At 63.7% G+C, this 56,005-nt stretch carries 52 protein-coding genes, 1 tRNA gene and 1 pseudogene (2 of these 54 cut by a window edge); 34 read left to right on the top strand and 20 right to left on the bottom strand.

From position 1 onward, the window contains the following. The 3 genes from AB5Y72_RS20795 to AB5Y72_RS20785 form a co-directional block, all read left to right on the top strand. Nucleotides 1–1,025: the 3' portion of a beta-N-acetylhexosaminidase gene (locus AB5Y72_RS20795; RefSeq protein WP_368199569.1), read on the top strand. It extends 835 nt beyond the left edge of the window; only the last 1,025 of its 1,860 coding nucleotides appear in the window; its start codon lies beyond the left edge, outside the window; the stop codon is at nt 1,023–1,025. A gap of 196 nt (nt 1,026–1,221) precedes the next feature. Continuing rightward, entirely contained in the window at nt 1,222–2,775 is a 1,554-nt protein-coding gene (locus tag AB5Y72_RS20790) for a methyl-accepting chemotaxis protein (RefSeq protein ID WP_368199568.1), read from the top strand. A gap of 66 nt (nt 2,776–2,841) precedes the next feature. Beyond that, nucleotides 2,842–3,192, top strand: coding sequence for an MGMT family protein (locus AB5Y72_RS20785; protein WP_368199567.1), 351 nt, complete (start codon nt 2,842–2,844; stop codon nt 3,190–3,192). Between the two features lie 30 nt (nt 3,193–3,222). Here the strand turns inward: AB5Y72_RS20785 and AB5Y72_RS20780 are convergent, their stop codons facing one another. Together AB5Y72_RS20780 and topA are read right to left on the bottom strand one after the other, a co-directional pair. Then, the gene (locus AB5Y72_RS20780; protein WP_167335713.1) at nt 3,223–3,393 is read right to left on the bottom strand and encodes a hypothetical protein; all 171 of its coding nucleotides are present in this window, start codon (nt 3,391–3,393) and stop codon (nt 3,223–3,225) included. Between the two features lie 115 nt (nt 3,394–3,508). Continuing rightward, entirely contained in the window at nt 3,509–6,130 is a 2,622-nt protein-coding gene (gene topA / locus AB5Y72_RS20775) for a type I DNA topoisomerase (protein ID WP_368199565.1), read from the bottom strand. A gap of 360 nt (nt 6,131–6,490) precedes the next feature. Between topA and astB the strand changes: the two genes are divergently transcribed. Continuing rightward, nucleotides 6,491–7,828 (top strand): N-succinylarginine dihydrolase, encoded by a 1,338-nt coding sequence (astB, locus tag AB5Y72_RS20770; protein WP_368199564.1) that lies wholly within the window; start codon nt 6,491–6,493, stop codon nt 7,826–7,828. 89 nt (nt 7,829–7,917) lie between these two features. Here astB and sohB read toward each other — a convergent pair whose 3' ends face one another. Beyond that, entirely contained in the window at nt 7,918–8,925 is a 1,008-nt protein-coding gene (gene sohB / locus AB5Y72_RS20765; protein ID WP_368199563.1) for a protease SohB, read from the bottom strand. Nucleotides 8,926–9,150: 225 nt separating this feature from the next. Between sohB and AB5Y72_RS20760 the strand changes: the two genes are divergently transcribed. Beyond that, complete coding sequence (locus tag AB5Y72_RS20760) at nt 9,151–9,906, top strand: YciK family oxidoreductase (protein ID WP_368199561.1); 756 nt, start codon at nt 9,151–9,153, stop codon at nt 9,904–9,906. Nucleotides 9,907–9,994: 88 nt separating this feature from the next. Beyond that, nucleotides 9,995–10,879 (top strand): LysR family transcriptional regulator, encoded by an 885-nt coding sequence (locus tag AB5Y72_RS20755; RefSeq protein ID WP_042078121.1) that lies wholly within the window; start codon nt 9,995–9,997, stop codon nt 10,877–10,879. A gap of 34 nt (nt 10,880–10,913) precedes the next feature. Here the strand turns inward: AB5Y72_RS20755 and AB5Y72_RS20750 are convergent, their stop codons facing one another. Next, nucleotides 10,914–12,086, bottom strand: coding sequence for an MFS transporter (locus AB5Y72_RS20750; protein WP_325782139.1), 1,173 nt, complete (start codon nt 12,084–12,086; stop codon nt 10,914–10,916). A gap of 162 nt (nt 12,087–12,248) precedes the next feature. Between AB5Y72_RS20750 and AB5Y72_RS20745 the strand changes: the two genes are divergently transcribed. Both AB5Y72_RS20745 and AB5Y72_RS20740 read left to right on the top strand, forming a co-directional pair. After that, entirely contained in the window at nt 12,249–13,391 is a 1,143-nt protein-coding gene (locus AB5Y72_RS20745) for a MalY/PatB family protein (RefSeq protein WP_042078119.1), read from the top strand. A 142-nt stretch (nt 13,392–13,533) separates the two neighbouring features. After that, complete coding sequence (locus AB5Y72_RS20740; RefSeq protein WP_325782138.1) at nt 13,534–14,853, top strand: TAXI family TRAP transporter solute-binding subunit; 1,320 nt, start codon at nt 13,534–13,536, stop codon at nt 14,851–14,853. A 71-nt stretch (nt 14,854–14,924) separates the two neighbouring features. Here AB5Y72_RS20740 and AB5Y72_RS20735 read toward each other — a convergent pair whose 3' ends face one another. After that, nucleotides 14,925–15,833: a LysR family transcriptional regulator gene (locus AB5Y72_RS20735; RefSeq protein ID WP_042078116.1), complete on the bottom strand. Its 909-nt coding sequence runs from the start codon at nt 15,831–15,833 to the stop codon at nt 14,925–14,927. A gap of 190 nt (nt 15,834–16,023) precedes the next feature. Here AB5Y72_RS20735 and AB5Y72_RS20730 point away from each other — a divergent pair, with 190 nt between their 5' ends. The 3 genes from AB5Y72_RS20730 to AB5Y72_RS20720 all read left to right on the top strand — a co-directional run bounded on the left by AB5Y72_RS20730 (nt 16,024) and on the right by AB5Y72_RS20720 (nt 18,815). Further along, the gene (locus AB5Y72_RS20730) at nt 16,024–17,280 is read left to right on the top strand and encodes an adenylosuccinate synthetase (protein WP_209793453.1); all 1,257 of its coding nucleotides are present in this window, start codon (nt 16,024–16,026) and stop codon (nt 17,278–17,280) included. A 177-nt stretch (nt 17,281–17,457) separates the two neighbouring features. Beyond that, on the top strand, nt 17,458–18,000 hold the full coding sequence (locus AB5Y72_RS20725) for a YbhB/YbcL family Raf kinase inhibitor-like protein (RefSeq protein ID WP_325782137.1): 543 nt from the start codon (nt 17,458–17,460) through the stop codon (nt 17,998–18,000). An 11-nt stretch (nt 18,001–18,011) separates the two neighbouring features. Continuing rightward, a complete protein-coding gene (locus AB5Y72_RS20720) occupies nt 18,012–18,815 on the top strand; it encodes a helix-turn-helix transcriptional regulator (RefSeq protein WP_368199560.1) in 804 nt (267 codons plus the stop codon). A 103-nt stretch (nt 18,816–18,918) separates the two neighbouring features. Here the strand turns inward: AB5Y72_RS20720 and tyrS are convergent, their stop codons facing one another. Then, nucleotides 18,919–20,118, bottom strand: a complete 1,200-nt coding sequence (tyrS, locus tag AB5Y72_RS20715; RefSeq protein ID WP_209793450.1) for a tyrosine--tRNA ligase — start codon at nt 20,116–20,118, stop codon at nt 18,919–18,921. A 114-nt stretch (nt 20,119–20,232) separates the two neighbouring features. Here tyrS and AB5Y72_RS20710 point away from each other — a divergent pair, with 114 nt between their 5' ends. Then, nucleotides 20,233–21,543 (top strand): peptidoglycan DD-metalloendopeptidase family protein, encoded by a 1,311-nt coding sequence (locus AB5Y72_RS20710; protein ID WP_325782135.1) that lies wholly within the window; start codon nt 20,233–20,235, stop codon nt 21,541–21,543. Nucleotides 21,544–21,596: 53 nt separating this feature from the next. Next, nucleotides 21,597–22,718 carry an anhydro-N-acetylmuramic acid kinase gene (locus AB5Y72_RS20705; RefSeq protein WP_368199558.1) on the top strand — a complete coding sequence of 374 codons (1,122 nt, stop codon included), beginning with the start codon at nt 21,597–21,599 and terminating at the stop codon, nt 22,716–22,718. A 67-nt stretch (nt 22,719–22,785) separates the two neighbouring features. On the opposite strand, the gene AB5Y72_RS20700 is transcribed toward AB5Y72_RS20705, so the two are convergent. Next, a complete protein-coding gene (locus AB5Y72_RS20700) occupies nt 22,786–23,121 on the bottom strand; it encodes a hypothetical protein (RefSeq protein ID WP_325782134.1) in 336 nt (111 codons plus the stop codon). 413 nt (nt 23,122–23,534) lie between these two features. Here AB5Y72_RS20700 and AB5Y72_RS20695 point away from each other — a divergent pair, with 413 nt between their 5' ends. Then, a complete protein-coding gene (locus AB5Y72_RS20695) occupies nt 23,535–24,800 on the top strand; it encodes a RidA family protein (RefSeq protein WP_325782133.1) in 1,266 nt (421 codons plus the stop codon). A gap of 169 nt (nt 24,801–24,969) precedes the next feature. Here the strand turns inward: AB5Y72_RS20695 and AB5Y72_RS20690 are convergent, their stop codons facing one another. Continuing rightward, complete coding sequence (locus AB5Y72_RS20690; RefSeq protein WP_325782132.1) at nt 24,970–25,596, bottom strand: hypothetical protein; 627 nt, start codon at nt 25,594–25,596, stop codon at nt 24,970–24,972. Between the two features lie 192 nt (nt 25,597–25,788). Beyond that, nucleotides 25,789–27,780 carry a transketolase gene (gene tkt / locus AB5Y72_RS20685; protein ID WP_325782131.1) on the bottom strand — a complete coding sequence of 664 codons (1,992 nt, stop codon included), beginning with the start codon at nt 27,778–27,780 and terminating at the stop codon, nt 25,789–25,791. A gap of 340 nt (nt 27,781–28,120) precedes the next feature. Here tkt and metK point away from each other — a divergent pair, with 340 nt between their 5' ends. The 8 genes and pseudogenes from metK (at nt 28,121) to ruvX (ending at nt 33,784) form a co-directional block, all read left to right on the top strand. Continuing rightward, nucleotides 28,121–29,272, top strand: a complete 1,152-nt coding sequence (metK, locus tag AB5Y72_RS20680) for a methionine adenosyltransferase (protein ID WP_180911472.1) — start codon at nt 28,121–28,123, stop codon at nt 29,270–29,272. A 68-nt stretch (nt 29,273–29,340) separates the two neighbouring features. Continuing rightward, nucleotides 29,341–29,880 carry a SprT family zinc-dependent metalloprotease gene (locus tag AB5Y72_RS20675; RefSeq protein WP_180911471.1) on the top strand — a complete coding sequence of 180 codons (540 nt, stop codon included), beginning with the start codon at nt 29,341–29,343 and terminating at the stop codon, nt 29,878–29,880. 73 nt (nt 29,881–29,953) lie between these two features. Then, nucleotides 29,954–30,646: an endonuclease gene (locus tag AB5Y72_RS20670; RefSeq protein WP_042078104.1), complete on the top strand. Its 693-nt coding sequence runs from the start codon at nt 29,954–29,956 to the stop codon at nt 30,644–30,646. A 62-nt stretch (nt 30,647–30,708) separates the two neighbouring features. Beyond that, nucleotides 30,709–31,440 carry a 16S rRNA (uracil(1498)-N(3))-methyltransferase gene (rsmE, locus tag AB5Y72_RS20665; RefSeq protein WP_042078102.1) on the top strand — a complete coding sequence of 244 codons (732 nt, stop codon included), beginning with the start codon at nt 30,709–30,711 and terminating at the stop codon, nt 31,438–31,440. Nucleotides 31,441–31,543: 103 nt separating this feature from the next. Next, nucleotides 31,544–32,494: a glutathione synthase gene (gene gshB, locus AB5Y72_RS20660; protein ID WP_325782129.1), complete on the top strand. Its 951-nt coding sequence runs from the start codon at nt 31,544–31,546 to the stop codon at nt 32,492–32,494. 148 nt (nt 32,495–32,642) lie between these two features. Continuing rightward, on the top strand, nt 32,643–33,197 hold the full coding sequence (locus AB5Y72_RS20655; protein WP_041038546.1) for a YqgE/AlgH family protein: 555 nt from the start codon (nt 32,643–32,645) through the stop codon (nt 33,195–33,197). Between the two features lie 5 nt (nt 33,198–33,202). Beyond that, nucleotides 33,203–33,304 (top strand): annotated as a pseudogene (locus tag AB5Y72_RS20650) (YqgE/AlgH family protein); the annotation flags it as partial. Between the two features lie 57 nt (nt 33,305–33,361). Continuing rightward, nucleotides 33,362–33,784, top strand: a complete 423-nt coding sequence (gene ruvX / locus AB5Y72_RS20645; protein ID WP_012477381.1) for a Holliday junction resolvase RuvX — start codon at nt 33,362–33,364, stop codon at nt 33,782–33,784. A gap of 65 nt (nt 33,785–33,849) precedes the next feature. Here the strand turns inward: ruvX and AB5Y72_RS20640 are convergent, their stop codons facing one another. Continuing rightward, nucleotides 33,850–34,998, bottom strand: a complete 1,149-nt coding sequence (locus tag AB5Y72_RS20640) for a CMY-1/MOX family class C beta-lactamase CMY-8b (RefSeq protein ID WP_063859897.1) — start codon at nt 34,996–34,998, stop codon at nt 33,850–33,852. A gap of 218 nt (nt 34,999–35,216) precedes the next feature. Here AB5Y72_RS20640 and AB5Y72_RS20635 point away from each other — a divergent pair, with 218 nt between their 5' ends. Genes AB5Y72_RS20635 through AB5Y72_RS20625 form a run of 3 tightly spaced genes read left to right on the top strand, consistent with a single transcriptional unit; the run spans nt 35,217 to nt 39,083 of the window. Continuing rightward, on the top strand, nt 35,217–36,137 hold the full coding sequence (locus AB5Y72_RS20635; RefSeq protein ID WP_216989794.1) for a MoxR family ATPase: 921 nt from the start codon (nt 35,217–35,219) through the stop codon (nt 36,135–36,137). Further along, nucleotides 36,137–37,123, top strand: a complete 987-nt coding sequence (locus AB5Y72_RS20630) for a DUF58 domain-containing protein (RefSeq protein ID WP_325782127.1) — start codon at nt 36,137–36,139, stop codon at nt 37,121–37,123. Before AB5Y72_RS20635 ends, AB5Y72_RS20630 begins: the two co-directional genes overlap by 1 nt. Beyond that, nucleotides 37,110–39,083 carry a DUF3488 and transglutaminase-like domain-containing protein gene (locus tag AB5Y72_RS20625; RefSeq protein WP_325782126.1) on the top strand — a complete coding sequence of 658 codons (1,974 nt, stop codon included), beginning with the start codon at nt 37,110–37,112 and terminating at the stop codon, nt 39,081–39,083. The genes AB5Y72_RS20630 and AB5Y72_RS20625 overlap by 14 nt, the downstream gene beginning before the upstream one ends. A gap of 85 nt (nt 39,084–39,168) precedes the next feature. Here the strand turns inward: AB5Y72_RS20625 and AB5Y72_RS20620 are convergent, their stop codons facing one another. Beyond that, nucleotides 39,169–40,608 (bottom strand): sodium:alanine symporter family protein, encoded by a 1,440-nt coding sequence (locus AB5Y72_RS20620; RefSeq protein ID WP_042078088.1) that lies wholly within the window; start codon nt 40,606–40,608, stop codon nt 39,169–39,171. Nucleotides 40,609–41,351: 743 nt separating this feature from the next. On the opposite strand from AB5Y72_RS20620, the gene tal reads away from it, so the two are divergent. Together tal and AB5Y72_RS20610 are read left to right on the top strand one after the other, a co-directional pair. Then, the gene (gene tal, locus AB5Y72_RS20615; protein ID WP_209793436.1) at nt 41,352–42,302 is read left to right on the top strand and encodes a transaldolase; all 951 of its coding nucleotides are present in this window, start codon (nt 41,352–41,354) and stop codon (nt 42,300–42,302) included. A 181-nt stretch (nt 42,303–42,483) separates the two neighbouring features. Further along, nucleotides 42,484–42,663, top strand: a complete 180-nt coding sequence (locus AB5Y72_RS20610; RefSeq protein ID WP_010673858.1) for a DUF3545 family protein — start codon at nt 42,484–42,486, stop codon at nt 42,661–42,663. Between the two features lie 89 nt (nt 42,664–42,752). Here the strand turns inward: AB5Y72_RS20610 and AB5Y72_RS20605 are convergent, their stop codons facing one another. Together AB5Y72_RS20605 and ung are read right to left on the bottom strand one after the other, a co-directional pair. Then, nucleotides 42,753–43,295 (bottom strand): hemerythrin domain-containing protein, encoded by a 543-nt coding sequence (locus AB5Y72_RS20605; RefSeq protein WP_042078086.1) that lies wholly within the window; start codon nt 43,293–43,295, stop codon nt 42,753–42,755. 125 nt (nt 43,296–43,420) lie between these two features. Further along, on the bottom strand, nt 43,421–44,107 hold the full coding sequence (gene ung, locus AB5Y72_RS20600; protein WP_042078084.1) for a uracil-DNA glycosylase: 687 nt from the start codon (nt 44,105–44,107) through the stop codon (nt 43,421–43,423). A 599-nt stretch (nt 44,108–44,706) separates the two neighbouring features. On the opposite strand from ung, the gene grcA reads away from it, so the two are divergent. Beyond that, complete coding sequence (gene grcA, locus AB5Y72_RS20595) at nt 44,707–45,087, top strand: autonomous glycyl radical cofactor GrcA (protein ID WP_216989790.1); 381 nt, start codon at nt 44,707–44,709, stop codon at nt 45,085–45,087. An 82-nt stretch (nt 45,088–45,169) separates the two neighbouring features. Here grcA and AB5Y72_RS20590 read toward each other — a convergent pair whose 3' ends face one another. The 7 genes from AB5Y72_RS20590 to hemA form a co-directional block, all read right to left on the bottom strand. Next, entirely contained in the window at nt 45,170–46,453 is a 1,284-nt protein-coding gene (locus AB5Y72_RS20590; RefSeq protein WP_042078077.1) for a dicarboxylate/amino acid:cation symporter, read from the bottom strand. Nucleotides 46,454–46,739: 286 nt separating this feature from the next. Further along, a complete protein-coding gene (kdsA, locus tag AB5Y72_RS20585) occupies nt 46,740–47,594 on the bottom strand; it encodes a 3-deoxy-8-phosphooctulonate synthase (RefSeq protein WP_209793434.1) in 855 nt (284 codons plus the stop codon). Between the two features lie 105 nt (nt 47,595–47,699). Continuing rightward, nucleotides 47,700–48,500 carry a SirB1 family protein gene (locus AB5Y72_RS20580; RefSeq protein ID WP_010673852.1) on the bottom strand — a complete coding sequence of 267 codons (801 nt, stop codon included), beginning with the start codon at nt 48,498–48,500 and terminating at the stop codon, nt 47,700–47,702. 11 nt (nt 48,501–48,511) lie between these two features. Continuing rightward, nucleotides 48,512–48,892: a SirB2 family protein gene (locus tag AB5Y72_RS20575; protein ID WP_325782124.1), complete on the bottom strand. Its 381-nt coding sequence runs from the start codon at nt 48,890–48,892 to the stop codon at nt 48,512–48,514. Between the two features lie 43 nt (nt 48,893–48,935). Continuing rightward, a complete protein-coding gene (gene prmC / locus AB5Y72_RS20570) occupies nt 48,936–49,769 on the bottom strand; it encodes a peptide chain release factor N(5)-glutamine methyltransferase (protein WP_010673850.1) in 834 nt (277 codons plus the stop codon). Further along, nucleotides 49,769–50,857, bottom strand: a complete 1,089-nt coding sequence (prfA, locus tag AB5Y72_RS20565) for a peptide chain release factor 1 (protein WP_318162826.1) — start codon at nt 50,855–50,857, stop codon at nt 49,769–49,771. The genes prmC and prfA overlap by 1 nt, the downstream gene beginning before the upstream one ends. A gap of 51 nt (nt 50,858–50,908) precedes the next feature. After that, nucleotides 50,909–52,168, bottom strand: a complete 1,260-nt coding sequence (gene hemA, locus AB5Y72_RS20560; protein WP_042078066.1) for a glutamyl-tRNA reductase — start codon at nt 52,166–52,168, stop codon at nt 50,909–50,911. 125 nt (nt 52,169–52,293) lie between these two features. Here hemA and lolB point away from each other — a divergent pair, with 125 nt between their 5' ends. The 6 genes from lolB to ychF form a co-directional block, all read left to right on the top strand. Then, a complete protein-coding gene (gene lolB, locus AB5Y72_RS20555) occupies nt 52,294–52,872 on the top strand; it encodes a lipoprotein insertase outer membrane protein LolB (protein ID WP_042078064.1) in 579 nt (192 codons plus the stop codon). 20 nt (nt 52,873–52,892) lie between these two features. Continuing rightward, complete coding sequence (gene ispE / locus AB5Y72_RS20550) at nt 52,893–53,771, top strand: 4-(cytidine 5'-diphospho)-2-C-methyl-D-erythritol kinase (RefSeq protein WP_323582378.1); 879 nt, start codon at nt 52,893–52,895, stop codon at nt 53,769–53,771. After that, nucleotides 53,751–53,825, top strand: a tRNA-Gln gene (locus AB5Y72_RS20545). The genes ispE and AB5Y72_RS20545 overlap by 21 nt, the downstream gene beginning before the upstream one ends. A gap of 183 nt (nt 53,826–54,008) precedes the next feature. Next, nucleotides 54,009–54,956, top strand: a complete 948-nt coding sequence (locus AB5Y72_RS20540; protein WP_010673845.1) for a ribose-phosphate pyrophosphokinase — start codon at nt 54,009–54,011, stop codon at nt 54,954–54,956. A gap of 258 nt (nt 54,957–55,214) precedes the next feature. After that, nucleotides 55,215–55,811, top strand: a complete 597-nt coding sequence (pth, locus tag AB5Y72_RS20535) for an aminoacyl-tRNA hydrolase (protein ID WP_323582377.1) — start codon at nt 55,215–55,217, stop codon at nt 55,809–55,811. Nucleotides 55,812–55,903: 92 nt separating this feature from the next. After that, nucleotides 55,904–56,005, top strand: partial view of a redox-regulated ATPase YchF gene (gene ychF / locus AB5Y72_RS20530; protein ID WP_042078059.1) — the 5' end (the start) only. 990 nt of this gene lie beyond the right edge of the window; only the first 102 of its 1,092 coding nucleotides appear in the window; it begins with the start codon at nt 55,904–55,906; the stop codon falls past the right edge of the window.

The raw sequence follows: 56,005 nt of genomic DNA, 5'->3' as shown, positions 1-56,005 counted from the left end.
GGCACCTGACCGATGACGAGGGGTGGCGCCTGGAGATCAAGGCCTTCCCCCGCCTCACCGAGGTGGCGGCCTGGCGCGGCCATGGGCTGGCGATCGATCCCCAGCTGAGCGGCGGCCCCGACCCCTATGGCGGCTACTACACCCAGAGCGAGGTGCGCGAGCTGGTGGCCTATGCCGCCGGGCTCGGCATCACCATCATCCCGGAGATAGACATCCCGGGGCACTGCCACGCCGCCATCAAGGCGCTGCCCGAACTGCTGCGGGAAGAGGCCGACCGCTCGTGCTACCTCTCGGTGCAATATTTCGATGACAACGTGCTCAACCCGGCGCTGCCAGGCACCTATGAGTTCCTGGAGACGGTGATGGACGAGGTGTGCGCGCTCTTCCCGGGGCCCCAGGTGCACATGGGGGGAGACGAGGTGCCGACCGGCGTCTGGACCGACAGCCCCGCCTGTCGACAGTTGATGACAGAGCAGGGCTATACCGATTGCCGCGAGCTGCAGGGCCACCTGCTGCGCCACTGCCAGCACTATCTGGCCGCCAGGGGCAAGCAGATGCTGGGCTGGGAGGAGATACTGCACGGGGACAAGGTGAGCCGGGAGGCCGCCATCTGTGCCTGGACCAGCTTCCAGGCCGGGCTGGACGCGGCGGCGGCGGGCTATCCCGTGGTGATGGCGCCGGCCCAGCACCTCTATCTGGATCTCGCCTGGAACCAGGACATCCACGAACCAGGGCTCTACTGGGCGGGCCCCCTCAATCTCGAGCAGGTCCATGCCTGCGATCCTGCCCCGGCCGATTTCCATGCCAACGATAACATCCTGGGGGTGCTGAGCCCCTTGTGGTCGGAACTGATCACCTCTCGCGATCGTCTCGACTACATGTTGTTCCCGCGCCTGCTGGCCACGGCCGAGGTGGCCTGGAGCGACCCCGCCCGCAAGGCGTGGGATCACTTCGCGGCCCGCCTGCCCGGCCAGTTGCAGATCCTCGACCAGTTGCAGGTGCGTTACCGGGTGCCACAGAGGTAGTGTTATCTTTCTCTTTTCGGCGACCTCCTGGTCGCCGTTTTTTTACTCATTGACAACAAAAACCCAACCTAAGCCCTACTTTTAACCCGCCTTTATTGGCAGAATAGGGCCCACGATGGAACCGGCCAGGCACAAGGTCAGCGTTTCATCCGCTCAATCACAATAACAACCAGCATGAATATCGGAGCTTATCCCTATGGCCCGCAGAGACGTCCAGACACTGGACAGCGAAGTGGAGTTTCCTGCCGACGTACAACTCGTGTCCACCACGGACTTGCGCGGCGTCATCACCTACGCCAACCCCGCCTTCTGCCGGATCGCCGGCTACCGGGTCGATGAACTGGTCGGTCACAATCACAACCTGGTGCGTCACCCCGACATGCCCAAGGCCGCCTTCGCCGATCTCTGGGCCCGCCTCAAGGAGGGCAATCCGTGGCGCGGCGTGGTCAAGAACCGCTGCAAGGATGGCCGCTACTACTGGGTCGACGCCTATGTGACCCCCATCTACGAGCACGGCAAGATAAGCGGCTACCAGTCGGTGCGCTGCAAGCCCGAGCCCCGGCTCAAGCAGGCCGCCGCCCAGGCCTACCAGGCCCTGCTCAAGGCCGAACGGGGGAAAACCCGCAAGCTCCCCTCCCTGCGCCCCTATCGCCCCCTGCTGCTGGGCTTGCCGCTGCTGGCGCTGTTTGGCTGGGCCGCCTTCACCCAGGGGGCCCTCACCGTGCTGCTGATGCTGCTGCCCCTGCTGGCCATCGCCGGCACCTACTGGCGCGAGCTCATCGCCCTGCCGCGCTATCTCAGGCAGCTCGGCCAGCAATACGACAGCCTGACCCGGCTGGTCTATTCCGGTGACGCCCCGGGCGCCATCGCCGACTTCCACCTCAAGATGCTGCAGGCCAGGATCCGCACCGTGCTGGGCCGGGTCGACGACGCCACCCATCCGCTTCAGGCCCTGGCGACCGATCTGCAGGACTCTTCCCACCGGGCCTTCCTCGACATCAACGAGCAGGATGCCCAGACCCAGCAGATGGCCGCCGCCATGACCCAGATGGCCAGCACGGCCCACGAAATCGCCCGCAACATCCAGGACACCAACGGCCAGGTGACGGAGGCGCGCAGCAGCTGCCAGAACACCGTCATGCAGCTGGATCAGACCCAGCAGCAGATGACGCAACTGGCCAGGCAGGCGGAGCAGGCCTTCCACTCCGCGGTGGAACTCGCCAGCGAGTCGGAGCGGATCGGCAGCGTCATGGGGGAGATCCAGGGCATCGCCGAACAGACCAACCTGCTGGCGCTGAACGCCGCCATCGAGGCGGCCCGGGCCGGGGAGCAGGGCCGCGGCTTCGCCGTGGTGGCGGACGAGGTGCGCACCCTGTCGACCCGCACCCACAAGGCGACCGAGCAGATCCAGGGCAGCATCCGCCAGATCCAGCAGACCCTCGAGCGCTGGCAGGGCATGATGCAGGACAATCTGGCCCAGACCCGGGAGTGCGTCGAGATGACCCGCCAGGGCTCGGGCAACCTGCACCAGGTGCTGGAGGAGATCGATCAGGTGACCGAGTTCTCCACCCAGATCGCCGCCGCCGCGGAGCAGCAGCAGGTGGTGGTGGAGGAGATCAGCCGCAACATCCACCAGATCTCCGAATACTCCCGCGCCAACAGCCAGAAGATCCGGGCGGTAGACGACTCCAGCCAGGAGCTGCTCAAGCGCGCCAGCGAGCTCAGGGGGCTGAGCCAGACCTTCGGCTGACGGATTGCAAGCCATATGACGGAAGCGCCACAATGGCGCTTCTGTTGTTTCTGACGAGTCAACTTCATGAGAACGGAATCGACACCTCTGGACAAGGTTGCCCGCATCGAGGCCATCCTGGCCCTGATCCCGGCCGGTCGCGTGGTGAGCTATGGCCAGGTCGCCGATCTCGCCGGCCTGCCCGGGCGGGCTCGCCTGGTGGGAAAAGTATTGCGGGAGACCGACAAGACACTGCCCTGGCACCGGGTGCTGGGGGCGGCGGGCACCATATCGCTGCCAGAGGGATCGGCGGGGTTCGACAGGCAGGCAGGGCTATTGCAGGAGGAGGGGGTGCCGGTGATCGGCGGGCGGGTCAGGATGCGGGAGTGGCAGTGGCAGCCCGATCTCGCCGAGCTGCTGTTTCTGCTCCCCTTCTAGGGACTCCCTGCCGGGAGTCCCTCAGGGTTGCTAGTCGCCCACCAGAGGCCCCAGGATGTCGTCGCTGCGCACCTGCACCGGGATGGTTTCGTCCTCCCGTTGCAACAAGACCAGCAGACTCTGCCTGTCCACCTCCAGCACATAGGCCGTCCCTTCCCGCGTCAGGCAGGTCATGCCCGGCCGGATATCCTGTATCTCCATGACAACCTCCGTGTCTAGCGCTGCCATCCATGCAGCCCTTCCAGTATACCGCCATCTCCCAATGAAGAGGCCCCTCGCAAGGGGCCTCTTTCGTCATTGTGTGACCGGAAACGGGTCAGGATTTCTTCGCCTTGGGCAGGCTCTCCTGCCATTTTCCGTTGTCGTAATGGGCCGTCCAGCCGGTCGCCTTGCCGTTCACCTCGGTCATTACGTACTGCTCCTTGCTCTTGCGGCTGAAGCGCACCACGGAGGCGTTTCCGTCAGGATCTGACGCCGGGGCGTCCGCCAGGTACTGGTGCTTGGGGGAGAGGCGGTCGCGGAAGCGCTTGAGCTCTTCCACCAGAGGCGCACGAGTCTCACGTGACTTGGGGAAGTTGCTGGCGGCGAGGAACAGACCCGCCGCGCCGTCCCGCAGCACGAAGTGGGCGTCGGACTGGGTGCACTTGAGCTCCGGCAGCGGCACCGGATCCTCCTTCGGCGGCGCGATGTCGCCGTTTTTCAGGATCTTGCGGGTGTTCTTGCAGCTCTCGTTGGTGCAGCCCATGTACTTGCCGAAGCGCCCGTTCTTGAGCTGCATCTCGGATCCGCAGCGATCGCACTCTATGCTCGGCCCTTCGTAGCCCTTGAGCTTGAACTGGCCCTGCTCCACCTCGTAGCCGTCGCAGTCCGGGTTGCGGCCGCAGACGTGGAGCTTGCGGCTGTCGTCGATGATGTAGGCGTCCATGGCGGTACCGCAGATGCCGCAGCGGTGCTTGGCGCGCAGGGCGTCGGTTTCCGCCTCGTCCCCGTCGGTGGCGGAGACGAACTCGTCCGCGCTGACCAGGTTGATGGTCTTCTTGCAACGCTCCTTGGGCGGCAGGGCATAGCCGGAGCAGCCGAGGAAGACGCCGGTGGTGGCGGTGCGGATGCCCATCTTGCGGCCGCAATCCGGGCAGTCGATGTCAGTCAGCACCATCTGGTTGGCACGCATGCCCCCCTCTTCCGGTGCTTTGTCGGCCTGCGCCAGCTCCTGGGTGAACTCGGCGTAGAAGGCATCCAGCACCTTCTTCCACTCCAGGCTCCCTTCGGCGATGCCGTCGAGCTTGTCCTCCATCTTGGCGGTGAACTCGTAGTTCATCAGCTCGACGAAGTTCTCCACCAGGCGGTCGGTGACGATTTCCCCCATCTTCTCGGCGAAGAAACGGCGGCTCTCGACCCGCACATAACCGCGATCGACGATGGTGGAGATGATGGAGGCATAGGTGGACGGACGGCCGATGCCGCGCTTCTCCAGCTCGCGCACCAGCGCCGCTTCGGTGAAGCGGGCGGGCGGCTTGGTGAAGTGCTGGCGCGGATCCAGCTTGACCAGTTTCAGCACCTCGCCGACGGTCACCGCCGGCAGCTGGCTGTCTTCGCCCTTGCGGCCCATGGGCGGCAGCGCCTTGGTCCAGCCGGCGAAGCGCAGGGTGCGACCGCGGGCCTTGAGCTCGAACTCGCCCGCCTTGACGGTCAGGGTGGAGGAGTCGTACTGGGCCGGGGTCATCTGGCAGGCGACAAACTGGCGCCAGATGAGGTCATAGAGCCGCATGGCATCCGGCTCCATCCCTTCCAGCATCTCGGCGGTCACCTGGACGCTGGAGGGGCGGATCGCCTCGTGGGCCTCCTGGGCGTTGGCCTTGGCACCGTACAGGTTCGGCTCGGACGGCAGATAAGCCGCGCCATACTGCTCGCCGATGTATTCCCGCACCGCGTCCACCGCCTCTTTGCTGAGGTTGGTGGAGTCGGTACGCATATAGGTGATGTAACCCGCTTCATAGAGGCGCTGGGCCATCATCATGGTCTTCTTGACCCCGAAGCTCAGACGGGTGGAGGCGGCCTGTTGCAGGGTGGAGGTGATGAAGGGAGCGGACGGCTTGGAGCCGGTCGGCTTGTCTTCCCGGCTCACCACCTTGTAGTCGACCCCTTCCAGGGCCGCCACGGCGGCGAAGGTCTCGGCCTGGGTCACCGGCTTGAAGTCGGCCCCGTTGCGGCTGACCACCTCCATGCGCAGCTCGCTCTTGTCGCCGGTCAGCAGATCGGCGTTCAGATCCCAGAACTCCACCGGCACGAAGGCCTTGATCTCGCGCTCCTTGTCGACGATGAGGCGCACCGCGACGGACTGCACCCGACCGGCGGAGAGACCCCGGGCCAGCTTCTTCCAGAGCAGCGGCGAGACCATGTAACCCACCACCCGGTCGAGGAAACGACGGGCCTGCTGGGCGTTGACGCGGTGGATGTTCAGTTCGGACGGCTGGGCAAACGCCTCCTGGATGGCGGTCTTGGTGATCTCGTTGAACACCACGCGCTTGTAGCGGCTGTCGTCGCCACCGATGATCTCGCGCAGGTGCCAGGCGATCGCCTCCCCCTCTCTATCCAAGTCGGTTGCGAGATAGATGGTGTCGGCCTTGGCGGCCAGACTTTGCAACTCGCTGACCACCTTCTCCTTGCCGGGCAAAATCTGGTAGTTGGCCTGCCAGCCTGCTGTCGGGTTGATCCCCATCCTGGAGAACAGGGCGTTGCGATCCTTGGCCGCCTTCTCGGATTCGCTGAGCTTGATGCCGCGAATGACAGGTTTTTTGGGCTCGCTGCTGGCGCTGCCGCTGGTCGGCAGATCGCGCACATGGCCTACGCTGGATTTCACCACGTAGTCCTTGCCCAAATATTTGTTGATGGTCTTGGCCTTGGCCGGAGACTCCACTATGACCAGTGATTTGCCCATGCTGTAACTATTATCCTCATTGCACCCGACGGGGTTGGCGTGCGGTTTTGTGGGGCTGTATAAGAGATTTGACGGGAAAAAGCAATCTTGCGGGTCAATTTGCCCGACAGCCCGAACCGCCTCGTTTCTTTATTTATTAATGCGAAGCCGGGTCGCGGTAAGCAACCGCTTTTTTGTTTTTATGCTATATCCCCCCCTTTTTTAGATTGGAAATGACATATCCAGCCACCCTTGTGACATAAAAACCCACTCTGGTTATCAGCTTGTTACAAAGGATGAAATCTCTTTATAATGGCCACACGCCGCAGCTTTGTGCGCGGAAGGAACCGCTCCCCATATAAAAATCGAAAGGATGTCATCATGAAGCACTTCGAGGTCAACTTCGACGGCCTGGTCGGCCCCACCCACAACTACGCCGGCCTCTCCTATGGCAACGTCGCCTCCCAGAACAACGCCAAGGAGGCGTCCAATCCCAAGGAGGCGGCCAAGCAGGGGTTGCGCAAGATGAAGGCGCTGACCGAGCTCGGCATGGTGCAGGGGGTGCTGGCACCCCAGGAGCGGCCGGATCTCGCGACCCTGCGTCGCCTCGGCTTCACCGGCAACGATGCCAGCGTACTGGCCCAGGCCGCAAAACAGGCGCCCGCCGTGCTGGCCGCCTGTTACTCGGCCTCCAGCATGTGGACCGCCAACGCCGCCACCGTCTCCCCCAGTGCCGATACCCAGGATGGCCGCATCCATTTCACCCCCGCCAACCTGACCAACAAGTTCCACCGCTCCCTCGAGCCCGAGGTGACCGGCCGCATCCTGCGCGCCGTCTTCAACAACGATCGTCACTTCAGCCACCACCAGCATCTGCCGGAGAACGACCACTTCGGTGACGAGGGGGCCGCCAACCACACCCGGTTGTGCCGCGCCTATGGCGAGGCCGGGGTCGAGCTGTTCGTCTATGGCCGCAGCGCCTTCGACGTCTCCCGGCCCGCGCCCAAACGCTACCCGGCCCGCCAGACCCTGGAAGCCAGCCAGGCCATCGCCCGCCTGCACGGCCTCGGCGAGGAGAGCGCTGTCTTTATCCAGCAAAATCCCGAGGTAATAGACCAAGGGGTGTTCCACAACGACGTGATCGCGGTGGGCAACCAGAACGTGCTCTTCTTCCACCAGCAGGCCTTCCTCCATACCGAGGCGGCCCTGGCCGAGGTGCGCACCAAGTTCGGCGAGGGGGAGCTGCACTTCATCGAGGTCCCCACCAGCGAGGTGTCGGTGCAGGATGCGGTGAAGTCCTATCTGTTCAACACCCAGATCCTGACCCTGCCGTCCGGCGAGATGGCGATCATCGCCCCCAACGAGTGCCGCGACAACCCGGCGGTGTCGGCCTATCTGGCCAGGCTGGTGACCCTGGGCACCCCGATCAAGGGGGTGCACTACATGGACGTGAAGCAGAGCATGAAGAACGGTGGCGGCCCCGCCTGTCTGCGGCTGCGGGTGGCCATGAACGACACCGAGCTCGCCGCGGTCAACCCGGCCTGCCTCATCAACGACGCCCAGTTTGCCCGCCTCGACAACTGGGTGGATCGCCACTACCGCGACAGCCTGACCTTGGACGATCTGCGCGACCCCTCCCTGGTGCTGGAGACCCGCACCGCCCTGGACGAGCTGACCCAGATCCTGAAACTCGGCTCCGTCTATCCGTTCCAGCGCTGAGTACAGGCTCGCAGCGAAGCCGCGACATCCGCATCAACAGAGAGCCGGGCAATGCCCGGCTCTCTTTTTTCACGCATTGTTAAGGCGCCTCAGCGCCAGGGGCTCTGCTGCCACAGGCGGCCGAGCGCCCCCTCCAGCCCCAGGGCGGCCTGGCGACCCAGCTTCTGGGTCAGGCTCCTGGGCTTGCTGTAGCGAATACCGACCACCTTGTGATGGCTGGCCTGGGCCAGCAGGTAGTCGTCGCTGGTGCAGAGCGCATCCACCAGGCCGAGCTGCTTGGCCTGGCTCGCCAGCCAGTGCTCGCCCGTGGTGACGGCGTCGATGTCGAGCGCCGGTCTGTGCTCGGCCACGAACGCCTTGAAGCGCTCGTGGATGGCGCCCAGCTCCTCGCGAAACTTCTCCCGGCCCTGATCATCGTTCTCGCCGAACATGGTGATGGTGCGCTTGTACTGGCCCGCGGTGTGCATCTCGAATTCGATGTCGTGCTTCTTGAGCAGCTTGTTGAAGTTCGGCAGCTGGGCGATCACCCCGATGGAGCCGACGATGGCGAACGGGGCCGCCAGGATCTTGTCCGCGACGCAGGCCATCATGTAGCCGCCGCTCGCCGCCACCTTGTCGATGGCCACGGTGAGGGTGATGTCCTTGTCCCGCAGCCGCTGCAGCTGGGAGGCGGCCAGGCCATAGCCGTGCACCACGCCCCCGCCGGACTCGAGACGCAGCAGCACCTCGTCGCCTGGCCGGGCGACGCCGATCACCGCGCTCACCTCTTCCCGCAGGGAGGCCACCTCTCTGGCGTCCATGCTGCCGTGGAAGTCGATGACGAACAGCCGACTGCGCTCATCCTCGCTCCTGGCGCGGGCCTTGTGCTCGGCCTTGCGCGCCTTCTCCATCAGCTTGCGCTCGGCCTTGCCAGCCAGAGCCGATTGCAGCTGGTGGCGCCCCTGCTCCAGCTCGCCGGAGAGATCGGTCACCACCAGCTCCCCCTTGCGCACCTTCGGCTGGCGGCTGCTCGCCACCATCAGGATGACGGCGCCGATGGCCAGCAGGAAGGTAAGGGTCTTGGCCAGAAACAGGCCGTATTCGGTCAAAAATGCCACTTGATGCTCCGCGCTATGTCCGGTTTTTTCACATAGTAAGGAGTTTGGCTCCGGGGTGCAAAAACTCTGCCATGGCCCTGGTACCAGGGGAGGCGATCCGCGCTAGCGCCCTGTTTTCTTCACATTTTTGCCGTCTCATACTGGTCAACCGCCGGGCCGGATCAGTACACTTGCCTCCTCTATTTCCGTCGCGCCAGCCGCCACGCATTGTTAACAGGAGTCCACATGCTCGATTATCAGGCCCCCCAGGATCTGCTCAAGGACAAGGTCATTCTGGTGACAGGCGCCGGTGACGGCATCGGCCGCGAAGCGGCGCTCACCTACGCGGCCCACGGCGCCACCGTGATCCTGCTCGGGCGCACCAGCGCCAAGCTGGAGGCGGTCTACGACCAGATCGAGGCCGCCGGCCACCCCCTGCCCGCCATAGTGCCGGTGGATCTCAAGGGGGCGACCGCCGCCCACTACAAGGGCATGGCCGAGACCTTCGCCCAGCAGTTCGGCCGCCTCGACGGCGTGCTGTTCAACGCCGGGCTGCTCGGTACCCTGTCGCCGTTCGAGCACATCCAGGAGCAGGAGTGGGACGAGGTGATGCAGGTCAACGTCAAGTCGGAATTCCTGCTGACCCAGGCGCTGCTGCCCCTCATTCGCCAGACCGCGAAGGAGCACGGCGAGGCGTCCATCGTCTACACCTCCTCCAGCGTGGGCCGCAGGGGGCGCGCCTACTGGGGCACCTACGCCATCTCCAAGTTTGCCATCGAGGGAATGATGGAGGTGCTGGCGGACGAGCTGGAGAACACCACTGTGCGGGTCAACACCCTGAACCCGGGCGGCACCCGCACCAGGATGCGGGCCAGCGCCTTCCCGGCGGAAGATCCCCAGACCCTGAAGACACCGGCCGACCTGATGCCGCTCTATCTCTATCTGATGGGACGGGACAGCCGGGGCCAGAGCGGCAAGACCTTCGTGGCCCAGCCCAAATAACCCAACAAACCGATCAGACAGGATTACATTGAAGAGGGGCGCTACCCGCGCCCTGTTGAATCCCATCGGTCCCCTGACAGGTTGCACTATGTTTCGTCCCAAGAGCACGTTTGAGCAATGGCGGATCTTTCAGGCCGTGGTGGACTGTGGCGGTTATGCCCAGGCCGCCGAGGCGCTGAACAAGAGCCAATCCTCCCTCAATCATGCGGTCGCCAAGCTGCAGCAGAGCCTGGGGCTGGCCCTGCTGGAGGTGCGGGGACGCAAGGCGGTGCTGACGCCGGCGGGGGAGATCTTCCTCAAGCGGGCCCGCCAGCTCAGCCAGCAGGTGGAGGAGCTGGAGAACCTGGCCAACAACCTGGAGCGCCAGTGGGAGCCGCAGATCAACCTCTATGTGTCGGTGTTGCAGCCGCGGGAGCGGCTCTACCGGGCGCTGGCCCACTTCCACCCCCGCAGCCGGGGCTGCCGCATCAACCTGCACGAGCGGATCCACTGCCACTTCAATGCGCTGCAACCCGGGGATCTGATGCTCTCCGAGCACCTGCCCCAGGATCGCACCGGCCTGCCCCTGGACGAGGTCTGTCTGCTGCCCCTGTGCGCGGCGACCCATCCCCTCGCCGGGCAGGAGGAGCCCGTCACCGCCGAGCAGCTCGCCAGCCACAACCAGATCAGCCTGCATCCCCCCATCCACCGCTCGGTGGACTGGAACGATGCGGACGACACCGGCTGGAAGGCAACCCACTATCACGAGGTGCTCAGCATGGTGCGCCTCGGTCTCGGTTACGCCTGGGTGCCCCGCCACCTGGTGCAGGAGGAGCTCGACGGCGGTGCCCTGGTGCGGCTCGATCTGGCCGGCGGCAGCGAGCGCTATCTCTACACCTACCTGCTCACCCCCTCCGTCGATGCCCTGGGCCCGGCGGCCGAGCTGCTGCTGCGCTGCCTGCGCAACGAATACCAGGGCGACAACGGCAAGTAAGCCCTCCCACGCCCTCCTCAGGGCGGATCAGGCCCTAGACGTTGGGCACCCGCCAGCAGGCGGCCAGCGCAGCCAGCGCCAATGCGGTGGCCACCATAAAGACCCCATGGAAACTCCAGATCTCCGCCACAGTGCCGGCAATGGCCCCCGCCATGATGGAGCCGGTGCGGATGCTGTTGGCGAACAGGGTGGTCGCCACCCCGGCGCGGCCCGGCATCAGATCCTGGAAGTAGGACATGCCGATGCCGGCGACGATGCCGATGAAGATGGCATTGAGCAGTTGCAGCGCGATGAGCGCCGTCTGGCTCGACAGTGTCACCAGCCCCAGGTAGAAGCCCACCCCGGCCAGCACCGCCAGCAGCATCATGGGCCGCTTGCCGAAGCGCCGGGTGTAGTAGCCCGCCAGCAGCATGAAGGGGATCTCGAGGGCTGCCGCCGTGCCCATCAGGATCCCGGCCAGCTTCTCCTCCAGTCCCAGCTCGCGGGTGATGTAGAGCGGCATGTTGATGAGATACATGCTGTTGCAGGTCCACATCAGGGTGGAGGCGATGAACAGCGCCCGCACCGAGGGCATCCGCCAGCTGCTGACCCGCTCCTGGTCTCCTCCCGATGCGGGCAGCGGCAGGGAGGGCAGCCAGCGCCAGACCACGAAGGCGCAGACCAGATAGGCGAAGGCCGAGGCAAGGTACATCACCTCGAAGCCGTAGCCGATGGCGAGCGCGAAGGCGGCCGGCGGCCCTATCACCCAGGCCAGGGAGAACTGGGCCCGCAGCACCGAGCTGAACATGTCGGCCCGTTTGTTGCGGCTGTCGGCGTATTCCCGCGCCAGGGCGAACAGCTGGGGGCTGGCGGTGGCGGTCAGGCTCGCCAGCACCACGCCGAGGCTCACCAGCAGCCAGTACTGGCGATTCCAGGCGAACAGCAGGGAGAGCACTATACCGGCGAAGCAGCAGCGCAGGATCAGCTGCTTGCGATCCCCCTTGCTGTCGGAGCGGTGACCGAGCCACTGGCTGATGAGGATGCCGATCACCGCGTTGACGGTGTAGAAGAGCCCCACCAGGAAGGGGCGCACCTGCACCTCTTCGGCCAGGAACAGGCTCAGGGTGGGCACCTGAAGCGCCACCGCCACCCCGGTCATGAAGGTCACGGCGAGAAACGAGAGAGAGACGGGATCCGGCCTCTTGCGGGCAGCACTCAGCAAACTCATGGAGACACCTAGATACGGACGCGAAAAGGGAGCCAGAAACGGGCGGGCACGGCTATGACGGCGGCTATTTTATGCCATTATCAACAGCCACCTCAAGGGTTGCGAGGGCGCGTCCAAGTCCGTACATTGGAAGCCCATCCAGCGCCAGTACAAGGATTTAACATGTTTGATTTTGATCGGGAAATAGATCGCAGCGGCACCATGAGCCTGAAATGGGACAAGTACAAGGGCCAGGATGTGCTGCCCATGTGGGTGGCAGACACCGACTTCGTCTCTCCCCCCGCCATTCTCGAGGCGCTCACGAAGCGGGTCGCCCACGGCATCTTCGGCTATTCCCGCCCCTCTCCCCGGCTGATCGAACTCATCAAGACCCGCATGCAGCAGCGCTATGGCTGGACCATCCAGACCGAGTGGCTCGTCTTCCTGCCCGGCGTGGTGCCGGGGCTGAATCTCGCCTGCCGGGCCTGGAGCCAGCACGGTCGCGGCATCATCACCCCCAAGCCGGTCTACTATCCCTTCCTGCAGGCGCCGGGCTTCAACGACCGCCCCCTGCTCACCGTGCCCATGGTGGAAGAGGCCGGTCGCTGGGTGCTGGATCTGGAAGAACTGGAGCGCCAGGCGCCCAGCGCGGATCTGCTGCTGCTGTGCAACCCCCACAACCCGGGCGGTACCGTCTTCACTCGCGAGGAGCTGCTCGCCATCGACGCCATCGCCGAGCGCCACAACCTGGTGATCTGCTCAGACGAGATCCACTGCGACCTGTTGCTGGACAAGGACGCCCGCCACATCCCCTATGGCGCCCTGAGCCCGGCGGCGGCCGAGCGCAGCGCCGTCATGATGGCGCCGAGCAAGACCTTCAACATCGCGGGTCTGTGCTGCTCCTTCGCCGTGGTCCCCAACGCCCGCCTGCGCCTCAAGCTGCAGCAGGCGATGCGCGGCATCAGCGCCGACGTCAACCTGCTGGGTTTCGTGGCGGCCGAGGCGGCCTACGAGGGGGGCGAACAATGGCTCACCGAGCAGCTCGACTATCTGAGGGGCAACCTGGCGCTGATCGAGCAGGCGGTGGCCCGCTGGCCCGGCATCAAGCTGGCACGCCATCAGGCCACCTACCTCGCCTGGGTCGACGTGAGGGCCCTCGGCCTGGATGACCCCATCGCCTTCTTCGAGCAGGCCGGTGTGGGCCTCTCCCCCGGCGCCCAGTTTGGCGATGGCCAGTTCGTGCGCCTCAACTTCGGCTGCACCCGGGCGCGGCTGACCGAAGCCCTGTCGCGCATGGAGAAGGCCATCCTCCAGGCGCGCCGCTGATGGCAAGGGGTGGCGGCCGTTTCGCCGCCACCGGACCTGAAATGGTGAAAGCCATTCAGCTTCCCATCCGATGCAGATAAGATGAGATTCATGACGGGATGAGCCTGGCTCATCCTTTTTTCAGCCACGGTTCCGGTTCACTATGCGCCCATTCGCCCTGTCTTCCCTGCTGCGCCTGTCGCGCTTCGCCCTGCCCTGGCTGGCGACCATGCTGGCCCAGCCCCTCCTGGCCGCCCCCGCCTACGTGACCATAGGCACGGGGGCGCTCAACGGTGTCTACTACCCCACAGGGGGCGCCATCTGCCGCCTGCTGAACGAGGAGAGCGCCCGCCACGGCGTGCACTGCACGGTGCAGAGCACCTCTGGCTCCCTCGCCAACCTGGCGGCGCTCGCCAAGGGGGACATCCAGCTGGCCCTGGTGCAGTCCGATGTGCTCCACCACGCGGTCCACGGCAGCGGTCCCTTCTCGGGCCAGCCCTCCTGGGATCAACTGCGCAGCCTGCTGCGACTCCACAAGGAGTCCCTGACCCTGCTCGCCAGCGCCACCAGCAACATCACCACCCTGGCGGACATCAAGGGCAAACGGGTCGACCTCGGCGCCCCCAACTCGGGGGACAGGATCACCAGCCGGGCACTGCTCGATGCCATGGGCTGGCAGGCCACCGACTTCACCCTGCCAGCGGTGGCATCCCCGGGCAACCGGCTGGAGGGGCTCTGCAACGACACCCTGGATGCCGCCTTCGTGGTCGCCGGTCACCCCAACCAGGGCATCGGCGATCTCACCGGTCGCTGCAAGGCCCGCCTCATCCCCATCGAGGGGGAGCAGATAGACAGGCTGCTCGAGCAGTATCCCTACTATGAGCGCAGCCGCATCGGCGCCAACCTCTATCCGGGGCAGACCAGCGGCGTCAATACCTTCGCCGTCACCGCCGAGCTGGTGGCGCAGGCCAGCCTGCCCGAGACCGAGGTACGCACCCTGCGCGACGTGCTGAGCGAGCGCCTCAAGCAGTTCACTCGCCTGCACCCGGCCCTCACCACCCTCACCTGGGAGGGGATGCAGGCGGGAGATCTGGCCCCGCTCCACCCAGGCATGCTGGATGCCGCGCCAACGCCGGTCCTGCCACCGGACAGCCTCACGGCGTCGGGGGCCGAGGCGACCTCGGGCGCCCAGCCCACCGAGCTTCCGGCTCCCACCAGCGCGGCCACACCGCTGGAAGGGGCCGACACCCAGCCGGAACAGCCTTCCGGAGCCACCCTGCCGGCCAGCTCGGCGGCAGCGCCCACGGGGACGGCCCCGGCACTGACCGATCTCCCCTCCCAGGGGAGCGCCGTGATGACGCCTGACGCGCTGCCCGTCCCCATCAGCCCCACCCCGTCGGCGGCGCAGGCGAGCGACCAGGCCGACCCCGCAGCCTCCCGACCAGACGGCGCCGCCGAGGGGAAGGAGACGCCCGCCCAGTGACGGGCACCGGATATACGAGAGGCCACCCCAGGGTGGCCTCTCTTCGTTTCAGCGGTGGCAGCGGGTCTGGCTCAGGCCTTGGCGGCCGGCAGCAGGGCCGGGCTCTGGATCTCCTCCTCCACCCAGTGCAGCAACTGCTTGATGGCCCGCGACAGCACCTGGTTCTGGCGCACCACATACCCCAGGCTGGTGCCGGGAAAGTCGGTGAGCCGGGTCACGGGGGCGGTCAGCTTGAGCCTGGGGTGAAGGGAGAAATCCGGCACTATGGCGACGCCAAAGCCCGCCTCGGCCCAGTCGAGCTGGGCATCCACGCTCCCCACCTCCATGATGCGGCAGCTCGGCAGACCGAGCAGGGGCAATGAGGGGTCGATCAGCGCCCGGGTCCGGGTGTCGTGCCCCAGCAGGATCAGGGTCGGCTCGTCCAGGGGATCGCTCTCCCCCGAGCTGGCCCGCGCCTGCCAGCGGGCCAGGCCGTGCCCCAGGGCACACCAGGTCACCTGCTGCAACTCGGTGTAGAAGAGCGGTTCGCTGCGCTTTTGCGCCATCACGAAGCCCAGATCCGCCTTGCCCGCCCGCACCAGATCCGCCGCCTGATCCGAGGTGGTGTTGAACAGGGTGAGGTCGATGCCGGGGAAGGCCTGCTTGAAGCGCTGGAACGGCTGGATCAGCAGCAGGCGCGAGATGATGTCGCTGGCGGCGATGGCGAGCGTCCCCTGGCTCAACTGGCTCAGGGCATTGAGATCGGACTGGCACAGCTGCAGCTCGTTGATGGCGCGCTCGGCGCTTTGCAGCAGCCGCTCCCCCGCCTGGGTCAGGCGAAACGGGCTGCGCTCCACCAGCTTGACCCGGGTCGCCTGCTCCAGGTTCTTGAGGTGCAGGCTCACATTGGGTTGCGTCATGTGCAGCTCGGTGGCCGTCTGGCCGAAGTGCTGCAACCGGGCCAGGGTGACGAAGGTGTGCAGCCAGTGAATGTCCAGCATGGGGTCCTCTTCTCCCGGGGTCGGTGGCAGGGCCAGCGCCGCCGGGGCACGGGCACCACGGAAGGGAGCGCGTTGTCGATAATTGCACCGTAATTATATGACTCTCTTATCGGAATTATAAAGATAATTAATTTTTCTAATCCTCACGGGACTCCTAGGATGGACGCCTAACGTCTTAGGAGAAAGAGTCATGTCGTCTATCGTAGTCGTAGGTGCTAACTGGGGTGATGAGGGCAAGGGCCGCATCGTCGATTATCTGGCAGGCCAGGCTGGCGCCAGCATTCGTTTCCAGGGCGGCAACAACGCCGGCCACACCGTGGTCAACGATCTGGGCACCTTCAAGCTGCACCAGGTGCCGAGCGGCGTCTTCAACCCGGATTGCCTGGTCGTGCTGGGCCCCGGCATGGTGATCAGCCCCGAGAAGCTCACCGTCGAGCTGGAAGAGGTCAAGGCCTCCGGCGTCACTCCCAAGCTCGCCATCTCTGACCGTGCCACCCTCTGCCTGCCGCTGCACGCGCTGGAAGACACCCTGGAAGAGCAACGCCTGGGTGACGGCGCCTACGGCTCCACCCGTCAGGGCATTGCCCCGGCTTACGGTGATCGGGTCATGAAAAAGGCGATCCTGGTGGGCTGGCTGAAACAGCCGGACGTGCTGGTCGAGCGCATCCAGTTCATGCTGGACTGGAAGCTGCCGCAGATGAAGGCTCTCTATCCGGACTTCACATTCACCCAGACTGCCCAGGAGATGGCCGACTGGCTGCTGGAAGTGTCCGCTCCCTGGATTGACGCCGTCTGCAACGTCAGCATGCCCCTCAAGGCGCTGCAGACCGAAGGCAAGACCCTGCTGTTCGAAGCCCAGCTGGGCGCCGGCCGTGATCTCATCTACGGCGAGTACCCCTGGGTCACCTCCTCCCACGTGTCCGGCGCCTACGCCGGCATCGGTGGCGGTCTGCCGGGCCTGCGCCCGGAGCGCGTCATCGCTGTGGCCAAGGCATTCAGCTCCTCCGTCGGTACCGGCACACTGCTGACCGCCATGGAGAACCAGGACGAGTTCCGCAAGATCACCAACGAGTTCGGCGCCACCACAGGCCGTCCCCGTGACGTGGGCTACTTCGATGCCGTCGCCACCAAGAACGGCGTCGAGCTGCAGGCCGCCACCGAAGTGGCCCTGACCAAGCTGGACTGCCTGACCGGTCTGCCGGATCTGAAGATCTGCGTGGCCTACGAAGGGGCTCACACCGAGAACCCGATCTGGCCGCAGACCGCCGCCCTCACCCCCGTCTACGAGAAGATGGAGAGCTGGAGCGAAGACATCAGCGGCTGCCGCACCTTCGACGAGCTGCCCAAGGCGGCCCAGGACTACGTGCTGCGCATCGAAGCCCTGCTGGGCGTGCCGGTGCCCATGGTCTCCGTCGGCCCGGGCCGTGACGAGATGATCCTGCGCTAAGCAGCGCTCCGCGCATAAAAACCGGCATCCCTGGATGCCGGTTTTTTTATGCCCTTTGAAAAAGCACCGAACGACTCACAAAAACCGCTTCAAAGGCATGATTTGAGCCATAGGAGCACTCTGTTTTGAACCGGCCCCCTTAGAGTGAACTCCTTATTCACACAAGGAGTGCACACCATGAGATCCCCCATCACCACCCTGCTGCCCCTGCTCTGCCTGACCGCCCTGCCCGCCCTGCCCGCCGGCGCCATGACCCTCAAGAGTACCGACATCCGCGAGGGTGAACCCATGGACAAGGTCTTCAGCTTCAACGGCTTTGGCTGCAGCGGCGAGAACCGTTCCCCCCAGCTGAGCTGGCAGAACCTGCCCGCCGGCACCCAGAGCATCGCCATCACCGCCTATGATCCGGACGCTCCCACCGGCAGCGGCTGGTGGCACTGGCTGGTGGTGAACCTGCCGGCCAGCCAGCACGAGTTGCCGAGCAACGCCTCCGGCAAGCTCAAGCAGGGGCTGGAGCTTGGCACCGACTACGGCACCCAGGGTTATGGCGGCCCCTGCCCACCCGCGGGTCACGGCATGCATCGCTACCAGTTCACCGCCTGGGCCCTGCCCGGGGCGCTGGAGGTGAAGGCCAACACCCCGCCCGCCATGGTAGGCTACATGCTCAACAGCCAGGCCCTTGGCAAGGCCACCCTGACCGCCACCTTCACCACCCCCTAGGAGCCCGCCGGATGAGCACGCCCCTGCTGCAACTGAATCACTACTTCGGGATCCGCCAGCAGCCCCTGCGCCGGGTGCTCATCTATGCGCCGACCCTCATCTGGGTGCAGCAGGGCCGCAAGCAGCTGTGGTGGCGGGAGCAACGCCTGTCGTTTGACAAGGAGAGCTGGCTGCTGATCCCGGCGGGTCACCGGCTCACCTTCGTCAACCAGCCGGAGCAGGGCACGTTTCGCTCCCAGGCGCTCACCCTGCTGGCCCCGCCATCGGCCGAGTGGCTGGCAGAGAGCCCCCTCGATCTCCTCAAGCCACCGGCCGTCAGGGTGAATCCGGCCCTCGCCTTCTGCTTCGATCTCGTCACCACCATGGCGGACCGGCAGCTCTGCGAGGCGGCCCAGACCCGGCTGCTGCACGGGTTTTATGGCGAGCTCAGGGAGGCGGGGGGCCTTGGCCTGCTCTTTCCCGCCACCACCATGACCCTGGGGGAGCGGCTGGCCCGCTACCTCAGCGTGGAGCCTGGTCTCGATCACCGGCTGGAGATGGTGGCGACCCACTTCGCCATGAGCCGCGCCTCCCTGGTCCGCAAGCTGGCCGCCGAGGGGCGCAGCTTTCGCCAGGTGCTGACCCAGGTGCGCCTGGGTCATGCCCTCACCCTGCTGCAACAGGGGTTCAATCCGCTTCAGACCGCCCTCGCCTGCGGTTACGACTCCCCCGGCCGCTTTGCCGCGCGCTTCAAGGAGGAGTTCGGCCTGACCCCCTATCAATACCTGCGAACCTGCCCCGGGAGTCCTGCCGCTCGCCAGGTGGAAGGACGCTGAGCGCCCCTCTCCTTTGCATGGCACCGAACGCCATGCCGACCCCAAAAACAAGAAGGCCTCCGCAAGGGAGGCCTTCTTCATGGCGGTGTGACGCACATGGAACTTACTTGACGGTCACCCTGGCAAACTTGCGCTTGCCGACCTGGTAGACGGCGGTGCCGGCACCGATGAGTGCCTTGCCATCCTCCAGCTTCTCGCCGTCGCGCTTCACCGCACCCTGCTTGATCATGCGCAGCGCCTCGGAGGTGGTGGCCACCAGATCGGCGTCTTTCAGCAGGTTGGCGATGGCCAGCCCGTCCCCTTCCAGGGCCAGCTCGACCTCCGGCATCTCGTCCGGGATGGCGTTCTTGGAGAAGCGCTGGGTGAAGTCCTCGTGGGCCGCCTCGGCCGCCGCGGCGTCGTGGTAGCGGGCGATGATCTCCTTGGCCAGCCAGATCTTCACGTCGCGGGGGTTCAGGGTACCGGCGGCAATGCCCGCCTTGAACTCTTCGATTTCAGCCAGCGGACGGAAGGAGAGCAGCTCGTAGTAGTTCCACATCAGATCGTCGGTGATGGACATGATCTTGCCGAACATCTCCCCCGGGGCGTCGTGTACGCCGATGTAGTTGGCGGCGGACTTAGACATCTTCTTGACGCCGTCCAGGCCCACCAAGAGCGGCATCATCAGCACGCACTGGGTCGCCATGCCGGCATCTTTTTGCAGCTCGCGGCCCATCAGCAGGTTGAACTTCTGGTCGGTACCGCCGAGCTCGACGTCCGCCTTCAGCGCGACCGAGTCATAGCCTTGCAGCAGCGGATAGAGGAATTCGTGAATGGCGATGGACTGGCCGTTGCTGTAGCGCTTCTTGAAGTCGTCGCGCTCCATCATGCGGGCCACGGTCTGCTTGGCCGCCAGCTTGATCATGCCGGTCGCACCCAGCTCGCTCAGCCAGGTGGAGTTGTACTCGATGCGGGTCTTGGCCGGGTCCAGGATCTTGAACGCCTGCTCGGCATAGGTGAGGGCGTTGTGCTTGATGGCCTCTTCGGAGAGCGGCGGACGGGTGGCGTTCTTGCCGGAGGGATCCCCCACCATGGCGGTGAAGTCGCCGATCAGCAGGATCACTTCGTGGCCCAGATCCTGGAAGGTCTTCAGCTTGTTGAGGATCACGGTATGACCCAGGTGGATGTCCGGCGCGGTCGGGTCCATCCCCAGCTTGATGCGCAGCGGGCGCCCTTCCTTCAACTTGGCGACCAGTTCTTCTTCAACCAGAATTTCTTCCGCTCCGCGCTTGATCTCGGCTAGCGCCACCTCGAGCTGGGACATTTTTTGACTCTCCAATCACGATTCCACAGGGCCAGACATATTACTGGAATGGCGGGCCAATTGGAAAGGCGGTAAACTCCGACCTTCTTCTGGGTTCAACTTCGTCTGCTTCTCATGGTCCTTTGGCACGCCTTCAATTCTCTTCCTACCTGGCACCGCAAGATGGTGCTGATCCTGAGCATCATGATCATGATGCTGGCCGCCTGGCCGAGCGAACAGGCAGTCGCCACCCGGGTCGATGACAACGACAACGAGCTGGCCGTCGAGCAGCGGGTCGACAAAGAGGCTCTGCTGGCCCGGGCCGAGCCCGTCACCCCGCCCAAGCCGAGCTATGTCACCAAACAGGTGAAGGTGCGCCGCGGCGACAACATGCAGGTCATCTTCCAGCGCCTCGGCCTCAGCGCCAGCGATCTCTACCTCATCGCCCAGCTGGAGGCCACCAACCCATTGCGAACCCTGCAACCCGGCCAGGAGCTCACCTTCAAGCTCACCAGGAACGGGGATTTGCACAGCCTCTACTACCCCCACAGCCTGGAGCAGGCGCTCAAGGTAAGCCGCAAGGCCGAGGGCTTCGTGGCCAGGCCGGTGAAGCTCGAGCTCGACACCCGCGAGCAGGTGGCCAGGGGGGAGATCCGCTCCAGCTTCTGGGGCGCCGCCGTCGACGCTGGCATGACCGAGGACCAGATCATGGATCTCGCCGCCATCTTCGGCTGGGACATCGACTTCGCCCAGGACCTGCAACCGGGGGACAGCTTCCGGGTGGTCTATCAGGACAAATACCAGGACGACGAGCGGGTCGCCTCCGGCGACATCCTGGCCGCCGAGTTCGTCAACCAGGGCGCCACCTATCGCGCCGTGCTGAACGAGGATGGCAACTACTACACCCCGGAAGGCAAGGCGATGCGCAAGAGCTTCCTGCGCGCACCGGTCAACTTCAAATACATCAGCTCCAACTTCAACCCGCGCCGCCTGCACCCGGTCACCGGCAAGGTGCGCCCCCACAACGGCATCGACTACGTGGCGCCGGTGGGCACCCCCATCATGGCGGCGGGCTCAGGCAGCGTGGTGGCCGCCGGCTACAACCAGTTCAACGGCAACTACGTCTTCATCAAGCACGCCGGCAACTACGTCACCAAGTACCTGCATCTCTCCAAGCGCACCGTCAACAAGGGGCAGCGAGTGAAGCAGGGCCAGACCATAGGCCTGCTCGGCGGCACCGGCCGCGTCACGGGCCCGCATCTGCACTATGAATTCGTGGTCGGGGGCGTGCACAAGAATCCGCGCACCCTCACCCTGCCCCAGGCCGAGACCCTCAGCGGTCGGGCGCTGGCCAACTTCAAGGCCCAGGCCATGCCCCAGCTGGCCAAGCTGGACAGCACCGAGCTGCAGCTGGCCCAGAACAAACGGGACAGCAACGGCGGCTAAGGCCGGCCCGACTGCCGCAATTGGCCGTCATGGAGAGAGCACAAGGAGAAACCATGAGTGAGCGCTATATCGGATTGATGTCGGGAACCAGCCTGGATGGCATAGACGCCGTGCTGATCGAGACGAAGGGGGATCAACTGCGGGTAGAGGCGGCGCTGTGCCACCCCTGGCCAGCGGAGACCGCCCGCGAGCTGCACGCCCTCTGCACCCCGGGCGACAACGAGATCGATCGCATGGGGGTCACCGACAACCTGGTGGCGCGGGAATTCGCCGCCGCGACCCAGGCCCTGCTCGCCAAGGCCGGGCTGAAACCGGCCGACATTAGCGCCATCGGCTCTCACGGCCAGACCATACGCCACCGCCCGCAACTCGGCTTCACCCTGCAGATCGGCAATGCGGCCCTGCTGGCGGCCCTGACCGGCATCGACGTCATCAGCGATTTTCGCACCCTGGACATGGCTCTCGGCGGCCAGGGGGCGCCCCTGGTCCCCGCCTTCCATCAAGCCATTTTTGCCAAGCCGGGCGCCCTGCGGGTGGTGCTGAACCTCGGCGGCATCGCCAATATCTCTGTGCTGCCGGGCCACGCCGACGGGGGCTCCGGTTCAGGGGTCTATGGCTTCGATACCGGCCCCGCCAATACCCTGCTCGATGGCTGGTATCGCCGTCACCACCCCATGGGGGGCGACTACGACGCGGGCGGCCGCTGGGCGGCTGGTGGCCGGCTTGTTCCCGAGCTGCTCGATAAACTGCTGGCTCACCCCTACTTCGCCGCCCCCCACCCCAAGAGCACGGGACGGGAGATGTTTACCCTCGACTGGCTAGACCACGAGCTGGCAGGGGGCACTTATGCCCCGGTGGACGTGCAGCGTACCCTGCAGGCGCTGACCTGCCACAGCATCGCCCGCCAACTGCCCGTGCTTGAGCCCGATGCGACGGGAGCGCTCTTTATCTGCGGCGGCGGCGCCCACAACGCCCCCCTGCTGGCGGAGCTCGCCGCCCTGCTGCCCCGCTGGCGCCTGGCCAGCACCGCCGAGCTCGGCCTCGCCCCCGACTGGGTGGAAGGGGCCGCCTTCGCCTGGCTGGCGATGCGCTTTATCCAGCGCAAGCCGGGCAACCTGCCCGCGGTGACCGGCGCCAGCCGCCCGGCGGTGCTGGGCGCCCTCTATCCCGCCTGAGCGGGCAACCCGCTCACGCCAAGATGAAGAGGGCGGCACATGCCGCCCTCTCTGTCATTGCCCAGCCTCACCCTTGTCCGGCTCTGCCGGCAGACCTTATCGACCCTGCGCATCCTCCTTCTTTTTTCCGCTGCAATTTCATTGCATAAATCTGGATGCCATTTTCAGCCCGGATTGACTGATGGCGGCGGCTCGCTTTTGTCGACGACATTGTCACCATGCAGCCCGGGTGAATCATATTTCCAGCTGCGGTTTCAAGGACCGAAAGCGGGCACTGGCTAGCATATTTTTGATATTGCCGACAGCCCCGCCCATTGGCATAAAATGCATAGCCATTCATATCTGGATGCATGAACAGCAGAATATCGCCGATGATTAACCCTTTATTCACAAAATTGTTCAAGGGCGCCTCGGCACAAACCCGCATGCGACGGCCATTCCCCTGATAAAACGCTTTATCACCCCAGACCAGCCGTCATATATCGTGAATTGAACCGCATTTCCGCAATATTTCAGAGCATTGAACCACTTCATAGAAATGCGATCCCGGTTTGCATCCCCTGGTTGCCCCCCATAGAATCCCCCTGTCTGAAATAACCAACCCAATCCATACCTCTGTTATCCGTTCGCCTGCGCAGGCGACTACGACTCAATATGCGAGGCAATGTCTGCCACCCGTCATTATTTGCCGGGCATGGCTGGCCATTGCCGAAATAAAGAGGAGTGCCCGCTCGTTCCTGAGCCGGGACGGCCATCGGAGGATGAGGGAGGGTGACCCGTACCTACACCAATAATGCTTGAAAAAGGAGTATCGCCATGAGTGGTACCATCATCAAATCCGCCAGAAATACCCCCAACGCACCGCAGGATCTGGGCCCCTATACCCAGAGCGTGGCCTTTTCCCACTACAACAATATTGCCGCCCAGCTCCCCGTCGATCCCAGGACGGGCAAGCTGATCGAGGGGGATATCCAGGCGCAGGCCAGACAGTGCCTCACCAATATCCAGGCCATAGTCCAGAGCATCGGCCACGGCATGGAGGACATGGTGAAAGTCACCCTCTTCCTCAAAGACATGGGGGATCTGGAGGCGGTCGATACCGTCTATCGCGAGTTCTTCCCCCACTCGCTGCCGACTCGCACCGTGCTCGCCGTGGCGGCCCTGCCACTCGGCGCCGCCGTTCAGATGGATGCCCTGCTCTCCAACGGGGAAGGCACCTTCCCGCAGACCCCCTGCCCCCTGATCAAGCTCGCCCGAAACAGCGATCGCGCCCCGCAAGACCCGCTCTCCTGCCAGAGCGTCGCCTTCTCCCACTACAACAACATCGGTGCCCAGCTGCCGCTCGATCCGGCCTCCAGCGCCCTGATTGACGGCGGCATCCGCGAACAGGCCGCCCAGTGCCTGCGCAATATCAAGACCGTGCTGGAGGGGATAGACGTGCCCTTCGACGATATCGTCAAGGTGACTGTCTATCTGACCAACCTGGCGGATCTGGAGGCCGTCAACGAGGTCTACACCACCTTCTTCCCGGATTCGGCCATCGCCCGCGCCGCCGCCTACCTGCCGGCCCGCTCGGTGATCAGTGCAGCGGCCCTGCCGCTGGGTGCCCGGGTGCAGATGGATGCGGTCATCTCCCACGGTGACGGCACCCCGCCCCAGCAGGTGGAAGACAGACACAACCTGGTGATCCGTGCCCGCAATACCGACAAGGCGCCGAGAAGCCCGCTGCACACCCAGACCGTGGCCTTCTCCCACTACAACCATATCGCCGGCCAGCTGCCGATCGACATGGCCACCGGCAAGGTGCTGACCGGCTGCGTCCGTGAGCAGACCGCCCAGTGCCTCGGCCATATCAAGACTATTGTGGAGAGCATCGGCCACGTGATGGACGATATCGTCAAGGTCAATATCCAGCTGAAGAACATCGAGGATCTGGAGGCGGTCAACGCCATCTATACCCAGTACTTCCCGGGCTACCACCCCGCCCGCACCGTGATCGGTGTAAGCGAACTGCCCGCCGGCGCCCTGGTGCAGATGGATGCGGTGATGTCCAACGCGGAAAGTACCCCGCCGCAGGCGTAACACATGCCCTGAATAATAAAAAGAGACCGGCTATATGCCGGTCTCTTTTTTGGTAACAGGAAAGGGTATTATTTTTATGGCATCGATGTAAAAAATGCGAACGTCTGATTGCTCTTTCCTAATCTAGCCTACGAAATGTTGTAGTACCAAGAATTCTACTTAGATATCTCTATTGTAACTTATTGTTAAATGAATATGTAAAACTGCTTTTTCCATCAACACGACAAAAATGTAAATTATCTAAAGCAACACATATTTCGAAGCTTAGTAATGCAACTAATTTTTGCTTTGAAGAAACCAGTGTCATTTTAAATAATGAGTCATCCACCGCAGACAGCCCCATTAATATAGGGTATATAGCTGCCCATATATCAAGTGCCTGTGGCATTACCCTATGAATGTCAATGGCAATATTCTTCATATCCATTGAACATAGATTTTCAGGGCTACAAAACATAAACTTTTCGTGAAGTACAGCCCTCAATGGCACATCACCGACCAGTGATTCATCAAGAATATTAGATAACTGCGATGCATAAAATTCAATATCTTCTCGTGCTTGCTGCAAATAATACTGGTCATTCATCTGTTTCTGTAAAGAAAGCTGACGAGTCAAAACTACTAGCGTAATAAATCCGAGTATTGGAGTATAGATGCCTCCAATTGCCGAGCCAAATTCAGCCCATCGAGAGTGGTCTTGTGTCAACTCTCCACCAAATGTATTTACATATAAAGCAATAGGGTAAAATAAAAGCACCCAAACAGCGACTATAATAAACCAGCCTCTTGCAACCATATTTTAGCCTTTATTTAAACAATGAAAAATCAATCATCCAGAGAAAGTACTATCAACTCTCAGTCATTGAAATATATTTTTAATTTATTATTTCCTTTGCCAATAAAAACGCCCCCCATCTTGCGATGGAGGGCGTTTTATTTTCCGGCTATTGGACCTAAGCGGCCCAATGGTCAGCGATTACAGGGGCTGTTACAGGGACTCAGCGGTCGCCACCACGTTTTCCACGGTAAAGCCGAATTCCTTGAACAGCAGCTCGGCCGGGGCGGACTCACCGAAGGTGCGCATGCCGATGATCTTGCCGCCAAAGCCCACGTACTTGTACCAGTAGTCGGCGATGCCCGCTTCGATGGCCACGCGCTTGGTGACGGCGGCCGGCAGGACGGACTCCTTGTACTCGGCGGACTGGGCGTCGAAAACGTCGGTAGACGGGATGGAGACCACGCGCACGGCACGGCCCTTGGCAGTCAGCTGCTCATAGGCGGCCACGGCCAGCTCCACTTCGGAACCGGTGGCGATCAGGATCAGCTCCGGAGTACCGGCGCAATCCTTCAGCACGTAACCACCCTTGGCGGCATCGGCCAGTTGCTGGGCGGTGCGGTCCATCTGGGCCAGGTTCTGACGGGAGAAGATCAGGGAGGTCGGGCCGTCGGTACGCTCGATGGCGTGTTTCCAGGCGATGGCGGACTCTACCTGGTCACAGGGACGCCAGGTGCTCATGTTCGGAGTCAGACGCAGGGAGGCGATCTGCTCGACCGGCTGGTGGGTCGGGCCATCTTCACCCAGACCGATGGAGTCGTGGGTGTAGACGAAGATGGCACGCTGCTTCATCAGGGCGGCCATACGCAGGGCGTTGCGGGCGTACTCCATGAACATCAGGAAGGTGGCGCCGTAGGGGATGAAACCACCGTGCAGGGCGATGCCGTTCATGATGGCGGACATGCCGAACTCGCGCACGCCGTAGTGGATGTAGTTGCCTGCGGCGCTCTCGGGGGTCAGGGACTTGGAGCCGGACCACATGGTCAGGTTGGACGGCGCGAGATCCGCGGAGCCGCCCATGAATTCCGGCAGCAGCTTGCCGAAGGCTTCCAGGGAGTTCTGGGAGGCCTTGCGGGTCGCGATCTTGGCCGGGTTGGCCTGCAGGGTTTCGATGATCTTGGCGGATTCGGCGGCCCAGTTGGCCGGCAGCTCGCCAGCAGTGCGGCGCTTGAACTCGGCAGCCAGGGCCGGGTGAGCGGCTTCATAGGCGGCGAACTTGGCAGCCCAGTCGGATTCGAGCTTGGCGCCCTTCTCCTGACCGTTCCACTCGGCGGCGATCTCGGACGGGATCACGAAGGGCGCGTGGTCCCACTTCAGGAAGGCACGGGCGGCGGCGATCTCGTCGTTGCCCAGCGGTGCGCCGTGGCAGTCGTGGGAACCGGACTTGTTCGGGGAACCGTAGCCGATGATGGTGCGGCAGCAGATCAGGGTCGGCTTGCCGGTCTCGGCCTTGGCGGCTTCGATGGCGGCGTTGATGGCCTCCGGGTTGTGACCGTCAACGGACGGGATGACGTGCCAGCCGTAGGCTTCGAAGCGCTTGGGGGTGTCGTCGGTGAACCAGCCTTCCACGTGACCGTCGATGGAGATACCGTTGTCATCCCAGAACGCGATCAGCTTGCCCAGACCCAGGGTGCCGGCCAGGGAGCAGGCTTCGTGGGAGATGCCTTCCATCAGGCAGCCGTCGCCCATGAAGGCATAGGTGTAGTGGTCGACGATGTCGTGACCCGGCTGGTTGAACTGCTCGGCCATGGCCTTCTCGGCGATCGCCATGCCGACTGCGTTGGTGATGCCCTGACCCAGCGGACCCGTGGTGGTCTCGACGCCCGGTGCATAACCGTACTCCGGGTGACCCGGGGTGCGAGAGTGCAGTTGGCGGAAGTTTTTCAGATCGTCGATGGAGAGGTCATAACCGGAGAGGTGCAGCAGGGAGTACAGCAGCATGGAGCCGTGGCCGTTGGAGAGAATGAAACGGTCGCGGTCGGCCCACTTGGGGTTGTTCGGGTTGTGTTTCAGGTGGCTACGCCACAGCACTTCAGCGATATCCGCCATTCCCATGGGGGCGCCCGGGTGACCGGAGTTGGCTTTTTGAACGGCATCCATACTCAATGCGCGAATGGCATTGGCAAGCTCTTTACGAGAAGGCATCTGTATCTCCTGCGATTGCTTCATTTGATGGCCAAGATTAAGGCGCGTTATTGTCCCAGCAGGGGGCGCGGCGTGCAAATATTATCTGGGCGAATAAAGTGGCTTTGGGAGCACAATCGCTTTTCTGCTGCGGGAAAACGATTCAATCCGCCCCCTCGTTTACCCCCATGGGGGTGGATCCACCCCGAGCCTTGGCCCGGTCGGCTCCGCCCCCAAATAGTGCTGGCAATCACCCGGTGACCTAATTAAAATAGACGTCCAGATGTAGATACCTCTACAGTCATCCTGTCATTATCCGGTTATGGCCAAGGCGATAACCCTTACGAATTGAGAACCAAACATGGCAAAGCTGTTTACTTCCGAGTCGGTCTCCGAAGGCCATCCCGATAAAATCGCCGACCAGATCTCCGATGCGGTGCTGGACGCCATCCTGGAACAGGACACCAAGGCGCGCGTCGCCTGTGAAACCCTGGTCAAGACCGGCATGGTGATGGTCGCCGGCGAAGTGACCACCTCTGCCTGGGTCGATATCGAGCAGATCGTGCGCGACACCGTGCGCGAGATCGGTTACACCCACTCCGACATGGGCTTCGACGCCGACTCCTGCGCCGTGCTGAACGCCATCGGCAAGCAGTCCCCGGACATCAACCAGGGCGTCGACCGTACCGACCCGTACGAGCAGGGTGCCGGTGACCAGGGCCTGATGTTCGGTTACGCCACCAACGAAACCGACGTGCTGATGCCCGCGCCCATCACCTACTCTCACCTGCTGGTGAAGCGTCAGGCAGAAGTGCGCAAGAACGGCACCCTGCCGTGGCTGCGCCCGGATGCCAAGAGCCAGCTGACCTTCGCCTACGACGACGCAGGCAAGATCCTGGGTGTCGATGCCGTGGTCCTCTCCACCCAGCATTGCGACTCCATCAGCCACAAGGACCTGGTGGAAGCGGTGCGCGAGGAGATCATCAAGCCAGTGCTGCCGGCCGAGTGGATCACCAAGGACACCAAGTACTTCATCAACCCGACCGGCCGTTTCGTCATCGGCGGCCCCATGGGTGACTGCGGCCTGACCGGTCGCAAGATCATCGTCGACACCTACGGCGGCATGGCCCGTCACGGTGGTGGCGCCTTCTCCGGCAAGGACCCGTCCAAGGTGGACCGCTCCGCCGCCTATGCCGCCCGCTACGTGGCCAAGAACATCGTCGCCGCGGGTCTGGCGGATCGCTGTGAAGTGCAGGTCTCCTACGCCATCGGCGTGGCCGAGCCCACCTCCATCAGCGTCGAGACCTTCGGCACCGGCAAGGTGGCCGAGGAGCTGCTGGTGAAGCTGGTGCGCGAGTTCTTCGAGCTGCGCCCCTACGGCCTCATCGAGATGCTGGATCTGAAGCGCCCGATCTACCAGGCGACCGCCGCCTACGGCCACTTCGGTCGCGACGAGTTCCCCTGGGAGAAGACCGACAAGGCCGCTCTGCTGCGCGACGCCGCCGGTCTGTAAGGCTGGCCGTTGTGATAAAAGGGGAGCCTGGCTCCCCTTTTGCTTTTGTGTCCTGTCCCGAGGATCCCATGCCTGCCACCGCTACCCGGCTCGACCCCGCCCTCATCGAGACGCTGCTCGCGCGCGTCGAGGCCTGCTTTGTGCAGGCCGAAACGCGGCTTGGCCGCCCCTTCCCCCGCCCGCAGGTCCACTGCAATATGCGGGGCCGGGCGGCAGGATCGGCTCGGCTGCAGACCTGGGAGCTGCGTTTCAATCCGACGCTCTATCAGGCCAATCAGCAGGCGTTTCTCAGGGAAGTGGTGCCCCACGAGGTGGCGCACCTGCTGGTCCATGCGCTCTGGGGAGAGGGGCGCGGCAAGAGCCGGGTACTGCCCCACGGCCGCCAGTGGCAGTCGGTGATGCGGGAGCTGTTCGGCCTCGAGCCCAGTACCACCCACAGCTTCGATCTCGGCGTGCTGGCCCAGCGCACCTTCGTTTACGCCTGCGCCTGCCAGCAGCATCCCCTCTCGGTGCGCCGCCACAACAAGGTGATGCGCGGCGAGGCCCGCTATCACTGCCGTCGCTGTCGCCAGCCCCTGGTGTGGCAGCGCGACACCACGGCGGATTGAGTCACCCTGTGTCGCGCCCCTGTGATAGTGTGCGCATCCTCTTCACTCAACTGTTTCATTGCCAAGGATATTCATGTTTCGCCCTCTGCTCTCCCTCTGCCTGGCCCTGCTGGTCAGCGCCCCGGCCCATGCCGACAACATCCAGACCTTTCGCGCCGCCAAACAGGATCTGAACAAGCTCTACCAGAGCCACCCCACCACCTTCTACTGCGGCTGCAACATCAAGTTCAGCGGCAAGAAGATGGCCCCCGACTGGGAGAGTTGCGGCTACCTGCCGCGCAAGCAGGCCGAGCGGGCCTCGCGCATCGAGTGGGAGCACGTGGTACCCGCCTGGGAGTTCGGCCACCAGCTGCAGTGCTGGCAGGAGGGGGGCCGCAAGAACTGCGGCAAGAGCGACGAGTTCAACAGGATGGAGGGGGACATGCACAACCTCTTCCCCGCCATCGGCGAGGTGAACGGCGATCGGGCGAACTTCCGCTTCTCCGACTGGAACGGCAAGCCGAACCAGTACGGCAAGTGCCAGATGCTGGTGGACTTCAAGGATCGCCGGGTGCAGCCGCCCAAGGGGCCGGTGCGTGGCCAGATCGCCCGTGCCTATCTCTACATGAGCGAGCAGTACGGGCTGCGCCTCGCCGCCCAACAGCGTAAACTGTTCGAGGCCTGGGATCGCCTCTATCCGGCGGATCGCTGGGAGTGCGAGCGCAACCGCCGCATCGGCAAACTGCAGGGCAATACCAACCCCTTTATTGAAAAGCAGTGCCAATAGCCCCATCTATGGGCACAAGGGATTTAACATCCCTTCCCTTGAGCGAGAGACAGAATTGAGCCATGCGCATCCCACGTATCTATGAACCGGCCCCCCTGCAGGCGGGCCAGACCCTGGCCCTGTCGGAAGACGGTGCCAACCACATCGGCCGGGTGCTGCGCATGCAGCCGGGCCAGCAGCTCGAGCTGTTCAACGGCGACGGCCACCAGTATCCCGCCACCATCACGAATGTGGGCAAAAAGTCGGTGGAGGTGCGCATCGACCGTTGCGACACCCAGTCGGTGGAATCGCCCCTTGCCATTCACCTGGGCCAGGTGATCAGCCGCGGCGACAAGATGGACTTCACCATCCAGAAGTCCGTGGAGCTCGGCGTCACCTGCATCACCCCGCTCTTCTCCGAGCGCTGCGGCGTCAAGCTGCCGGCGGATCGGTTGGAGAAGAAGCGCGAGCAGTGGCAGAAGGTGGTGATCAGCGCCTGCGAGCAGTGCGGCCGCAATACCGTGCCCGAGGTGCGCATGCCCATGGAGCTGGACGCCTGGCTCGCGGAAGAAACGAAAGAGCTCAAGCTCAACCTGCACCCGCGGGCGCCCTACAGCATCAACACCCTGCCGGTACCGGAGCACGGGGTGCGCCTGCTGATCGGCCCGGAAGGGGGCTTGTCCAGCGACGAGATCGCCCGTACCGTGCAGGAAGACTTCAAGGAGATGCTGCTGGGGCCTCGGGTGCTGCGCACCGAGACCGCCGCCCTGACCGCCATCACGGCGCTGCAGTGTCGCTTCGGCGATCTGGCCTGACAGCCGACCCCACCCCGGCCCTCCCCTTCGCAGGNCCCCCTTGTGAAGGGGGAGGCAGGGAGGGGGTCATCACACCCAATCGAGCCACCAGAAGGAAATTCGGATGACCATCAAACTCGGCATCGTGATGGACCCCATCTCGTCCATCAACATCAAGAAGGACTCCAGCTTCGCCATGCTCGAAGAGGCGCAGAAGCGCGGCTATGAGCTGTTCTATCTGGAGATGAAGGATCTCTACATGGAGGCCGGACGGGCGTTTGGCACCATGCGTCCGCTCACCGTCAGGCATGATTACGCCCACTGGTTCACCCTGGGCGAGGTGGTGGATCAGCCCCTCTCCACCCTGGACGTGATCCTGATGCGCAAGGATCCCCCCTTCGACACCGAGTTCATCTACGCCACCTACATGCTGGAGCGGGCCGAGGACGAGGGCTGCCTCATCGTCAACAAGCCCCAGAGCCTGCGCGACGCCAACGAGAAGCTCTACACCGCCTGGTTTGCCGAGCACACCCCGACCACGCTGGTGACCCGCCGCGCCGACAAGCTGCGCGCCTTCCACGCCGAGCACAAGGACGTGATCCTCAAGCCCCTGGACGGCATGGGCGGCGCCTCCATCTTCCGCATGAAGGAGGATGACGCCAACGTCGGCGTCATCATCGAGACCCTCACCGCCCACGGCAACCAGTACTGCATGGCCCAGACCTATCTGCCCGCCATCAAGGAGGGGGACAAGCGGGTGCTGGTGGTGGACGGCGAGCCGGTGCCCTACTGCCTGGCGCGCATCCCGGCCCAGGGCGAGACCCGCGGCAACCTGGCCGCCGGCGGCCGTGGCGAGGCCCGTCCCCTGAGCGAGGCCGACTGGGCCATCGCCCGCGCGGTGGGCCCGACCCTGAAGGAGAAGGGGCTCATCTTCGTCGGCCTCGACATCATCGGCGATCGCCTGACCGAGATTAACGTCACCAGCCCCACCTGCATCCGCGAGATAGAGGCGGCCTTCCCGGTGCACATCAGCGCCATGCTGATGGATGCCATCGAGCGCCGACTGGGTAAATAAAACCGACCGGGGTCTTCAAAGGCCCCGTTCATCCCCTTGCGCCGAGGCGATCCACCGCCTTCCCCGGTCGCAAAAAGCGGTTTTGCCTGCCGCCCCTAACTGCCATAATCACCCCAACTACCTTTGCACTATTAGTCCTATGCACTCTATGCAGACATTGCAAAATCACTTCCTGCTCGCCATGCCGAGCCTCACGGACGCCTATTTCCAGCGCTCCCTGGTCTACCTGTGCGAGCACAGCAGCGAAGGCGCCATGGGCCTGGTGGTCAACATTCCGGTCGACATGTCCCTGGACACCATGCTGACCAAGCTCAAGCTGAGCCCCCCCGATACGGCCGAGATGAAGCAGCCGGTGCTGCAGGGCGGCCCGGTGCACGGGGATCGCGGCTTCGTGCTGCACAGCTTCCGCCCGGGCTTCAACTCCACCTTGCAGGTGAGCGACGAGATGATGGTCACCACCTCCAAGGACATCCTCGAGACCCTGGGCACCGACCAAGCCCCGGACCACTGGCTGGTGGCCCTCGGCTACGCCGGCTGGAGCGCAGGGCAGCTGGAGCAGGAGCTGGCGGATGGCGCCTGGCTGGTGATCCCGCCCAATCCCAAACTGGTCTTCGACACCCCCATCCACCTGCGCTGGCAACAGGCCGCCGCGAGCATAGGCGTCAATCCCCTGCATCTCTCCAGCCAGGTGGGGCATAGCTGATGCGGTTTGATACCTTGATGCACCGCCAACGCTGGCCGCAGGCCATTGTCGCCATCAGCATAGGCGTCAATCCCCTGCACCTCTCCAGCCAGGTGGGGCATAGCTAGCCTTGTACCAAGCGGGCCCCAAGGGCCCCTTTTACTCATTCCGTTGTAAGGAACCCCATGTCATCACGCAGCATCATGGGCTTTGATTACGGCACCAAGAGCATAGGTGTCGCCATCGGCCAGGAGATCACCGGCAGCGCCCGCCCCCTTCGTTCCCTCAAGGCCAACGACGGCATCCCCAACTGGGACGAGATAGAGAAATTGCTCAAGGAGTGGCAGCCGGACCTGCTGGTGGTGGGATTGCCGCTGAACATGGACGGCACGGATCAGGAGATCACGGTGCGGGCCCGCAAGTTTGGCAACCGCCTGCACGGCCGCTTCGGCAAGCCAGTGGAATTCAAGGACGAACGGCTCACCACCACGGACGCACGCGCCCGCCTGTTCGAGCGTGGCGGCTACAAGGCCCTGGACAAGGGCAGCGTGGATGGCGTCTCCGCCCAGCTCATCGTCGAGGCCTGGATGGAAGAGCAGTACGACTAGCGGGGGTATTCCCCCAGCACCAGAAAAAGGGCGGCACATTCACCGAATGTACCGCCCTCTTTCTGTCAACCGGCCAACTGCGCCAGGATGGCGTGGGCCGCCTTCACCCTGGCCGGGATGGGATAGTTGCGATTGGCCAGCATGACGATGCCGATCCCCCTGGCCGGCACGAAGGCCACATAGGCGCCAAAGCCATTGGTCGAGCCGGTCTTGTTGAAGAGCACCTGGCTCCCCGACTCCCGGGGAGCCGCCGTCGGATTGGCTTCGAGGATCACCTTGGCCGAATTGCCCGCCAGCAATGTCTGCTCGGTGACGGGATAGGCGTAACTCTCCCAACCCAGCCCCTGGGTCATCCCGCCTACCGAGTAATGCCCTTTGTGGGTCAGGGAGATGGCCTGCTGCAACGCCTTGTCATCAACCCCGCCGATGTTGGCCTTCACGAAGGCGAGCAGATCCGCCGAGCTGGTCTTGATGCCGTAGGCCTCGTCCGCCAGCATGCCAGGGTTGACCCGGATGGGCTTGTCCTCTTTCGAATAGCCATAGGCATAACTCGCCATGGCCTGCTTCGGCACATTGACATAGGTGTGGTGCATGCCGAGCCCGGGCAGCAGGGTCTGCTCCATCAACTGGGCAAATGGCTGCTTCAGGCTGCTCGCCGCCAGGTGGCCGAACAGCCCTATGCTGGGGTTGGAGTACTGGCGATGGGAGCCCGGCGAATAGACAGGGGCCCACTGGCGGTAGTAGGCGCGCATCTTCTCGGATGAATCCACCTCCTCGGGGAATTGCAGTGGCAGGCCTCCGGCGCTGTAGGTGGCAAGCTCCCCCATGGTGATGCTGTCAAAGGCGGATCCCTTGAGCCAGGGCGCGTGCCGGCTCGCCTTGTCATCCAGCTGCATCGCTCCCTTGACCACCGCATAGGCCCCCAGGGTCGCAGTCAGGGTCTTGCTCACGGATCCTATCTCGAACAGGGTCTGCTCGCTGACGCTGGCCCCGCTCTCCCGGTTGGCCACCCCGTAATTGAAATAGTGGGCCTTGCCATCCTTGAGCACGGCCACCGCCATGCCCGGGATCCTGTGCTCCTTGAGCAGCGGCTGGATGCTGGCATCCACCACGGGGCGCAGGGGATCGACCGGTGAAGCCTCACCTGCATGGGCCAGACCGGCCCACATCAGGGTGGCCACGGCCCCCCACAGGATGGATTGTCGTTGTTGCATCGGGTCTACTCCTCTTGTCATAAGTCGAATGTGCTGCCTGGGTGCCTGGCAGTGCTCCCAGCCTATTCCCGCAAGGTGTGCGCAATATGAGGCTCTGTGAAGCCGATGTGAAGTCGGCGTTCAAATAGCCCAGTTTCAATGGGTTATCCATGACTTGCCCCCCTTGCCCGGCGGCTGGCGTATAAGCTGTAGGGGCGGCAACGAAGAGGGAGGCGCGCGTGCAGACACAACCACAGATAACCCGGCTGCTGACGGCACTGGAGCAGGTGATCCTCGGCAAGCCGTTGCAGCTCAAAATAGCGCTGGTGACCCTGCTGGCCCGGGGCCACCTGCTGATCGAGGATCTGCCCGGCATGGGCAAGACCACCCTGGCCCACGCCCTGGCACAGGTGCTGGGCCTCGACTGCCGGCGGGTGCAGTTCACCGCCGATCTGCTGCCGGCCGACCTGCTAGGGCTGCAGATCTTTGATGCCCACCAGCAGCAGTTTCGCTTTCACCCGGGCCCCGTCTTCGCCCAGGTGCTGCTGGCGGACGAGATCAACCGCGCCAGCCCCAAGGTGCAGAGCGCCCTGCTGGAGGCCATGGCCGAGGGCAAGGTGAGCATCGAAGGACAGAGTCACCCGCTCCCCTCCCCCTTCTTCGTCATCGCCACCCAGAACCCGGCGGATCAATCGGGCACCTATCCCCTGCCGGAATCCCAGCTCGACCGCTTCGCCGTGCGCCTCTCCCTCGGCTTTCCGACCCCGGAGGCGGAGCGGCGGCTGCTGCGCGGGGCCAGTCAGACCAGCCCCCTCGAGCGCCAGCTGGATGCCGCAGACCTCGCCGCCCTGCAGGCCGAGGCGGCGCAGATCCACCTCTCAGATGCCAGCCTCGACTACCTGCTGGCCCTGGTGCAGCAGAGCCGCTTCGATGCCGAGCTGCCACAGCCGCTCTCGCCCCGCGCCGCCCAGACCCTGCTGGCGGTGAGCCGGGCCTGGGCCCTGGTGGCGGGTCGCCGCTTCGTCAGCGTGGAGGATGTGCAGGCCGTCTTCCCCTACGTGGCCGAGCACAGGCTCAGGGGCAGCTTCGGAGTGCAGCGCGGTGAGGCCTGCCCCCTGAGCCAGCGCCTGCTGGCCCGGGTCGATCCGGATCGCCCCTGATGAGCTGGCGCCAGCGCAGAGCCAGGTGGCAGCGACGCTGGCTGGCCCGGCGCATCCCGCCGGCACGCCAGATCACCCTGGGCTCGCGCAGCCTGTTCATCCTGCCTACCCGGCTCGGCCTCTGCTATCTGCTGGTGATGCTGGCCATCTATCTGCTCGGCACCAACTACCAGAACAACCTGGTGCTGCTGGTGGCCTACGCCCTCGGCAGCCTGTTCATGGTCACCATGTGGCTCACCCACCGCAACCTGCTGGGGCTGGCCCTGCTGGGGGGGCCAGCCGTGCTGGGTGAGGCGGGCAACCCCTTGCCCATGTCCATCACGGTGCGCAGCGAACGGCCGCTGCAGGCGCTGCAATTTTCCCTGAACGAGGGGCGGCTCTGGCTGGCGCAGGCCGATGCGGTCCCCCAACCCCTGCTCCTGCCGGTGCTGGGCATCCGGCGCGGACGCCTGCCGCTGGAGAGGCTGCGGGTGGAGAGCCGCTACCCCCTGGGCCTGTTTCGCTGCTGGTCCCTGCTGGACCTGCAACTGGAGGGCTGGCTCGCCCCGGCCCCCGAGTACGGCCCCCTGCGCGGGGAAGCCACGAGCGATGCGGCGGGCAGGCGGGGGCAGCCCACCCCGGCCTCGGTGGGGGATTTCGACACTCTGCGGGCCCACCAGGGCGGGGAGCCGCTCAGCCGGGTCGCCTGGAAGCAGCTCGCCCAGGGGCGCGGCCTGCTGGTGAAACAGTTCTGCGAGCCGGGGCAGGATGATACCCACCTCAGCCTGCAGCGGGTCGGCGGCCGGGATCTGGAGCAGCGGCTGGCGGTGCTCGCCTGGTGGTGCGGCGACTATGCCAGGCGGGGCATCCCCTTCACCCTGACCCTGGCGGGCCGGATGCTGGGACCGGGCTGCGACCCCGCCTTCCTGCAGCGCTGCCGGCTGGCCCTGGCCCGCGTCGATGCCGAGGATCCTGCGCAGGAGGCCGACACCGATGCTGCTCGATAACCGGCGCCTGCTGCCGCTCCTCGCCCTGCTGCAACTGTTGCTGATCCCGGCCCTCTGGCCCCAGCTGCAGCTCTGGGTCGTGGCCGTCTCGCTGCTCACCCTGGGCGTGCGGGCCATGATGCTGTGGCGGGGCTGGCGTCCCCCGCCCGCCGCCATGCTGGCACTGCTGGCCATGCTCGGCGTGGCGCTGCTGGCCTGGCAGTGGCGCCAGCTGGGCACCCTGCCGGCCCTCATCAACCTGCTCTGGCTCGGCTACGGCCTCAAGCTCGTCGAGGTGCGCCGGGAGCGGGATGTGGAGCAGGTGCTGCTGCTCGCCTTCTTTCTCGTCGCGCTGGCGCTGGTGCAACGGCAGAGCATGGGCTGGGCCCTGGCGATGGCGGGAGCGCTCTGGCTGGCGGTCACCACCCTGCTGGCGGCGGTGCAGCCCCTCGGCCGACGGCTGTGGCGCAGTGCCGGGATCATCCTGCTGCTGGCCGGCCCCCTGCTGCTCACCCTGTTCCTGCTGCTGCCGAGGCTAGCGCCGCTCTGGCAGATGCCGAGCAGCAGCCGGGCTCTTTCCGGCCTCTCTGAAGAGGTGGCCCCCGGCGACATCGGCGAGCTGGTCAACTCCTCAGAGCTGGCCTTTCGCATCAGCTTCGCCGAAGCACCGCCCCCGCCGGGGGAGCGCTACTTCCCGCTGATGCGCCAGGAGCTGTTCGATGGCCGGCGCTGGCTGCTCAGCGACCAGGTGCGCCGCTGGCAGCAGTCCCAACCCACGCGGGGGCAGCCATCGGCAAGCCCGGTGACGCCGCTGCCCGCCGGCGGTTACCAGGTGATCGCCGAACCCCAGCGCCACCGCTGGACCCTGGCCCTGGCCGACCCCGAGGTGCTGAGCGGCCCTGTCGCCTTGAGTCCCCTCGCCACCCTCTATCGCCAGGACAGGGGGGATGGTCGCATCAGCTATCGGGTCAGCACGGCCGCCACGGCGCCGCCTGCCAGCCAGGCAGCCCGCCGCCTCAACCTGCAACTGCCCGCCGGCGGCAACCCCAAGGCCCGGGCTTACGCCCTGCGGCTCAAGACCCGCCATCCGGGGGCTGGGGCGCTGGCCGCCGCCCTGCTCGGCGAGTTTCGCGAAGGCGACTTCTACTACACCCTGCAGCCGCCGCGGCTGGGGCAGGACGGGGTGGATGACTTCTTGTTCGAGAGCCGGCGCGGCTTTTGCGGTCACTACGCCACGGCCACCGCCTTCGTGCTGCGGGCGGCCGGCATTCCGGCCCGGCTGGTGACCGGCTACCTCGGCGGCGAGTGGAATCCCAGGGGCAACTATCTGGAGGTGCACCAGTTCGATGCCCATGCCTGGGTGGAATATCTGGATGAAAATGACCGCTGGCAGCGGCTCGATCCCACGGCCGTGGTAGCCCCCCGGCGCATCGAGGAGGGCATGCCGGCGGCCCTTGGCGGCGAGTTCACCGCCGCCGACCCCCTCTCCCTGCAGCGCTATCGCCACTGGGCCCTGCTCAACCAGCTGCGCTGGTGGGGGGCCAATCTCGACTACCAATGGGCCCGCTGGGTGCTCAACTATGACGCCGCCAGCCTGTGGCAACGGCTGGGGCAACGCTGGCCGGGGCTCTTAGGCCATACCCACTGGCTTATTCTGGCCGCCCTGCTGGGGGTGGCCGGCCTGGTGGGCGGCCTGCTGCTCTGGACCGGCCTAGCCCCGATCCGGCTGCGGCTATGGCAGCCCCTGCGCCGGCGCGCCGCCCGCCACGGCTGGCAGCCCCTGGCGGGGGAGAGCCTGGCCAGCTGGTGCGAACGGCTCGCCAGCCTCAGACCCGCCCTGGCGCGGCCGCTGCGAAAGGGAGCCTGGCTCTACCGGCGCTGGCGTTATGCCCCCCTGTCGGCGGCGCAGCGACAACGCACCCTGCGCCAGCTGAAACGACGGCTGCGCCAGGCCTGCCGCGACTGGGATCGCGACCGCTGAGGAAACGCCGGCCAGCCCCTGTGGCATAAAAAAGAGGGAGCCACTGGCTCCCTCTTGCTATCAAACAACTGCAATCACGCAATCATCATGCCTGTTTGCTTCTGCCCGGGTTGTCCCAGATCCCCTCTTCCAGCTGACTGCGCAGCTCGGGGTATCTGTTGGCATCGAAGGTCGGCACGCGGCCCAGCTTGAGCTGGTCGTTGTAGTCCTTGGCCAGCTTGATGGCGACGCCGGAGAGCAGCAGGATGGCGATGAGGTTGACGATGGCCATCAGACCCATGGAGACATCCGCCATGGCCCAGACGGTCGGCAGTTCGCCCACGGAACCGAACATCACCATGCCCAGCACGAACAGCCTGAACAGCATCAGGCCGCCCTTGTGGTTGTGCTCGAGGAAGACCAGGTTGGTCTCGGCATAGGAGTAGTTCGCGACTATGGAGGTGAAGGCGAAGAAGAAGATGGCCGCCGCGATGAAGATGTTGCCACCGCCGCCGATCTGGGAAGAGAGCGCCCGCTGGGTCAGCTCCACCCCTGTGATGCCGGAGCCCGGCTCAAACTGGCCGGACATCAGTATGATGGCGGCGGTACAGGTACAGATGACGATGGTGTCGAGGAAGACCCCCAGCATCTGCACATAGCCCTGGGAGGCCGGGTGCGGCGGATAGGGGGTGGCGGTGGCGGCGGCATTGGGGGCAGATCCCATGCCCGCCTCGTTGGAGAAGAGGCCGCGCTTGATGCCGTTGATCATCGCCTGGGAGATGGCGTAACCCATGGCGCCGGAGCCCGCCTGCTCGATGCCGAAGGCAGACTTGATGATCAGCGCCAGCACGCCGGGCAGCTCGCCGATGTTCATGACCACCACGAACAGCGCCATCAGGATGTAGGCCAGCGCCATGAAGGGCACGACCAGCTCGGCGAAACGGGCGATACCGCGAATGCCGCCGAAGATGATGAGGCCGGAGAGCACCACCAGGGCCAGACCGCTCACCCAGTCAGGGATGCCGAACGCCACGTTCATGGCCAGGCTGATGGAGTTGGCCTGCACCGCGTTGAACACCAGGCCGAACGCCAGCAGCAGACAGAGGGAGAAGACCACCCCCATCCAGCGCATGCCGAGGCCGCGCTCCATATAGTAGGCGGGACCGCCCCGGTAGTTGCCGTCCTCGTCCTTGACCTTGTAGAGCTGGGCCAGGGTGCTCTCGACGAAGGCGGTGGACATGCCGATGAAGGCGATCAGCCACATCCAGAACACGGCGCCAGGGCCCCCCAGATAGATGGCGACGGCCACACCGGCCAGGTTGCCCGTGCCCACGCGGGCGGCCAGGCTGGTACAGAGCGCCTGGAAGGAAGAGATGCCGGCACTGTCGGATTTGCGGCTGTTGCGCAAGACCGAGAACATGTGGCCGAAGTGGCGGATCTGGATAAACCCCAGACGGAAAGTAAAGAAGAGTCCGACCCCGATCAGCAGGTAAATGAGCACGGCTCCCCACATCAGGTCGTTAATCATTGCAATCAAGGTGTCCATAATTCTCTCGTTGTTATCACATCCATGGCCAGTCTGCGCTGACCGCTCTCTGTCAATTTCCGAATTAGCATTGCGCCGAAGGGGCGGAATCTAGCATAGCGAGGGAGTTCAGAATAGTGATAAGGCTCACTGGAAAGACAAAAAACGAGCGATTTGGTGCAAAAAAGCTTCATTTAGCACGCAAAAAATCAACAAAAATTGATTCCCCCTCCCGAGGCCCCAAGATTAGAGCCAAGAGAGAACCTTTTTGCAATTAGCCCCATGGAGGTAAGAGAGGGGAAATGACGCTCCCAGGAGAGGCAAGCGTTTGCCTTCGGGAGGGGGCAGACAGGGGGTTGAAACGCAAAACGTTTTACACGTAATTAAATTTCAAGTAGCTGACAATGATATTTATGTGACGCACTTCTCAGATTTGCCAATCAGCCAAAAAAACTGCGCCTGCTCACGCCTTGACCCGCTGCCGGGAAATCAATAAAAGTCGTTTTTTATCAAATACTTTTCTTCAGGCATCGGTAGCGTTTTCACCACCTGGCTGATTCCCATACAAGGGCCCCTATTGCAGGAAGCGCCGCATCCGTATTAATTAGGCAGGCAATGGTGATGGGTCGCCCCCATCGTGCCTTTCTGAGCCTGAGCCGCCGGGATTTTGTAATTTTATTTCAGAACTGTCGTCTCACGCCCGCCACCCCCGAGCCTGCGCCCTCACCAAGAGAGTGCGCCCTCATAAAGAGATGATATTTGCCATGGCCGATAAATTAACCCAGCTGAAAGCCCTGACCACGGTAGTTGCCGATACCGGCGATATCGAAGCCATCAAGCGCTACCAGCCCATCGATGCCACCACCAACCCCTCCCTGGTGTTGAAGGCATCCGAGATCCCCGAATACGCGGCGCTGATCGAAGACGCCATCAACTGGGCCAAATCCCAGAGCCAGGACAAGGCACAGCAAATCATCGACGCGGGCGACAAGCTGGCGGTCAACATCGGCCTGGAAGTGCTGAAAATCGTCCCGGGTCGCATCTCCACCGAAGTGGACGCCCGCCTCTCCTTCGACACCGCCGCCAGCATCGCCAAGGCCCGCAAGCTGATCCGTCTCTACAACGAAGCCGGCATCAGCAACGACCGCATCCTGATCAAGCTGGCCTCCACCTGGGAGGGCATCCGTGCCGCCGAGGTGCTGGAGAAAGAGGGCATCCAGTGCAACCTGACCCTGCTGTTCTCCTTCGCCCAGGCCCGTGCCTGTGCCGAAGCCGGCGCCTTCCTGATCTCCCCCTTCGTGGGCCGCATCCTCGACTGGTACAAGGCCAAGCACAACCGTGACTACACCGCCAGCGAAGATCCGGGCGTGGTCTCCGTCACCGCCATCTACGACTACTACAAGCAGCACGACTACCCGACCGTGGTGATGGGTGCCAGCTTCCGCAACACCGGCGAGATCCTGGAGCTGGCCGGCTGCGACCGCCTGACCATAGGCCCCGCGTTGCTGGAAGAGCTGAGCAAGGCCGAAGGCACCGTGGTCCGCAAGCTGGACTACACCGGCGAGCGCAAGCCCAAGCCGACCCCGATGACCGAAGCCGAATTCCGCTGGGAACTGAACCAGGACGCCATGGCCGTCGAGAAGCTGGGGGAAGGCATCCGCCTGTTCGCCGTCGACCAGGGCAAGCTGGAAACCATGCTGGCCAGCCGCCTGTAACAGGCGTTTGCCGGCCACCTTCGGCAGGCAGGTCCTGAGCCGATAAAACCGGGCTCCCGCAAGGGCAGCCCGGTTTTTTTATCCCCCTTTTCGATTGTCACAACTTCGTCATAAAAACGTTTTATTTTCAAAGGCGTCGTGTTATACGGGTGGTGAAAACCATAAAACCAAGGAGGGAGCCATGGACATGTTCAACTTCGATTTTGACGAGGTCGTTGAGCTGGGTTCACGTAGCCGCGGGACAACGGGAAAAAAACGCAAATGGCGTGAGATCGAGGCGCTTAAAGACAAGCACCGCCTGCAAAAGGAGCTGCAGGCCATCGACATCGCCTATGAGGGCTCGGACGACCTGGAACTGTGACAACCCCCGTCCGTGCAGCACTCGTACGAGTGGACACATAAAAACAGCGCCCCGGTCAAACCGGGGCGCTGTTTTTATGTGTGGCGGCATCAGGAGGGCAACGAAAGCTGCTTGGCCAGCGCCCGGAAGTGCTGGCTCACCTCGGCGCCGAACAGGGGATCATTGATGGCCCGGTTCTGCCAGAGCTGCTCCAGGTGGCGCCAGTCATCCTCGGTCAGGGAGTCGCGCAGGTGGGGGAAGATCACCCCTTCCTCATAATTCATGTGGGCTTCCTGCTGGGCGATGAACTCCTCCAGCCTGGCGGTGAACTGATCCAGCGGGATCACCGCATCCATCAGGATCATCTCCACCATCTCCTTGAGCTCGGTCCCCGCATCCAGCAGGCGCGCATGCTCCTCGTGCAGCCGGTTCGCCACCTCCCCCTCCACCACCCTGTACTTCAGGTAGTAGTCGTAAATCATGTCCTCCTTCGGGTGGTGGTACTTGTCGGACACTTCCCGGAGGTAGTCCACCACGTCCCTAAGCAGGAAATAGCTCACCGGCTGTTCATTGCGAATGGCTGCCAGCTTCTGCTTGAGCAGCGTCAGCAGCCTGGCGATGTTGAGGTGGTCCTTATGCAGACTGGATAACATGGGCACTCCTTGCACTGAATTGAGAAAGACGCTGTCTCGAGTATACGGTCATTTATCACGCGAACTTTGCACTCAATCAAGTCGGATGCAGACAACCCCCCTCCGGCCTGGCGGCACCAGGGCCATCAGGCCGGCACGGACGGCGCCTTGCAGACCGAGAGCCAGTCGATGGGGCTCATCCCCTGCTGGCTGAGCAGGCGGTTGGCCTCGGAGAAGTGGCCGCAGCCGATGAAGCCGCGATGGGCGGACAGCGGGCTGGGATGGGGAGCGCTCAGCACATGGTGGCGCGACCTGTCGATGAAGCGGCCCTTCTTCTGGGCGTGGGCCCCCCACAGCAGGAAGACCACCCCCTCGCGACTGGCGTTGATCTGCTCGATGACCCTGTCGGTGAAGGTCTCCCAGCCGAGATGGGCGTGGGAGTGGGCCATGCCCGCCTGTACCGTCAACACCGTATTGAGCAGCAACACCCCCTGCCTGGCCCAGGACTCCAGAAAACCGTGATCCGGTGTGACAAAACCGGGCAGATCCCGCTGCATCTCCTTGTAGATATTCACCAGGGAGGGGGGCGTGCGCACCCCGGGCAGCACCGAGAAGCAGAGGCCGTGGGCCTGATCCGGGCCGTGATAGGGATCCTGGCCCAGGATCACCACCTTGACCTCGTCCAGCTCGGTCAGCTTGAAGGCGTTGAAGACCTCGGTCGCCGGAGGATAGATCACCTTGCCCGCTTCCCGCTCGGCCCTGACGGTCGCCAGGGTCGCCTTGAAGTACTCCTGCTCTTTCTCCGAACCAATCACATCTTTCCAGGTCAGCACGCCCGTCTCCTCTCTCTGCAAATCCACATCGACAACCCAGGCTGGCGCACCAGCCTCCCCTGCTCCGACGCCACCTTTCTGTCCAGGCCGGCGCCGCTTCACCCCGGTCAACGAAGCAAGGGGCTCAGGATAGGGTCCCGGGCGGCAAGACGCAACCGCAGCCCGGTCAGCAGAGCCCGGGAAGGGGGCCGGCCCGCCCCCCGCTGGACTATCTCCAGTGATGACCACTTGGAGGGGTTGTGCCCGGCCCCGGCCAGCACACACCTCAGGCCAGCTCCTCGACGGGAAATAACGGCCAAAGATGTAGTTAAATTACTAGATATAGTCATTGAAAAATGCATAATTTATATATCTTACAAAATCAGAAAAATGATCTCTTTTTGATTAATCTCAATGAATTAATGCCTTTCCTTTCGCGAAAAACGCGATTTTATTGATATGGATCAATTTTCGTATTATTACCATCATGGTATATATGACCCCAACGAAGTAAAGGTGTAAGGCAAGGCCCCGTTAAATCATTCCTCCCGCGAGGTGGTTTAAAAACATCAGGGTAATGTGCTTACCGTTGAATCCGCTTTCCTATGAGGAGTCATACCATGATCAAGGGCATCCAAATCACCCAGTCCGCCAACGCCGCACTGCTGAACTCTTTCTGGCTGCTGGACGAAGAGAAGCAACAGGCTCGCTGCATCTGTGCCAAGGGCGACAGCTTCGCCGCCGACCAGGAAGTAGCCCTGTCTGATCTGGGTCAGTTCGAATACCGTGAGCTGCCGGTCCAGAGCGAACCCGTGGTGGAGGGGGGTCAGCACCTGAACGTCAACGTGCTGCGCCGCGAAACCCTGGAAGACGCCATCGCCAACCCGGAGAAGTACCCGCAGCTGACCATCCGCGTCTCCGGCTACGCCGTGCGCTTCAACGCCCTGACCCCGGAGCAGCAGCGTGACGTGGTGACCCGTACCTTCACCCAGAGCCTGTAAGTCACTCTGCGTAACGAAATGATGAAAAAACGGCCCGCTCGGGCCGTTTTTTTATGGGTAACCGCCACGCTCAAGGAGCGGTTCAGCCCCGCAGATCCACCGGCTTGGCCACCACGGGTTTCGCCAGAGCCTCCTGCATCTTCTCCTCATCGAGCTGTTCGCAGTAGCGGGCCACCACCAGGGTCGCGACACCGTTGCCGATAAGGTTGGTCAGGGCGCGGGCCTCCGACATGAAGCGATCTATCCCGAGGATCAGCGCCAGCCCGGCCAGCGGCAGATGTCCCACCGCCGAGATGGTCGCCGCCAGCACGATGAAGCCGCTGCCCGTGACCCCGGCCGCCCCCTTGGAGGAGATGAGCAGCACCACCAGCAGAGTGAGCTGATGGAACAAGTCCAGCGGGGTGTTGGTCGCCTGGGCGATGAAGACGGCGGCCATGGTCAGGTAGATGGAGGTGCCGTCCAGGTTGAAGGAGTAACCGGTCGGGATCACCAGGCCCACCACCGACTTCTTGCAGCCGAGCGCCTCCATCTTCACCAGCATGCGCGGCAATACGGATTCCGATGAGGAAGTGCCGAGCACGATCAGCAGCTCTTCCCGGATGTAGGAAATAAAGCGCACTATGCTGAAGCCATTTGCCTTGGCGATACTGCCAAGCACCAGGAAAATAAACAGCAGACAGGTCAGATAGAAGCTGGCGATCAATTGCCCGAGCTGTACCAGGGAGCCGATGCCATATTTTCCTATGGTAAACGCCATGGCACCAAATGCCCCGACAGGTGCCAATTTCATGATCATGTTGATGATCCCGAAAATAACCTGGGAGAAGCCGTCGATGATATTGAAAATAGCCTTACCCTTCTCACCGATATGATGCAGGGAAAAACCAAACAGCACCGCAAACAGCAGCACCTGGAGAATATTGCCGCTGGCAAAGGCGCCGATCACGCTGGCCGGGATCACGTCCAGCAGGAAGGCGACGATGCCCTGTGACTGAGCCTGCTCCGCATAGGCGGAGATGGCGCTGGCATCCAGCGAGGAGGGGTCCACGTTCATGCCGACCCCGGGTTGCAGCAGGTTGACCACGCACAGGCCGATGATCAGCGCCAGGGTGCTCACCACCTCGAAATAGATGAGCGCGATGGCCCCCGTCTTGCCGACTGCCTTCATGCTCTCCATGCCGGCGATCCCCGTCACCACGGTACAGAAAATAACGGGGGCAATGATCATCTTGATCAATTTCACGAAACCATCGCCGAGGGGTTTCATATCGGCGCCCAGGCTCGGATAGAAGTGCCCCAGCAATATTCCGATGGTGATGGCCAATATCACCTGAAAGTAGAGGCTGCTGACTATTTTCTTGTGCATGCTCAACGTCCTGTTAATTAATTGACACGGGCGATGGCAAAAAACGCGTGCAGGGATCCGCGGCGAGACAGTTCACACCTCTCACCCGGTTCATGCCATTTCGCCATTCCGACGGCGGCACTTTCACACGTTATAAGAATCAATTTAGCGACATCAATCACACAACATATTTAACATCATTAACACCACGACAACCTTGCAGTAATGACCATGAAGCGGCGCCATGTGAAGACGGAAGAAATAAAAATGCCCCGCAGAGCGGGGCATTTTTCAACCTAAGCCTGGATCAGACCGAAGTATCGAGGGGCTCGAAGCCCTTGACCAGATCGTCGATGGCCTTCATCTGCTTGAGGAAGCCTTCCAGCTTCTCCAGCGGCAGGGCGCTCGGACCGTCGCAGCGGGCGACCTTGGGATCCGGGTGGGATTCGATGAACAGGCCTGCCAGGCCCACCGCCATGCCGGCACGGGCCAGCTCGGCCACCTGCTCGCGGCGACCACCGGAGGCGGCGCCCAGGGGGTCACGGCACTGCAGGGAGTGGGTCACGTCGAAGATGACGGGGTAGCCACCCGTGCTCTTCTTCATGACGCCCAGACCCAGCATGTCCACCACCAGGTTGTCATAGCCGAAGTTGACGCCGCGTTCGCACAGGATAAGGCGATCGTTGCCGCACTCCTCGAACTTGTCGGTGATGTTCTTCATCTGACTCGGGCTCAGGAACTGCGGCTTCTTGATGTTGATGACGTTGCCAGTGCGGGCCATAGCCTCCACCAGATCGGTCTGGCGCGCCAGGAAGGCGGGCAGCTGGATGACGTCGACCACCTCCGCCACCGGCTTGGCCTGATGGGGCTCGTGCAGGTCTGAGATCACCGGCATGCCGAAGGTGCGCTTAAGCTCCTCGAAGATCTTCATCCCCTCTTCCAGACCCGGGCCACGATAGGAGTGGATGGAGGAACGGTTGGCCTTGTCCCAGCTCGCCTTGAACACGAACGGGATGCCCAGCTTGCTGGTCACTTCCACGTACTTCTCGCACACCGCCATCGCCATGTCGCGGGACTCCAGCACGTTCATGCCGCCGAACAGCACGAAGGGCTTGTCGTTGGCGACGTCGATCTGGTTGATCTTGATATTCTTCTGTTCCATCTCAGGCTTCCTTAGGTAAAAGGGCTCGGGGCTTGAATCCACATCCGGCCGCTGTGCCCTGGGCACGGCGGCCTCGATATTCTTCCGCTTGATTTCCCAGCCCCCTCAATGGAGTGGCTTGGGGCTCAGATCCAGACTGGCCAGCTGGGTTTTCAGCACGTCGGCCACGGGATCGTCGGGGCATTGTTCAATAAAGTACTCGAAATCGTCGGCGGCGAAGCGCGGGCAATCGAGCTGCTCGTAGATGAAGCCCCGATCCCGCGTCTCCAGCGGATCGCCGGGTTTCATGCGCAGCAGCAGCTCGCTGCAGCGCAGCGCCTCCGTCATCCGCTCCTCCCGCAGCAGGGCCCCCTTGCTGACGTTGAGCAACCGTTCGATGATCTCCCACTGCCCCGATGGCTGCAGGTGGTCGTCGCTCAGGCTCGCCAGGTTGCCGAGGGCGCCGCGCAGCAGCAGCTCGATGCGGTGCCGGCTCAGCTCGTCCCCATTGAAGGGGTCCACATAGACCTCCCCTTCCAGGCCGGCGAAGCTCAGCAGGAAGTGGCCGGGGAAGCAGATCCCCTCCACATCCAGCCCTATCTTGCGACCCAGCTGGATAATGAGGATGCCGAGGCTGACCGGGATCCCCTTGCGCCTTGCCAGCACCTGGTTCAGGTCGCAGTTGGCCGCCGAGAAGTAATCCTGCCAGTCGCCGCGAAACCCCAGGGTCTGGTAGAACCCCTGCAGCAGCTGGCGGCGCACCTCGTCGCAGTCCCCCTCGGCAATCGCCTCGTCCAGCCAGGCATCGAGGCGGGCCAGCTCGGCCTCCCCGCTCCCACCCTGTCCCCGGATCTCGTCGCTCACCGACAGCGCCAGCTCGGCGATGTCATGGGCTTCGAAATCGGTCCATTCGTCCACGCGTATCATCGTCGTCATCCCTAACCGAACAGGCTGGCCTGCTTTTGTACCGCCAGCTTGGCGATAAAGAAGATCCACCCCAGGGCGCCCAGGAAGGCAAACCAGCGGATGCCGTTGCTGCGCGCCAGGCGCAGGGCCATCATGGCCAGAAACATCACCACCAGCACCGCGGTCAGCTTCTCGCTGAGCCAGGGAATGGCGTTGTTGAGGGGGTTGAGGTCCAGCACCATGCACAACAGCACGCCGGAGAGCACCACCAGGCCGTTGAGCCAGCCGCTCACCCTGAGGGTACGGGCCCCCGCCAGGGCGGAGCCGGTCTGCAACCAGTAAAAGCGCAGGATAAACATCAGCACGGCCCCGGCTATCAGGGCGAGGTGCAGATGCTTGAGCACAACATACATAACATTTCCTTGCACGGGGGCGGGAAGAGCCCGCCCGTCATCGTCAACGAGCCAGCCGCCCCAGGGTCACTCGCTCGTTATCACCGTAATCGCGCACGGTTTCCACCTGGTCGTAGCCTTGCTGCAACAGGAGTTGACGCACCAATGCCCCCTGCTCCCAGCCGTGCTCCAGCAGGAGCCAGCCACCGGGAACCAGGTGGGCAGGTGCGCCTGCCACGATGAGGCGGATGTCCGCCAGCCCCTGCTCGTCCGCCACCAGGGCGGAGCGGGGCTCGAAGCGCACGTCCCCCTCGTCGAGATGAGGATCCGCCCCGTCGATGTAGGGCGGGTTGGAGACGATCATCGCAAAGCGCGGAGCACCCGAGAGCGGCTCGAACCAGCTGCCGTCCCGCACCGTGACGGGCAAGCCCAGCGCGGCGCTGTTGGCGCGGGCCAGGGCGGCGGCCTCCGGCATCCTGTCCACGGCCCATACATCGGCATCCGGTCGCTCGGACTTGAGCGCGAGCGCGATGGCGCCGGTCCCTGTGCCGAGATCCAGCAGGGCGCAGGGGCCTGCTGGCAGGCGCGCCAGCGCCTGCTCCACCAGCACCTCGGTATCCGGGCGCGGGATCAGGGTGGCCGGGCTCACTTTCAGCGGCAGGGACCAGAACTCCCGCTCGCCGATGAGGTGGGCGATGGGTTCGCCCTGGAGGCGGCGCGCCAGCCAGCCCGCCAGGGTCGCCTGCTGGGCGGCATCGAGCTCGCGCTCCGGCCAGGTCATCAGGTAGCCGCGCCGGCACTCCAGCAGATGGCAGAGCAGGGCATCGGCGTCGGCGCGGGGGGATTCCCCGGAAGCCAGGGTCGCCATGATATGGGCACGGGCCTGCTGGATCTGCATCAGTTGCTCTCGGCCAGGGAGGCGAGCTGATCCGCCTGATACTCCTGCACCAGGGGGGTGATCACGCAGTCCAGATCTCCCTCCAGGATTTCGCCCAGGCGATACAGGGTGAGGTTGATGCGGTGCTCGGAGAGGCGACCCTGGGGGTAGTTGTAGGTACGGATGCGCTCGGAGCGATCGCCGGAGCCCACCAGGTTGCGGCGGGTGCTCTGTTCGGCGGCGCGGTGGCGCTCGTCCTCGGCCGCCTGCAGGCGGGCGGAGAGCACCGACATCGCCTTGGCGCGGTTCTTGTGCTGGGAGCGCTCATCCTGGCACTCCACCACCAGCCCGGTGGGCAGGTGGGTGATGCGGATGGCGGAGTCGGTCTTGTTGACGTGCTGACCGCCGGCCCCGGAGGCGCGGAAGGTGTCGATCTTCAGCTCCGAGGGGTTGATTTCGATCTGCTCGGCCTCCGGCACTTCCGGCAGCACGGCCACGGTGCAGGCGGAGGTGTGCACCCGGCCCTGGGATTCGGTCTCGGGCACCCGCTGTACCCGGTGACCACCGGACTCGAACTTGAGGCGGCCGTAGACGTGCTCGCCGTCCACCTTGGCGATCACCTCCTTGTAGCCGCCGTGCTCGCCGTCGTTGCAGCTGACGATGGAGACGCGCCAGCCCTGGCGCTCGGCGTAGCGGGAATACATGCGGAACAGATCCCCCGCGAAGATGGCCGCCTCGTCGCCACCGGCGCCGGCGCGGATCTCCAGATAGCAGTTGTTGTCATCCTTGGGGTCCCGCGGCAGCAGCATCACCTGCAGCGCCTGCTCCTGCTCCTCGAAGGCCGCCTTGGCGAGCGGCAGCTCCTCCTGCGCCATCTCGCGCAGGTCGGCATCCTCCTCCTCCAGCATCAGCCGGGTGGTCTCGAGGTTCTCTTCGGCCTGACGGAAACGCTGGAAGGCGTGGACTATGTCTTCCAGCTGGGCATATTCCCGGGTCAGGGCACGGTATCTGTCCTGATCCGAGGCCACCCCGGGCTCGCCGAGCAGGGCCTGTACTTCTTCGTGGCGCTCGATGAGGCCTTCCAGCTTTCTGATCAATGACGGGTTCATGACTCTTGGATTCTCGATGGAGGACGGGACGGCCAAGGGGCCGCCCCAACACTATGATTCTTGTGACAATCCCAGCACCTGACGCAGCTGGGCCAGCTTGTGGGCATCCCCCTGGGCGGCGGCCTGGCGCAGGGCCTGGGTCGGTGCGTGGATCAACTTGTTGGTGAGGCGGTGCGCCATGGCCCTGAGGGCCTGCTCGGCATTCTCGCCCTGTTGCAGGGCCAGCAGGGCGCGCTGCAGCTCTTCATCGGCCACCTGCTGGGACTGGTGACGGTAATCGCGGATGAGATCCACCGAGTGCTGGCTGCGATACCAGCCCATGAAGTCGTCGCGCTCTTCCTGGACGATGAGCTCCGCCTCGGCGGCCGCCCGCTTGCGGGTCTCGAGGTTCTGCTCGATGATGCCCTGCAGGTCGTCCACCGTGTAGAGGTAGGCGTCGGAGAGCTCGTCCACCTCGGCCTCGATGTCCCGCGGCACGGCGATGTCCACCAGGAACATGGGCCTGAAGCGGCGGGCCTTCAGCGCCCGCTCCACCATGCCCTTGCCGAGGATGGGAAGGGGGCTGGCGGTGGAGCTGATCACGATGTCCGCCTCGTGCAGGTAGTCCGGGATCTCCTCCAGGGTCATCACCTGGGCGCCGAACTCCTCGGCCAGCAGCTGGGCCCGCTGCAGGGTGCGGTTCGCCACCATCATGCGGGTGACGTTCTGCTCGCGCAGGTGACGGGCCACCAGTTCGATGGTCTCGCCGGCCCCTATCAGCAGCACCTTGGTCTGGGAGAGATCGGAGAAGATGCGCCGGGCCAGGCTCACGGCGGCGAAGGCCACCGACACGGCGCTGGCGCCGATCTCGGTGTCGGTACGTACCCGCTTGGCCACCGAGAAGGATTTCTGGAACAACCGCTCCAGGGACCCCTTCACCGCCTCCGCCTGCTGGGCGTGGGCGTAGGACTGCTTGATCTGCCCCAGGATCTGCGGCTCCCCGAGCACCAGGGAGTCGAGGCCGCAGGCGACCCGCATCAGGTGGCGTACCGCCTCCTCGTCCCAGTGCTGGTAGATGGCGGAGACCACCTCGGCCGCATCCAGCTCGTGAAACCGCTGCAACCAGTGCAGCACCTGCTCCCCCTGCCCCTGCTCCAGGCTGCAATAGAGCTCGGTGCGATTGCAGGTGGAGACGATCACCGCCTCGCTGACACCGGGCTGCTCCACCAGCTCACGCAGGGCGCGATCGATGCGGTCCGGGCCAAAGGCGACCCGCTCCCGCAAGGCGACACTGGCGGTGTTGTGGTTGATTCCGAGGGCAAGCAGACTCATGGGTGGGTGATGATCGTTTCATGCACTGGGTGTAAAGGCCGACAATTGTACGAGAAAGGGTAAGTCTTTAAAAGCGATACGGCCGCCCCGTATACTGTGGCAAACCTTTTGTTCGGAGCTCGACCTTGTTCTTGCGTATCTTCTCCCTCGCCTGCCTGCTGGTGCTGGCGGGCTGTACCACCACCCAACCCCAGCGGGATCAGGTCAACTGGCAACAGGAGCGCGCCCGCCTCGAGCGCCTCACCCACTGGCAGCTGTCGGGCAAGATGGCCATCATCACCGCCCGGCAGAAGGGCAGCGCCCGCCTCAACTGGCAGCAGAACGGCGACGACTACCGCCTCAACCTCACCAGCCTGATCGGCACCCATATCCTGGAGCTCTCCCGCACCGGAGGCGAGGTGACCCTGCTCGACAACGACGGCAGGCTGCACCAGAGCCAGGATGCCGAGGCGCTCGTCTACCAGCTCACCGGCTGGCACATTCCGGTGGCCGGGCTGCCGGAGTGGATCAAGGGGCTGCCGGGCAACGCCGAGTTCGAGCTCAATCCCGACGCCAGCCTCGCCAGTGTGCGCGATGGCCAGTGGCAGATCCTCTACGGCGATTACCGGGACCAGGACGGCTACCGCCTGCCGCACCTGCTCACCATGACGGGTCAGGAGAGCCGCCTCAAGCTGCAGATCAACCAGTGGACGCTGGCACAGTGATGGCGCAGGAGCACAGCACCATGATGAAGCCTGGCCAGCTCCGCTGGCCCGCCCCGGCCAAGCTCAACCTCTTCCTGCACGTCAATGGCCGCCGCCCGGATGGCTATCACGAGTTGCAGACCCTGTTCATCTTCCTCAGCCACGGGGACTGGCTGGAGTTCGAGGTGATCCCGGGTAGCGACCAGCTCACCCTGAGCCCCGCCATTCCCGGCGTGCCCGATGAACAGAATCTCATCATCCGCGCCGCCCGCCTGCTGCAAACCAGGCTGCCGAGCCCCCAGGGGGCCCATATCCGGCTGGAGAAGGTGCTGCCCATGGGCGGCGGCATCGGCGGGGGCTCGTCCGATGCCGCCACCACGCTCGTGGCCCTGAACCATCTCTGGCAGGCGGGCCTCGGCGAGGATGAGCTGGCGCAGCTCGGCGTGCAGCTCGGCGCCGACGTGCCGGTGTTCGTGCGCGGACGGGCCGCGTTTGCGGAGGGAGTGGGCGAGCGACTGCAACCGGTCGAGGTGCCCGCGGCCTGGTATCTGGTGCTCAAGCCCGACTGCCATGTGGCAACGGCGGCCGTGTTCCAGGATCCGGAACTGCCTCGCGACACCCCCAAGATGACCCTGGGCAATCTGCTGGAAGGGGAGTGGAAAAACGATTGCGAATTGCTGGTGAAAAAGCGCCACCCCGAGGTTGCCAATGCGCTCGGCTGGTTGCTAGAATACGCGCCGTCAAGAATGACGGGCACTGGCGCCTGCGTCTTTGCTCAATTTGAAGACGAAATGGCTGCTCGGAAGGTGTTGGCCAAAGTGCCGGAAGGCTGGGATGGGTTTGTCGCCAAGGGCGAGAACATATCACCACTCTTCGCCACTTTGCAACAAGTCAGTGATTGGGGTATCGCCAAGCGGTAAGGCAGCGGGTTTTGATCTCGCCATTCCTAGGTTCGAATCCTAGTACCCCAGCCAAGCTGGCATGATGACGCATCAAGGGTGGACGCCCCCTGTCCACCCACCCAGCCAGGGTGATGCGACGCCATTTTCCCTGTGCTGAGACCTTGTCCGTCATCTTGCTAAATCGTTTGCCCCCAAACGATCCGGGTCTGAACTCAGACTCCCCACATACTGGATGCAACCCCGAGGTTTCAAACCGTGCCTGACATGAAGCTGTTTGCTGGTAACGCAACGCCGGAACTAGCCCAGAAGATCGCAGATCGCCTGTTTATCAAACTCGGCAATGCTGCCGTAGGTCGCTTTAGCGACGGCGAGATCAGCGTACAGATCAACGAGAATGTACGCGGTGGCGATATCTTCATCATTCAATCCACCTGTGCCCCGACCAACGACAATTTGATGGAATTGATCGTCATGGTGGATGCACTGCGTCGTGCTTCAGCTGGCCGTATCACTGCCGTTATCCCCTACTTTGGTTATGCCCGTCAGGACCGCCGCGTCCGCTCCGCTCGTGTGCCCATCACCGCCAAGGTCGTCGCCGACTTCCTCTCCAGCGTGGGTGTGGACCGTGTGCTGACCGTTGACCTGCATGCCGAGCAGATCCAGGGCTTCTTCGACGTCCCCGTCGACAACGTGTTCGGCAGCCCTGTGCTGCTGGAAGACATGAAGGCCAAGAACCTCGAATCCCCCGTGGTCGTTTCGCCGGACATCGGCGGCGTGGTCCGTGCCCGTGCCATCGCCAAGCTGCTGGACGACACCGACATCGCCATCATCGACAAGCGTCGTCCCCGCCCGAACGTCTCCCAGGTCATGCACCTGATCGGCGACGTGGCCGGCCGTGACTGCGTCATCGTCGACGACATGATCGACACCGGCGGCACCCTGTGCAAGGCGGCCGAGGCGCTGAAAGAGCGCGGTGCCAAGCGCGTGTTCGCCTATGCGACCCACCCGGTCTTCTCCGGCACCGCCGTGGAAAACATCAAGAACTCGGTCATCGACGAGCTGATCATCACCGACTCCATCCCGCTCACCCCGGAAATGAAGGCCGTCGGCAAGGTCAAGCAGCTGACCCTCTCCTCCGTGCTGGCCGAAGCCATCCGCCGTATCAGCAACGAAGAGTCCATCTCTGCCATGTTCGAGCATTGATAGATCCCGTTGTCACAAAAACCGCCGCACGGCGGTTTTTGTTTTTCTGTTTCCGCTCGATCCCGCCCTGGTGCGCCGATGAGGGCGGCCGGCACGGCAGACAAGGGCCGGGCGATGCCCGTTCTGGCCGCCAGGCACGGCCGTTATCCTCCCCGCTGCCGCACTTTGGTTGAGTGTTCGCCAGTCGGCGGCTAGAATATTGCGTCCCATTGCCCAGGGCCATCCGCTCATGGCAAGTAGCGAGTGAAGACATCAAGCGTGACAAGTCAAATCAAACTGATTGTCGGGCTCGGTAACCCCGGCCCCGAATATGCCAAGACCCGCCACAACGCGGGGGCCTGGTATGTGGAGCAACTGGCCCGCTGGCACAATGTCAGCCTGCGCGAAGAGCCCAAGTTCTTCGGCCATACCGCCCGCATCCTGGTGGACGGGCAGGATGTGCGGCTGCTCATCCCGAACACCTACATGAACCTCTCCGGCAAGGCGGTGGCGGCGCTGGCGCGCTTCTACCAGATAGCCCCGGAAGAGATCCTGGTGGCCCACGATGAGCTGGACCTGCCCCCCGGCATCGCCAAGTTCAAGCAGGGCGGCGGCCACGGCGGCCACAACGGCCTCAAGGACATCATCGCCAGGATGGGCAACAACAATAACTTCTTCCGCCTGCGTCTCGGGATAGGTCATCCCGGCGCCAAGGAGCTGGTGGCCGGCTTCGTGCTGACCAAGGCCCCCAGCAGCGAACAGAGCCTGATCGAGGCCGCGCTGGACGAGTCCCTGCGCGCCACCGACATCCTGTTCAAGCAGGACATGGCCAAGGCCATGCATCGCCTGCACAGCTTCAAGGCCGAGAAGGTTTGAACACGGAGCCTTGGCAAGATGCCAGGCGCGAACAATATGACGAGGTCGCCCGCGTGGCCTCCCACAGCATCCATCACGTAAGGTAACTATCCATGGGTTTTAAATGCGGTATCGTGGGCCTGCCCAATGTAGGCAAATCCACCCTGTTCAATGCGCTGACCAAGGCCGGCATCGAAGCCGCCAACTTCCCGTTC

Origin of the sequence: Aeromonas sp. R7-4 (assembly GCF_040908055.1) — a bacterium.
In the GTDB taxonomy this organism is placed as follows: domain Bacteria; phylum Pseudomonadota; class Gammaproteobacteria; order Enterobacterales; family Aeromonadaceae; genus Aeromonas; species Aeromonas sanarellii.
Note: the sequence above shows the minus strand (reverse complement) of the source record. Positions and strands in the feature narration are given on the sequence as shown.

Excerpts from the sequence above, each read along its gene's own strand:
- AB5Y72_RS20790 (WP_368199568.1), top strand. The coding sequence starts at position 1,222 with ATGGCCCGCAGAGACGTCCAGACACTGGACAGCGAAGTGGAGTTTCCT.
- AB5Y72_RS20785 (WP_368199567.1), top strand. The coding sequence starts at position 2,842 with ATGAGAACGGAATCGACACCTCTGGACAAGGTTGCCCGCATCGAGGCC.
- AB5Y72_RS20780 (WP_167335713.1), bottom strand. The coding sequence starts at position 3,393 with ATGGAGATACAGGATATCCGGCCGGGCATGACCTGCCTGACGCGGGAA.
- topA (WP_368199565.1), bottom strand. The coding sequence starts at position 6,130 with ATGGGCAAATCACTGGTCATAGTGGAGTCTCCGGCCAAGGCCAAGACC.
- astB (WP_368199564.1), top strand. The coding sequence starts at position 6,491 with ATGAAGCACTTCGAGGTCAACTTCGACGGCCTGGTCGGCCCCACCCAC.
- AB5Y72_RS20760 (WP_368199561.1), top strand. The coding sequence starts at position 9,151 with ATGCTCGATTATCAGGCCCCCCAGGATCTGCTCAAGGACAAGGTCATT.
- AB5Y72_RS20755 (WP_042078121.1), top strand. The coding sequence starts at position 9,995 with ATGTTTCGTCCCAAGAGCACGTTTGAGCAATGGCGGATCTTTCAGGCC.
- AB5Y72_RS20750 (WP_325782139.1), bottom strand. The coding sequence starts at position 12,086 with ATGAGTTTGCTGAGTGCTGCCCGCAAGAGGCCGGATCCCGTCTCTCTC.
- AB5Y72_RS20745 (WP_042078119.1), top strand. The coding sequence starts at position 12,249 with ATGTTTGATTTTGATCGGGAAATAGATCGCAGCGGCACCATGAGCCTG.
- AB5Y72_RS20740 (WP_325782138.1), top strand. The coding sequence starts at position 13,534 with ATGCGCCCATTCGCCCTGTCTTCCCTGCTGCGCCTGTCGCGCTTCGCC.
- AB5Y72_RS20735 (WP_042078116.1), bottom strand. The coding sequence starts at position 15,833 with ATGCTGGACATTCACTGGCTGCACACCTTCGTCACCCTGGCCCGGTTG.
- AB5Y72_RS20730 (WP_209793453.1), top strand. The coding sequence starts at position 16,024 with ATGTCGTCTATCGTAGTCGTAGGTGCTAACTGGGGTGATGAGGGCAAG.
- AB5Y72_RS20725 (WP_325782137.1), top strand. The coding sequence starts at position 17,458 with ATGAGATCCCCCATCACCACCCTGCTGCCCCTGCTCTGCCTGACCGCC.
- AB5Y72_RS20720 (WP_368199560.1), top strand. The coding sequence starts at position 18,012 with ATGAGCACGCCCCTGCTGCAACTGAATCACTACTTCGGGATCCGCCAG.
- tyrS (WP_209793450.1), bottom strand. The coding sequence starts at position 20,118 with ATGTCCCAGCTCGAGGTGGCGCTAGCCGAGATCAAGCGCGGAGCGGAA.
- AB5Y72_RS20710 (WP_325782135.1), top strand. The coding sequence starts at position 20,233 with ATGGTCCTTTGGCACGCCTTCAATTCTCTTCCTACCTGGCACCGCAAG.
- AB5Y72_RS20705 (WP_368199558.1), top strand. The coding sequence starts at position 21,597 with ATGAGTGAGCGCTATATCGGATTGATGTCGGGAACCAGCCTGGATGGC.
- AB5Y72_RS20695 (WP_325782133.1), top strand. The coding sequence starts at position 23,535 with ATGAGTGGTACCATCATCAAATCCGCCAGAAATACCCCCAACGCACCG.
- AB5Y72_RS20690 (WP_325782132.1), bottom strand. The coding sequence starts at position 25,596 with ATGGTTGCAAGAGGCTGGTTTATTATAGTCGCTGTTTGGGTGCTTTTA.
- tkt (WP_325782131.1), bottom strand. The coding sequence starts at position 27,780 with ATGCCTTCTCGTAAAGAGCTTGCCAATGCCATTCGCGCATTGAGTATG.
- metK (WP_180911472.1), top strand. The coding sequence starts at position 28,121 with ATGGCAAAGCTGTTTACTTCCGAGTCGGTCTCCGAAGGCCATCCCGAT.
- AB5Y72_RS20675 (WP_180911471.1), top strand. The coding sequence starts at position 29,341 with ATGCCTGCCACCGCTACCCGGCTCGACCCCGCCCTCATCGAGACGCTG.
- AB5Y72_RS20670 (WP_042078104.1), top strand. The coding sequence starts at position 29,954 with ATGTTTCGCCCTCTGCTCTCCCTCTGCCTGGCCCTGCTGGTCAGCGCC.
- rsmE (WP_042078102.1), top strand. The coding sequence starts at position 30,709 with ATGCGCATCCCACGTATCTATGAACCGGCCCCCCTGCAGGCGGGCCAG.
- gshB (WP_325782129.1), top strand. The coding sequence starts at position 31,544 with ATGACCATCAAACTCGGCATCGTGATGGACCCCATCTCGTCCATCAAC.
- AB5Y72_RS20655 (WP_041038546.1), top strand. The coding sequence starts at position 32,643 with ATGCAGACATTGCAAAATCACTTCCTGCTCGCCATGCCGAGCCTCACG.
- ruvX (WP_012477381.1), top strand. The coding sequence starts at position 33,362 with ATGTCATCACGCAGCATCATGGGCTTTGATTACGGCACCAAGAGCATA.
- AB5Y72_RS20640 (WP_063859897.1), bottom strand. The coding sequence starts at position 34,998 with ATGCAACAACGACAATCCATCCTGTGGGGGGCCGTGGCCACCCTGATG.
- AB5Y72_RS20630 (WP_325782127.1), top strand. The coding sequence starts at position 36,137 with ATGAGCTGGCGCCAGCGCAGAGCCAGGTGGCAGCGACGCTGGCTGGCC.
- AB5Y72_RS20625 (WP_325782126.1), top strand. The coding sequence starts at position 37,110 with ATGCTGCTCGATAACCGGCGCCTGCTGCCGCTCCTCGCCCTGCTGCAA.
- AB5Y72_RS20620 (WP_042078088.1), bottom strand. The coding sequence starts at position 40,608 with ATGGACACCTTGATTGCAATGATTAACGACCTGATGTGGGGAGCCGTG.
- tal (WP_209793436.1), top strand. The coding sequence starts at position 41,352 with ATGGCCGATAAATTAACCCAGCTGAAAGCCCTGACCACGGTAGTTGCC.
- AB5Y72_RS20610 (WP_010673858.1), top strand. The coding sequence starts at position 42,484 with ATGGACATGTTCAACTTCGATTTTGACGAGGTCGTTGAGCTGGGTTCA.
- AB5Y72_RS20605 (WP_042078086.1), bottom strand. The coding sequence starts at position 43,295 with ATGTTATCCAGTCTGCATAAGGACCACCTCAACATCGCCAGGCTGCTG.
- grcA (WP_216989790.1), top strand. The coding sequence starts at position 44,707 with ATGATCAAGGGCATCCAAATCACCCAGTCCGCCAACGCCGCACTGCTG.
- AB5Y72_RS20590 (WP_042078077.1), bottom strand. The coding sequence starts at position 46,453 with ATGCACAAGAAAATAGTCAGCAGCCTCTACTTTCAGGTGATATTGGCC.
- kdsA (WP_209793434.1), bottom strand. The coding sequence starts at position 47,594 with ATGGAACAGAAGAATATCAAGATCAACCAGATCGACGTCGCCAACGAC.
- AB5Y72_RS20580 (WP_010673852.1), bottom strand. The coding sequence starts at position 48,500 with ATGATACGCGTGGACGAATGGACCGATTTCGAAGCCCATGACATCGCC.
- AB5Y72_RS20575 (WP_325782124.1), bottom strand. The coding sequence starts at position 48,892 with ATGTATGTTGTGCTCAAGCATCTGCACCTCGCCCTGATAGCCGGGGCC.
- prmC (WP_010673850.1), bottom strand. The coding sequence starts at position 49,769 with ATGCAGATCCAGCAGGCCCGTGCCCATATCATGGCGACCCTGGCTTCC.
- prfA (WP_318162826.1), bottom strand. The coding sequence starts at position 50,857 with ATGAACCCGTCATTGATCAGAAAGCTGGAAGGCCTCATCGAGCGCCAC.
- hemA (WP_042078066.1), bottom strand. The coding sequence starts at position 52,168 with ATGAGTCTGCTTGCCCTCGGAATCAACCACAACACCGCCAGTGTCGCC.
- ispE (WP_323582378.1), top strand. The coding sequence starts at position 52,893 with ATGATGAAGCCTGGCCAGCTCCGCTGGCCCGCCCCGGCCAAGCTCAAC.